Source organism: Azospirillum brasilense, from assembly GCF_022023855.1.
GTDB lineage: Bacteria > Pseudomonadota > Alphaproteobacteria > Azospirillales > Azospirillaceae > Azospirillum > Azospirillum brasilense_F.
Map to the genome: position 1 here is coordinate 880,001 of NZ_CP059450.1, position 57,671 is coordinate 937,671.

Below are 57,671 nucleotides of genomic sequence, written 5' to 3' on the forward strand. Positions count from 1 at the left end.
GCGGGAAGAGCGTTCAGGATGGTGCTGCCCTCCGGCGGGTTGCGGGCGAGGCTGACGTCGGACGCGGCGATGCGGGCGCGCCGTGCCGTTCCCTGCGGTCCGAGGTCGCCCGGAACGAGCAGGTGGCCGCCGTCCAGCCGCAGCAGGGTCAAGCCGTAGGCGTCCTCTCGTCCCGCCACCACCGCGGGCAGGGTCACCCCGGCTTCGGGCATGCGGGCGATGGGCAGGGTGGGATCGGCCTGAAGTTCCTGCATCGGGCCGGCGGCAACGACGCGCCCCTGGCGCAGCAACACCAGATGGTCGGCCAGCCGCTCGACCTCCGCGATGTCGTGGCTGACATAGAGGACGGGGACGGACAGGACGCCGTGCAGCCGTTCCAGATAGGGGAGGATTTCCTCCTTGCTGAAGCGGTCGAGCGCCGCCAGCGGCTCGTCCATCAGCAGCAGGCGCGGCTGCGAGAGCAGCGCGCGGCCGACGCCGACCCGCTGGCGCTCGCCGCCGGACAGATGCTCCGGCGAGCGGTCGAGCAGATGCCCCAGCCCCAGCAGGTCCACCACGTCGTCCAGGCGAATGTTCTCCGGCACGCCGCGCCCCACCGTCCGGCGATGACCGAACAGCAGGTTGGTGCGCACCGACAGATGGGGGAACAGGCTGGCTTCCTGGAAGACGTAGCCGATGGGCCGCTTGTGCGTCGGCCGGAAGGTCCACCCCTCCTGCCAGACATCGCCGTCCAGGGCGAAGCGCCCGTTCAGCCGCTGCAATCCGGCCGCGCAACGCAGCACCGAGGTCTTGCCGCAACCGGACGGGCCGAACAGCGCGGTGATGCCGCGGCCCGGCGCCTCGAACGCCACGTCCAGAGCGAACTGGCCGAGCGTCCCGTGGAAATGCACCGATAGGCTCATTGCCCGCCCCGCCCGATGCGCTTCTCCAGCATCATCATCGTCAGGATCACCGTGAAGGAGAAGACCAGCATGCCACCGGCCAGCAGATGAGCCTCGTCCCATTGCAGCGTCTCGACATAGTCGTAGATGGCCACCGAGAGGACCTTGGTCTGGCCGGGGATGTTGCCGCCGATCATCAGAACGACGCCGAACTCGCCCATGGTGTGGGCGAAGCCCAGCACGGCGCCGGTCAGGAAGCCACGGCGGGCCAGCGGCACCGCCACGGTGAAGAAGGTGTCGAGCGGCGAGGCGCGCAGCGTCGCCGCCGCCTCCAGCGGGCGGTCGCCGAACGCCTCGAATGCGTTGCGGATCGGCTGCACCACGAAAGGCATGGAGTACAGCACCGACCCGATGACCAGCCCTTCAAAGGTGAAGGCCATGGAGCGGGCGCCCCACAGGGAGGCCAGCCACCCGCCGGGGCCGTTCGGTCCCAGCAACATCAGCAGGTAGAAGCCCAGAACCGTCGGCGGCAGGACCAGAGGCAGCGCCACCACCGTGGCCACCGCCTCCTTCCACCAGGCTCCGGACCGCGCCAGCCACCAAGCCAGGGGAGTGCCGACGATCAGCAGGATGACCGTCGTCAGCGCCGCCAGCTCCAGCGTCAGGATGATCGGTTGCCAGCTCATCGGCGGGCTGTCCTTACCAGGGAGGCCGGCATGGTCAGTTCGGCGCCCTCGTGCCGTAGCCGTACTTGGAGATCACCGCGGCGGCCTCCGGCCCCTTCAGGAAGGCGAGGAAGGCCGTGGCGGCCTCGTTGCCGGCGCCCTTCTTCAGCAAGACGGCGTCCTGGAAGATCGGGTCGTGCAGCGCTTCCGGAACCGGCCAGCGGGTGCCGTCCGGCTTGGCGATCACCTGGGACAGGGCCACGAAGGCCAGCTCGGCGGCGCCGGTCTCGGCGAACTGGAAGGCCTGGGCGATGCTGTTGCCCTGGACGATCTTCGGCTGGATCGCCTCGTAGACGCCCATCTTCTTCAGCGTCTGCACGGCGGCGAGGCCGTAGGGCGCGGTCGCCGGGTTGGCGATGGACAGCTTCTCGAAGGCGCCCTTGCGCAGCGTGTCCTCGCCCAGCGGCGCGTCGCCGGCCTTGGTCCACAGCACCAGACGGCCGACAGCGTAGGTGAAGCGGGACTCCGGAACGGCCAAGCCCTCCTCCACCGCCTTCTTCGGGGTCTCGTCGTCGGCGGCGAGGAAGACGACGAAGGGCGCGTCCTGCTTGATCTGGGCGTAGAACTGGCCGGTCGCGCCGAAGCTCAGGACGGCCTTGTGGCCGGTCTTCTGCTCGAAGGCGGTGGCGATCTCCTTCGCCGGGGCGGTGAAGTTCGCGGCGACCGCGATGTTGAATTCGTCGGCCCGGGTCGTCGCCGAAACGGACAGCAGCGCGACGGCGGCAAGCAGGAAACGCGTCATTCGAAAACTCCTTCCGATCTATCGTCAATCCACCGCAAGAATGATGTGCGATGCGTCGATCAGCGCGCAGGCCGGGTCGCCGGGCTTCAGGCCGATGTCATCGGCGCTGCGCAGCGTGATGATGGCGGTCAGCGTCTTGCCGCCGCCGATGTCCAGGGTGATCTCGCTGTTGACCGCGCCGTCCTCGCGGCGGGACACCACGCCTTCCACGCGGTTGCGCATCGAGGTGCGCTTCGCCTCGTCCGCCGGGGCGAGGATCACGAAGGGCGCCTTGATCAGCGCCGTCGCCGCGCGCCCCGGGAACAGGCCCAGGTCGCGCACGCTGTCGCGGGTGATGATCGCGACGATCGAGGTCTGGTCCGAGACGGCCAGGGTGACTTCGGCGTTCACCGCCCCATCGGTGATGGCGGTGATGGTTCCGCGAAGGGCGTTGCGGGCACTGGTGCGCATGAGGAATCCCCACATCAGGCTGGCCGCCGACAGGCCGGTGCCGTTCAGTTCCGGTTCCAGCACCTGGAAGGCGCGGACCATCTCGCTTTGCAGACGGTGGAAGGTGGCGACCAGCCGCACGCCGTCCGGCGTCAAGGCGGTTCCGCCGCCGCGCTTTCCGCCGGCCTGCGCCTCGACCAGCGGGCGGCCGAACAGGTTGTTCATGGCGTCGATGGCGTCCCAGGCCGCCTTGTAGGTGACGCCGACCGACCGCGCCGCGCCGGAAATGCTGCCCTCGCGCCCCACCGCTTCCAGCAGCCGGATGCGCTCCGCGCCGATCGGCGACGCGTGCGGCCCGGCGAACGACACCTGCGGTTGGACGGACATGAACGGGCACTCCGAATTCGCTATATATATTGGCTATATAACCATGCTCTAAGCAGGTGAACTAGCGCTTTCTGCCAGAATCGTCATTTTTCGAGGAATTTCGGCGAGAGGGTGCAGGATGCCGATCTGAACAACCGATCAGCCCACGAAATGCATCGTACAAACGATGCATGACATCCGCCCATTTTGCCGATTTTCTAAGCGAATTTTGGTGCCGGACGAGAGTTTGTTGTTCGCTTGGCGGCGCAATCGACGGATTACAGAAACAGGATTTTCAGCTTCCGGGTCATCACGACCCATGCGCTACCCGCAGGCCGTGCCGCCCGCCGCCTTGTGGGCAGGGGACGGCCGAATGCAGCGAATCCAATATGTAGATGACCTATACAGCGAGAGGGTGGAGGGAGCGCTGACGCTCCGTCAATCCACCAGTTCCCAGTCGAGCGTGGACACGACGCGGACGATCTTGTCGATCTGCCGGCTTTCCATGATGCCGGGCGCCTCGTCGCGGGCAAGGATCTGGAACAGGCCTTGGTTGGCGCGGCGGATACCGCCCAGAGTGGCGCCGCTGTCGGTCGCGAACTGGGTGGCCGCCTCGCGCGCCTTGGCCGTCGCCTCGGCGATCATCTCGGTCTTTACGTCGTTCAGCCGCGTGAACAGGTAGTTGGGGCCGGAGCCCATGCCCGGCTCCCCGCCCAGGGTAACGCCCTGGTCGAGCAACTCCGCCAGATTCTGGCTGGCGCGGTCGACCCGCTCCACGTCCGGACTGCGGATCATCAGGGTGCGGGTGAGGATGTAGCGCTGATCCGCCGGCCCCTGCCGGTAAGCCTGGGCGAGCAGGTCCACGAGATCGAGCGAGCGCGAGACGACGGCGTCGGCGCCCAGCCCGTAGCGTTCCAGAAAGGCCAGCACGGCCTTTTCATCGGCCGCCGTCTTCGCCTGGACGGCGGACAGGTCGTCGCCGGTGGCGACGAAGCGCACCGGCCAGAGCGCAAGGTTCGCCTTGACCTCGCGCTCGGCGGAGCCCTTCACGGTGACGAAACGGTCGGCCAGCCGGACCTGGGCGACCTCCCACCCCGCCGACCAGCCCGCCACCGCGATCCCGATGGCGAGAAACGCCGCCGCAGCCAGCGCCGTCCGGTTTCCGATCATCCCACTCTCCCTCGTCGCTCTCTGCGGAGCATGGCGGAGGATTGTGGCGAAGCTCAGGCCGGAGCGGTGCCCCGCGGCGGTATCAGATCACCAGTGTCACACCGTCGTCAGCCAGACGCACAGCAGCGCGTAGGTGACGGGAAAGACCACCAGACACCAGCGGTCCAGAAGCAGGGACTTCGCCGCGTTCCGCTCGTAGATCATCAGCGACACCGCGCTCTGCATCAGGCTGAGAAAGATCATGCCCATGGAGGCGAGGTTGACCCGGTCCGACAGGGTGAAGCCGCTGCTGCGCGGCAGGTCGCTGGCGATGACGAAGTAGCAGGCGACCACGGCGAACAGCGCGCCGATGCCCAGGCCGAAGCGGGGGTCGAGGTCCACCGGCTTCACCAGGAAGGCCAGGAAGGCCACCACCGAGGAGATGAAGATGGTCGAGAAGGTCTTGATGTAATAGACCGAATCCGGCCGCTCCAGGGTGATCGCGTGGGTGTAGCGGGAATAGACCGACTCGTGGTTCTTCGGCAGGGTGATGTCGCCGTAGTTGGTGCGGTAGCGGTGCGCCGAGATGGTTGCGCCGTTGCTGGTCAGCGTGTAGCCCGAGACGTCGACATCGGGATCGAGCGTGCTGTTGTCGGTGTCCGGCACATAGACGAAGTGCTCGGCCGTCAGGTCGCTGTCCTCGATCACCAGACGGATGGTCTGGGTGTCCAGGGGGAAGCGGCTCACGTCCCAGGGCTGGTTCAGAACGGCCTGGACGCGCGCCTGCCCGTAGTTGGTGTCCTTCAGCTTGCGGACCGGGGTGGGCGTGCGGGACTCGATCCGCCCGTTCATCAGCTCGAACGTCTCCAGCGGGTTCAGTGAGTCGTCGTCCCAGCGGAACCAGACGTAGAAGTCCACATTGACCTGATTGTCGCGGAGGTTCACCCCGGTGATCTGGTTGACGTAGGTGCCGACCACCACCTTCGCCGGCTCCGCCCATGACGCTCCGGGCAGGCCCGTCATAAGGATGGCGAGGAACGCCAGCGCGTACCGAATCATGATGTCCTCTCCTTTCCTGCCGGATGTCAGTGCGCGTGGCTCTTCTTGACCAGCACGTCCATGGTCGCCAGCAGCACGCCGGAGACGATGAAGGTGACGTGGATGGCGACCAGCCACATCAGGTCGCGGTCGGACACCTCCGACACGTTCATGAAGGTCTTCAGGATCTGAATGGAGGAGATCGCCACGATGCTGGCGATCAGCTTCACCTTCAGCGCGCTGAAGTCCAGCTTGCCCATCCATTCCGGACGGTCGGCGTGGCCGGCGACGTCGATCTTCGAGACGAAGTTCTCGTAGCCGCTGAAGATCACCATCAACACGAGGTTGCCGACCATCGTCAGGTCGACCAGCCCGAGCACGATCAGGATGATGTCGTTCTCCGTGCCATGCATGAGAAGCGGCAGCGCGTGCACCAACTCCAGCGCGAAGCGCCAGCCGATCATCAGCAGCGCGCCCACCAGGCCGACATAGAGCGGCGCCAGGAGCCAGCGGCTCTGGAACATTACCTGCTCCAGGAAATGTTCGGCCCGGCGCCCTGGGCCGCGGCGCTCCGCGCCGTTGCGGGACAGGACGGTGGGGTCGCCGGCCAGGGCCGACGGGTTCGACTGGGTCATGACTTGCTCGCCAATGTGATGTCGCCACGGATTTGGCCGATTTTCCGGCCGTCGATCTGGTGCTGGTAGGTCATCTGCAGCTGGTCGAAGGCCAGCGAGATGGTCTCGGTGCCGTTGCTGCTGTCGTCGTCGTCGACCGACAGCACGTACTCCGTGATCTGCGTGTTCTTCAGGATGATGGTCAGGTACGGCTCGGCGAAGATGTCGCTTTCGCCGAAATGCTCGCCGCCCTGCAACTGCGCGAAGGTGCGGAAGAAGTGGATCGTCGCGGTGACGTCCTTCTTCTGCGGATCGAAGGCCGCCTGCATCAGCTTGGGCGAGGCGAGGTCGAAGTGGCGCTCCAGCTTCAGGCTGTCGACGCCGAGCTTGTCCTGCTTCTGAGCCTTGCGGCTGCCGAAGTAAGAGTTGCCCTCGATCGGGTCGTCGTAATTGAAGCCGCCGACCTCGCGCTTGCCCGAGGACAGGTCGAAGCTGACGCAGTCGGCCAGATTCTTGTAGTTGCGGATCAGCGACTCGCCCTTGATGCCGGGGTAGTCGAGCAGGATGCGGGGCATGGCTCAGCGCTCCTCAAGCCGCAGAAGACCGAAGATCCGTCCGACCTCGCCGCGGTCGCCCAGCAGTTCGGCGTAAAGCTCCGGCAGGGACAGGTTCCCCCAGGTCGCGGCGCGGCGGACGAGGTAGGAGGTCGGGCTGTGCGGCTCCTCCCGCGCCAGGAAATCGGCGATCTGGTGGAGCATCGCGTAGGCCTCCTGCCGGGTCCGCGGCCCGCCGGGGCGGGTGAAGGCGGCGGCGGGGATGATCTCGGCGGACGCGTCGATGGTGGCCCCCTCCCCGCCCTCGGCCTCCTCCGGCGCGGCGGGGGCGCCGTCCGGATCGATGCCGCGCTTGGCGAGCGCTTCGCGGTGGAACTGGATCAGGCTTTCCAGGGTCTTCAGAAGCTGGCTGAAGCCGGGAGCGGCGCGCCCGGCCACGGCGTCCAGTTCCGCCGCCAGGGTGCGCACCGCCGTCACCGTGTCGCGCAGATGACCGTGCTGGGTCTGGTAGAAGCCGGGCGGCGTGCGGTCCTGCGCGGCGAGAATCTGCTCGACCGTCACCTCGCCGTCGTCGACCGCCGCGTGGAAGGCGCGCGGATCGCGGGTGGCGAGCTTGCGCAGGCGCTGGGCGTTCTGCCAGTCCTGGAAACGGTGCGTCTCGTCGGTGTGCGGCCCCGGCTGGGTGATCGCAGTTGCCATCAGGTCACGCGACAACTGGCTGTCCAGCCAGACCAGCGGCGCCAGCCGCGGCTCCGGATCACCGTCGTCCAGGCGCGGGTAGAGGCCCTCCCAGAAATCTTCGACCAGTCCATGGACCAGCAGGAGCCCCGGTGCCAGCCCCGCCGGACCGTGCAGGTGGCCCAGCGCCTGGACTAGCCACGCCGCGACTTGAAGATCCTTGGTGCGGGTCGTCAGCAGGTCCGACGCCTGCTGGACGACGCCCTTCCAGTCGGCCTTCTTGATGGTGGTCTGCCAGATGCCCTGGTCCAGATCGTCGTCCATCCGGCGCGCCTCGGTCAGCGCGTCGAACTCCGGGCCATGGCGTAGGTCGTCGCCCGCCGGATCGTCGCCCGGGATGGGCTGGAGCAGGGCGCCGATGTCGATCAGCGGGTGGGATGCGGTCATTGGCAACTCATGGAGTGCTGCTCACGGGAAGCGTTGGGCCGCGGGACGGAGCATCGGGGAGTGGGACGGCGGGGTGCCCAGATCAAAGAAGGCGCGGTCCGCCGGAGCCACCGCGCCCGATGGCGCCGGCCAACCGGCCAGACCCGGCATCCGCCGCATGGTGCCGACCGGGGCGAGCGGCGGCGCCTGCGCGGGCAGCGCCGGCACAGCCACCTTCTCCTCGCGCGGCGGCTTGCCGTCGGCCAGGACGGTGCGCTTGACCGCCAGCGTCATGAACACCCGCACGTTGGGCTTCACCGCGGGTTGCGGCGTCGCCTGCGCCGCCGGAGCGATCGGCATCGGGGCCGGATTGGCGCTTTCCTTGACCGGGCCGCTGGCCGTGGCCTCGAACAGCAGAAGCGGTTCGGTGTCCGGACCGGGGCGGCGGTCGCGCTGCGGCGCGGTCTGCCGGGCGGCCAGGGCGAACAGCGCCCAGGGACCATCGTAGTCGAAGCGCAGCGAGGGTCCGTCCACCGTCACCCCCACACCGACGCCGGACACCGGCAGCACCGTGCCGTCCTTGGCCCAGCGCAGCGTCACGCTCAACCGATCGCCGGGGTACCAGCGCAGCGGCGTCCGCGGCAGCACGCTGGAGAGCGCGCCGTTCGGCGTGGCGAGCTTCCATTCGATGATGTCGCTGCCCCCGGCTTCACGGCCGCGATTGACTCGGAAGGCGGGGTCGAGCGCCAAGCCGCCGCTCTGATCCGGGGTCACCGCGGCGATCAGCAGCGGGCGCGCCCGTTCCATCGTCTCCACGAAGCGAAGCGCCTCACGCCCGGCGGTGCCGAAGCGTTCGCCGCGGCGCAGCCCCTCGAGCACGAAGGCCGACCGCGCGTCGAACCGCTCGTAGAAGGCGCGCACCGCCGCCGGGTCGGCGTCCTCGCCCGGCACTGCGGCGGCGGCGAAGGGGAACCGGCCGGCCAGCATCTCGTTGAACGAGGCGGCCATATCGACATAGGCGTCATAGACGCGAGCGTCGGCGGCCAGCACGCAGCGCGTGGCGATCCACTGCTTCAGCTCGGCCAGACGGCTGCGGAAGAAGTCGTCCGGCACCCCGTCGATGGCGCCCAGATTCTGGCAACCGGCGGCGTCCACCGCGGCGCTTTCCACCGTCACGAACTTCTCCAGCTGCGCCAGGGAGCTGTTCGGGCGCCCGCCGTCGTACTTGTCCAGTTCGGCGATGATGCGCGCCCATTTGGAGGCGGCGCCCGAACCGGTCCCGGCGCCCATCACCGGGCGCTCCAGGATCTCCACCACCGGGGCGGCGATGTCGCGGGCGAGCACCGTCACCTCCTGCCGGGCGTTGCCGAGATAAAGCGCCAGCCCGGCCGGCGTGGTCTGCCCGAACAGCAGGTGCGGCACCAGCGGCCCGTCCACCCAGACGTCCAGCGCGTGGGCGTCGGGCCGGTAGAGCTGGTCGCCTTCCAGCAACCGGTCGGCCTGGGCCAGCACGGCGTTGGCCTGCCGGGCCACCGTGTCGCGGATGGTGTCGGCGGAGGTGGTCAGCCCGATCTGGCGGAAGGACTGCATGGTCTCGGCCAGCACCGGGAAGGCGGTGCGCAGCGCGTGGGCCGAGGCGCGGAGCTGCGCCAGCCCGCCCGCCCGGTCCACCCCACCGCCCGCCGGGCTACCGGCCAAAGCGCGGGCGAGGATGCGCTCCACCCCCTGGCGGAGCTGGTGCTGCGCCGCCACCCGCATGGAGGTGCGGAGCATGGCCGGCGCCTGGAGCAGGTCCTTGGCGTCGAACAGCAGATAGTCCTCGACCAGCGGCGGGATGCTGTCCAGAGCAGCGCGGTCCCAGCCGGCGCCCACGGCGGGCATCGCCAGCGCGCCGGTGTCGTCCGTCTTCATGAAGCGGCGGGCCATCCACACCGACAGGGTGCGGCGAAGCTGCTCCGCCGCCGGGGCCAAGCGGGCGCCGCCGTTCGGCGCCTGCTCCAGCAGACGGCCGATCACGGAGTCCAGGCTGCGGGCGCCCACCCCCGCCTCGTCGTAGCGGCGCTGCGCCAGATCCAGGATGTCGGCGCGCAGGTTGGGGCCGAGCAGGTCGGACTTCTCCAGCCGGCCGAGCAGCGCCTCGAACTCCGGCGGCAGGGCGGGACCGTTGGCGCCGATCCAGGCGCCGCGCTCCGCCCCCAGGCCGCGGGCGGCGTCCTCCAGGCTCGACAGCACCTCGGCGTAGGCCGCCGCCGCGTCGGCGCCGGAGCGCGCCCCGCCGGCCAGCAGCTCCAGCTCGTTGGCGGCGACCGACAGCCGCGCAGCGGCGAGGCCGCCCATGGCGAGGTCGCGCAGGTAGGCGTCGGCGTACTGCCGGAAGCGGCGGCTGACCTCCGCCCGGTGGGCGGTCAGGTCGATAGGGCGCTGCGCCCCCGGTCCCGGCGCCGGGATGGCTGTGCCGCCCGGCGGCTGGTCGATCTCCCAGCCGTGCAGCCGAGCCGAGAAGCCGCGCGCCACGCCGGAGCCCAGCGCGAAATCCAGCACCTCGTCCAGCGGCAGGGTCGGGTCGCGGGCGTCCACGTTGTTGTAGGCGCGGGCCAGCCCCTCGGCGATGCCGACCTCGCCCGCGAATGCGCGCAGCCGTTCGAAGGCACCAGCCCCCACCGGACCCACCCCGCCGTCGCGGGTCAAGCGGCGCAAGCGGTCCTCGGCCACGTCGCGCACGGTGGACAGGGCCAGCCGGCGGTAACCGACAGCCAAGGCCCCCGACACCGAGTCCGGAACGCCGCTGATCCAGGAGGCCGGCAGCGGGTTGAAGGTCCAGTCGGTGGGCAGCATCGTCACGCCCTGCACGAAGCGGGCGGCTGGATCGCCGTAGGCGGCGGTCATCGGCGCCCCGGCCTCGACCGCCGGGCGCTGGTCGGCGAGCTGCTGGAGCCCGCCCGGAATGTCGGCCAGGACCGGAACCAGCCGGTCCGACAGGGTGGAGGCGCGCTGCACCCCCATCCACAGCAGCAGGATCGCGGCCAGCGCGGCGGCCCCCGTCCCCACCGGCCAGGAATAGCGGCGCCACGCGCGGGACGCGGCCAGCGCGCGGGTCGGCTTGGGCAGACCGGCCTCGGGGAAGATCTTGCGGTTCAGCAGGTCGCGCCCGAACAGCGCCGCCGCGTCCGGATCGGGACGGCCCGTGAAGTAGATGCCGCGGACGTAGAGCGTTTCCTGATAGGCGGTGCGCTTGAAGGCGGTGCCGAGCAGGGCGCGCAAGGCCGCCTCCGTCCCGGTCAGCCGCTCCGTCAGGGCGAACAGCGGGGCGCCGTCCGGCGTGGCCGTCGCGCCGAACACCTCCAGCTCCACCGCCAGCAGGCCGTCCGCCAGCGACTGCAGCGCCTCGCCGACGAAGTCGGGGGAGAACGCGGTCTCCAGCGCGTAGGGGCTCGACCAGCCGAGCATCCCGCCGGTCAGGGACGGGGGCAGAGCCTCGGCCAGCGCCGCGAAGCCGGGGGCCTCCTCGCAGCCCGTCACCACCACATAGACCGGCAGGGCGAAGCCCAGCGTGCGCTGGATCTCCCACAGCCGGGCATACAGCTCCGTCCCGCGCGCGGTGGCGCGGCGCACGTCGTCCAGCTCGGCCAGCGGAACGGTCAGGATCAGCCCGTCGGCGGGCAGCATCGGGCGGCGGCGCCCCAGCAGGTCCAGCACGCCCGCCCAGGCGGCACGCGGATCGTCCACATCGATGACCACCGCCCGGTCGTAGAAGCGCCAGGAGAAGCCGGCGTGCCGCTCGGCGGTCACCGGGGGGCGCACGTCCTCCGCGCAGGACAGCAGGCCGGCGTCGTCCGACGCGGCCAAGCCGGTGCGCAGGTACCAGGGCACCAGATAGACGTTGCGCGACAGCGTCTCGCGATAGGCGGCCAGACCGTCGCGGAACAGGCGGCGGATGTCGCGGATGGTGACGTCCGGCGCGGTGGCGACCAGCGCCGGGACAGCCCCGCCCTCCTCCACCGTCGCGTCGGGCGGCGGCAGGGCCGCCGGCTCCGCCGGGGCGGGCGGCGCCGCGCTGCGGGCGCGCAGCAGGATCGCCGCCATCACAGCGATGATCAGCAGCACGAGGACGAGAAGCCCCGCGAAGACCCAGATCTGGTTGCCGGCGATGCCGGACAGGACCGCTGCCAGGAGTTCCATGACCGTCCTCTCCCGTCAGCGGGTCACGCGGACGGATGCCTGAAGCACCGCGTCCGCCGCGTTGGAAAGCTGCGCGGTGGACATCCACCAGAGCGCCTGCCCCAGCACCAGCCACAGCCCGGCGATGGCCCCCAGCACCAGCGGCCAGCGCGGCCCGCGCGCCAGCGTGCGCGCCTTGCCGTCGGTCAGCGTGTAGGCGTAGGCGGCGGGGATCAGCGTCCGCCCGCCGGGCAGCACCCCGGCGCCCAGCTCGGACTCGCGGCCGGCGATGAACTCGAACAGGCGGGCGCTGTAGTCGCGCAGGGTGGACTCGCCGCCCGGCACCCGGCAGCGCCCCTTGAAGCCCATGCCGAGCACGCAGAGATAGACCGCCGCGAGCTGGACCAGCCGCCGGTCGTTGCTGGCGAGCAGCGCCTCCATCCGGTCGAACACCCGCTCGCCGGCCAGCCGGGTGCGGAACACCGCCTGCTCCAGCAGCACGCTGCGCCACAGCTCACGCCCGTTCCATTCCACGTCGTGGATGAACAGATCGTCGGCCAGCGCCGCCATGGCGTATTGCGCCTCGCGGTGCTGGCTGATCATCAGGTCGGTGCCGGTGCGCCCGACCTGGACCGCCTGCGCCTCCAGGAAGTCCTGAAGGCGGCGGATGATGATCTCGGCATCGGGCTCCAGCGCCAGGGCCGGCACCGCCGCAGCACCGCGCGGCGCCGGGATCGCCAGGGCGTCCTCGGTCAGGAAGGCCGGCAGGCTGTCCGCCGTCTCCCCCGCGGCGCCCTCGGGCTTCGCCGCGGCGGCGGCCGGACGGCCCGCCCCGATCGAAGCGCGATGCTTCTGGAGTTCCCGCGCGAAGGCGAGGAAGTGATCGACCAGATCCCGGCGGTGCAGCATGGCGGTCATTCCCAGCCTCAGGCGCTGACGAAGAGGGTGATCTCGACGGGGCGGAAGCGGCTGCCCAGCGAGTCCGGATTCCAGATCTCCAGCCGTTCGCCGGGGACGATGTAGCGGGGATCGACCTTGATCTCGAACGGCACCACGCCGCGCGGGGCGGCCACACCGCCCTCGCCGCTGTCGTCCAGCGCGACGCGCTCAGCCCCCTTGACGCGCAGGCCGGACAGCGTCTCCAGCCGCGAGCGCGAGGCGACGATGCAGTTCTCCATCCAGGCGGCGACCTCGCTGACCGGGGCGGAGGCCGGGCCGCGCACCCCGACGACCAGCCGGCCCTTCAGCCAGGCCTCGTCCATCGGCAGCCCGAACATGCCGTCCTCGAAGGTGAAGGGGATGCGGGCGACGCCCTCCTTCACGCGGTCGATCATGCGCAGGATGAAGTCGCGCACCTCGCCGAAGCTCGCCATCGGGTCGTCGTGGTCGTAGCGCGACAGCTTGGCCGGCACGGCGCCGCTGGCGAAGGCCGACAGGTGCCCGGCCAGCGTGCACAGCGACATGTAGACGTCGAACGGGTGGCAGACGCCGACGCCGAGCTGCGCCTCCAGCGGCGGCAGGCCGGTGACGAGGCTGCGGATCTCCGCCCGCGCCGCCTCGGCCAGCTCGGTCGCCGGGTTGCCGTTGCCGACGCCGGAGCGCTCGGCCAGGAACAGCGCCTTCTCGCGCACGCGTCGCACCACCTCCGCCCCCAGCCGGCCGAGCGGCGCGTTCGCGGCGACGGTGAGCGCCGGCGGCACGAAGTCGGTCAGCACGAAGGCGTCGTTGCGGAAGGTTGCCTGCGCGACCGGCATCGAGACGAACTTCTGCGGCGGCTTCTGGGTCGGGCCGGTGGTGGCGAACAGGGCCAGCCGCGGGCGCAGCCGGGCGATGGACAGCTCCTCCCCGCCATGCTGGTCGGCGACGGGCGCGCCCTCGACCGAGACGTAGCGCGGCGTCTCGCCCGGCCCCGGCGCGCGGTCGCCGCGGGCGGCGGGAACGATCAGGTGGATGGTGATCTGCGTCTGCCCCACCGGGTCGGCGTAGGCGGAGATGTCCACCTCCAGCGGCTCGTCGACCCCGGCGCGGTAGTCCACGACGAGGCCGTCGGGCAGGATCGCCTCCAGCTCCCGCACCTGGACCAGCCCGGAGACGAGCTGCACGCGGTCGACCTGGAGATGGACGACGCCCCAATGGAAGGGCCGCGCCTGCCGGACATGGTAGGTCAGCTGCCGCTCGTGCCGCAGCGCCTGCTGCTGGAAATGCTGCGGGGCCAGCAGCATCCCGTCGTGCCAATCGATGGCGTCGGGAATGTCGCGCGCCTCGGTCATGCGGTCCTCACGGAATGGGAAAGAACATCACGGAACCAGTTCGACATCCTTGTCCCCGGCGGTGAGGGTCAGCGTTCGTGTGTCCGGCACGCGCAAGCGGTGCGGTCCCGGCGTGGAATAGTTGGCGAAGACCAGCAAGGCCCAGGCCGGTTCGCCCGGCGGCAGGTCCGTCTTCAGCGTCTGGCCGGGGACCAGTTCCCAGCTCGTCACGCCGAGCGTGGCCGGGTGGTCGCGCATGGACTGCTCGCGCTGGCCGAACCACTCCGCGGCGGTCAGCGCCCCCAGCTTGTCCACCAGCGCCTTGTCGCGGACGGCGACGAGGTCGATGGCGACCGGCGTGGTGTCGTTGGCGGCCGGGGCGACCGTGAAGGACACGCTGTCCAGCGCGGCGCGCGGCTTGTCCGCGCATCCGGCGACCAACAACGCCAGCGCCAGCGCGCCGGCCAAACCAAATCCTTTTCCGTTCACCGGAGTCATGGCGTTCAGCGCTCTCCCGCTTCGGCAAGGGTCACGACGGTTCCAGACACCCCGTTCGCCCGCGTCAGCGCGTCCAGCGCGCGGGCGGCCTCGTCGGCGGCGGCGTAGCGTCCGGTGCGCACGGCGTAGGGGGCGTTGCCGCCCGGCAGCGGCGCGAAATCGACCGTGCCGCGCACGCCGCGCTGGGCGGCGGCGGCGGCGAAGGACTCCGCGTTGGCCGGGGTGGCGAAACGCCCGAGTTCGATGGCGTAGTGGCGGACCGGCGACGCCCCGTCCTCCTTCATCGCGTCCAGCCGGTCGTTGAGCGTGTCCTCGACGATGCCTTCCACGCTGTTCCCGGCGAATTCGGTGACGCGGTAGCCGGTCTTCTCGATGACGTGGGCGGCGGTGCCGGCCATCCAGCCGGGCAGGAAGCGGCGGGCCGCGTCCGCGGCGCCGCGGGTCATAGGCTCGGTCGCCGAAATTGCCCGTCCGCGCGCCTCGTCGCTGAAGATGTCCGCCGTCTCGATCACGCCCTGGCGGGCCTCGAAACTGTCGGCGACGCTGCTGCGTGCCATCGCACCCAGTCCGCCCCCGGCCGCGTCACCGGCCGCAGGTGCGCCGGCGGATGCCACGGAGGAAGCGGCGGCAGAGGCGGGTGCGGACGCCACCAGCGCGCCACCGCCATTGCCGCCGCCCGTCAGGATCAGCGCCGCCATCACCGCGCCGAGCAGCAGGGCCACGACGGTCAGCACGGCGACGCCGGCGGCCAGAGCCGCCACCTGCCATCGTCCGAGCGTGATCGTGGTCATCGCGGGAATTCCTGGGGAAGAAACCGTCGGATGGACCGCCTGCCCCACAGGACGGCGGCCCAGCCTGATAGAAGCATCCCGGCGGCCCAAATCCGCGAGCTGTCTGGTTCGTTCTGGCGTAGTCCGGCGAGGGTTTCCCGGCGATGGCCCGGAGGCCCGCCCCGTCCTGCGGAGAAGCCCGCAAATCCGGCGGGTTACCCCGTTGGTCCGAACTGGATCATTCGCCGCCGCCGGCCTTCGCGGGATGGGCGGCGGCAAGCGGTTCCTCGACCACCACGCCGCCGATCCCAGCGGTCCGCTCGAAGGACGGGCGACGTGCCTCGGCCTGCCAGCGATCGGCGAAGGCGCCGGCGCGCACCCGATGCCATTGCCCGCCGGCGGCGTCCATGGTCTCGACGATTTCCACCGGAAGGCCCCGCCCGGCCAGCGCCGCCGCGAAGTCCTGGGCGTTCCCGGCGGAGCGGAAGACGCCGAGTTCAATGGAGAAGCGCGCCGTCGCCGCCTTCACTGACGCGACCGGACGGACCGGGACGGCGGCCGGCGCGGCCTTCTCCGGCTCTGCCTTTGCCGTCTCCTGCGGCACAGCGGCGGGCGCTGTCTTCGCTTCGGCGGGCGCGGGGTCGTCCGTGGCACCCGGCACGCTGCCCCCGGCCAGGAAATAGCCGCCGGCGAAGGCCACCAGGAGCAGGAGCAGCGCCAGCACGCCGACCAGGAGTTTCTTCATGGCACCGCGCTCACGACTCCGGGCCGCCGCACAGCCGGCGCATCTCCGCCGTTTCGCGCTGGTAGCCGAGCCGCACCCGCCGGTCGAGCACGAGGCAGAGGTAGGTGTCCTGCGCCGTCGGGTTGCTGGCGTGGTAGCGGCGCACCGCCTCCGTCCAGGAGCCATGGCGGTCGTACAGCTCCCGCAGGAAGCGGGCGGCGTAGGCGACGTTGACCGCGGGGTCCAACATGTCCTCGCCCCCCGCGAAGGACCCGGCGTGCCAGCGCGTGTGGATCTGCATGCAGCCGACCGCCACGTCGCCGCGCAGGCCGCCCTCGCCGTCCTGCATCAGCCGCAGCGCCTCGCGCCGCGTCGCCGGATAGTGCGGACGGCCGGAGACGTTCAGCGCCCAGGGCCAGGGCATCCCAGCCCGCCCGGACTCCACGACGCTCATGGCGTGCAGGATGCCCGGCGGAATGCCGTAGAGCGCCTCCCCGTTGCGGAGGTAGCGGCTGCATTGGAACAGCGCCGGTCCGCCTTCGGACGCCGGGGCCAGCTCCGCCGCCGCCGGCCCGGCGAGCAAGGCGCCCATCAGGGCGAGCGCGCCGGCCAGGACGTTGCGCGTCCTCATGCCCGCACCCGCAGGGCGACGCACAGCCGGTCCACCGCCATCGCGGCGGCGCCGCCATGCTCTGCCAGTCCGGCGGACACCGCCGCGGTGACGCTGGCGGCGGACAGGTCGTCGAGGTTGCCGAGGATGCCGGTCAACCGCGCCCGCCCGAAGGCGACGCCGAAGCGGTTCTCGCCGTCCAGCAGCCCGCCGTTGCACAGCACCAGCGTCGACGGCACCGGCAGGTCGAGCGCCGTCTCCACCGCCGTCATCGCCGGATCGAGGCCGAGCGGCGGGTTAGCCGCCACCGGCAGGTCCACCACGTCGCCGAAGCGCCGCAGCAGGAAGGGTTCCGGCACGCCGGCGGCGGCGAAGACCAGCCGGCGCGAGCGCGGCGACACGATGCCCATGGCGAGCCCGATCGACAGGCCCGCGGCGTTGTCCGCCGCCAGCAGCCGGTTGGCGCCGGTCAGGCAGGCTGCCGGCCCAAGCCCGGCCGCCGCCAGCGTCCGCAGCGCGGCGCGCGCCGTCACCGTCATGAAGCCCGCCGCCAGACCGCCACCCGACACCTGCCCGATCAGGACCGCCAGCGACCCGTCCGCCGTCAGGAAGAAATCGTAGAAGCTGCCGTCGAATTCCGCCGCCGGACGCATCAGGCCCGACGCTTCCAGGTCGGGCGCCGTGGTCAGGTCGCTCGGCAGGATCGCCGCCTGCATGCGCCGGGCGATCTCGAACTGCTTCTGCAGTTCCACAAGCTCGGTGCGGGTGTCCAGCGCGGACTGAAGCTGGCGGACCATGCCGTCGAGCGCCGTGTGCTGGTCGCGCACGCGCTCCGCCATCACCTCGAAGGCGACGGCGAGCGCGCCGGGATCGTCGGTGCGCGCGCAGGGTGTCCTCCCCTCCGACGCCGCCTCGATGCGGGCGAGGTCGGCGAGGAGTTCACGCCGCCCCTGCTCAGGCAGGGTTTCCGACAGGCGGAGCATCTGGCGGCGGATGAAGGACTGCTGGCGCAGCCAGTGACGGGCGCGCCGCTCCTCGGCGTCACGCAGCGCGCGGCTGCGGCTGCGGAAGACCTCGACGGTGCGGGCGAGCTGCCCGGCCTCGTCGGCGCGCTCCGCCCCCAGCACGGCAACGCCGGTGTCCCCCGCCGCCAGGGCCGACAAGGCGGACATGGAGGCGTAGACCGGCGTGAAGACGCGCCGGAAATACCAGTCCAGCCCCAGCGTCCCGGCCACCAGCACCATCAGCACCACCAGGATGGCGGAGCTGTCGAGCAGGCTGTCGGCCATGGCGGCCAGCGTGGTCTCGCGTACGGTGACGAGGTACAGCGCGCCGTCCCCCTCCGTCCCGGCCGCCTTGGGCAGGCGCAGCTTGCGCACGCCGTAGCCGCGGGCGCCGATGGTCGCCTGCACCTCCTCGCCGCGCTCCGCGGCGGGACGCACGTCAGCCCAGGCCAGCGGCCCCGCATGGCCGTACAACGTGCCGTCGCTGCCGACCAGGAAGGCGGAGCCGCCGAGGACGCCGGCCAGTGCCTCCAGGCCGCCGGTCAGCGGACGGATGGCGATCAGAGCCCGGTCGGCCGGCCGCTGCGCGCCGAGGGGGCGGGCGAGCAGAAGCTGCGCGGCGCCGCCGGTCAGCACCAAGCCGTCCTGCGTGTCGTTGCGGGCCAGCACCTGCCCGATGCGCCTCTCGTCGAGAAGGCGGATCGGCTGGTCGGCCGGGACGGAGAGCAGGGTCTGCCCCGCGCCGTTGACCACCGTCGCCGCGGTGAAGCCCAGCGCGCCGAGCCGCTCCGCCGCCGCCGCGGCGTTGCCGCGCTCCAGAGCGTCGGTGAGGCGGGGATCGCCCACCGCCACCCGAGCGGCGGCGGCGGACTGGTCGAGCAGCCCTTCCCACAGCCGCAGGGTCATCCGCCCCTCGTCCTCAGCGTGGCGGGTGGCCCCGCTCTCGATGCGCAGCAGCGCGAAGACCGCGGCGGTGACGAGCACGGCGAGGACCACCGCGGCGGCGGCCACCGTCATGCGCTGGCGAAGACCGGTCATCGCGCGGCCTCCCCTTCGACCGGAACGCGCCGGCGCGGCGTGGCGTAGCGCCACAGGGCCAGGGCCAGCGGCGGCAGCGCGGCGATCCCGGCGAGCAGGGCGAGGGAGGGCAGCGTTCCGGCGGCCACTACCGTGTTGCTTCCGCCGGACAGCCACAGCACGCCGAGCGTTCCGGCCAGGGTCAGCGCGGCGCGGACCGCGGTCAGCCCCCCCCAATTTCCGGACGCCGCAAAGCCCGCATGGCCGGCGCCGAGCGCCGCGGCGGCGCCCAACGCGACGGCCGTTCCTGGCTCCACAGGGCCGAGCGCCAGGAGAAGCCCGACCGCCGCCGTCGCGCCCAAACTCAGCAGCGCCGCAGCCCCCCGCGGCACCAGCACCGCGACCAGTGCGGCGGCCAGCCAAGCCGGGGTGGCGTGCAGCCAGAAGAGTTCCGCGACCCGGCGGGCGTCCATCGCTCCGCCGCCGTCGGCCCGGCTCAACACCGCCAAGGCCAGCGCTGTGACCAGCCACAGCCCCCAACCCTTGGGACGCAATGCCCCGTCCACCCACCAATGGTCCGCCGCCAGCAGAGCGCGGAGGGTTACGCGCGGCAGCGTCAGACCGCTCCGCCGCTCCAGCCGGACGGCGGCCAGCAGACCGGCCAATCCGGACAGCACCGCGCCGGCCATCAGAACATTTGGCACGCCACCGCCGATGCACAGGACCGACAGCCCCGTCCCAGCGACCAGACCGCCCGCGGCGGACACCGCCGGTCCGGCGCGCAGACTTTCCGCGGCGGGACGCGCCGCCTGGAAGGGAAGCGCCGCGGAAAGCCCGCCCAGCACCGCACCGCCCAACCACAGCGCCGCCCCGTCGCCGAGCCCGTTCAGCAGCGCCCAGCCGCCCAGCGCCAGCACCCCTGCAATAGGTGCCCGGCGGCCGATCGCGAAGGCGAGCGGCACCGCCGCGGCCATGCCCAGAACCACCCCGCCGAGCGCCACGCCCGGCGGCAGGTGCCGCGCCGCCATGGCCGCGGCCACGGCCGCCCCCACACCGGCGCAGAAGGCGGTGGCGTAGGGCAACGACCCGGCGTCCGGCGGCGCCAGCGCGGTCAGCCGGTCGGGCGAGAAGCGGCCCAGCCGCTCGATCCGCTCGATCAGCGGCGCCACCTCCGCCGCGGCATCCTTGTTGAAGCTGAGATCGCGCACCTCGGCCAGATAGCTGCGCAGACGGGCGAAGCGGTCGTTCACTCCGGTCACCACCCGGTTCATCTCGGCCAGCAGAGTGCCGATCAGGCTCTGTTCCACCGGCGGGGCGATGCGGTCGTAGGCGGAGCGCGCGAGGCAGGATTCCAGCGACGCTGCCAGCCGGAGCGGCGTCGTCACCTGAGCGTTCAGCATGGTGCGCAGCGCCAGCCCGCCGAGCGCCAGCGCGATGCTCAGCGCCACCGCGAAGTCGATCAGGATGCGCGGCGCGTTGGCCGGCTGCGCCACGGCGCTGCGACCCAGCAGAACCTCCCCCGCTGTGGCGGCGCCCTGGCGGATGGGAAAGCGTTGCAGGACCAGACCCAGCGCGGACCAATCGGTTTCCGCTGGCACCAGCCGGACCGACAGGTCGGGGCGCGCGGCGTCGGACTTCTGGAACAGCGGGCGTCCGGCGCCGTCCACCACCAAGATCAGCTTGATCTCCGGGAAGACCCCACCGGCCTCGCCCAGATAATCCTCCATCCCGGCCATGCGGTCGAGCGGCAGGCCGAGGGCCAGCGCCTTCTCCAGATCATGGGCGATGCCCGTCCCGACGATCTCGGCGCGGGAGGCGGTTCCCCGGTCGGCCAGCCCCGCCGCGGCGATCAGCGCCGCTGCCAGCGTGGCGAGCCAGGGCACGACGACCACCACCGCCATCAGCGAGATGAACCGCCGCAACATCCCTCGATTGAGGAACGGAGTCGCCGGGCGGGTCATCGCAGCACCTCCCCGTCGATGCGGGCGGCCTCGGTCTCCGCCGCGCGCAGCCCGGCCAGGACGGCGGACAGCGCCGGATCGCCAACCGCCACGGCGGCAGACGCATCGGCCTGAAGCTGCCGCGCCTCGGCAGCATAAAAGGCCGTCCGCGCCAGAACGGACCGGCAGACGCCGGACAGCAGCAGCCGCGTGCCCAGAACAGCGAGAAGCCCGATGGCCGCCAGGAAGACGGCGGTGACCGTCGCCGTCTCGCGTAGCGCGGCCAGAACCTCCACCCGCGCGTCCTGCTGCGGGGCGAGGCCCAGCACGGCGCCGGCGGGCTTGCCCAGGGCATCAGCCACCGGCACGCCGACCAGCACGCCATCGCGATCCGCGAGGTCCCACGGCTCCGCCGGCAGCCCAGCCGCGCCCCCCATCCAGGAGGCCGGCACCGGCGTCCCCGCCGCCTGGGCGGTGGCGAACAGCACGGTCCCGCGCGGGTCCACCACATAGAGCCGCAAGCCCCCGCCGCCGGTGGAGGCCACCTCGATCAGCCTTTGCAGGTCGTTCTGGTCGGCGAGCGGAAAGCCGATGGCGGCGCGCTCCGCCGCGCTGGCGGCCACGCGGCTGGCCAGCGCCGACGCGCGCGCAGCGATTTCCGCCGTGTGCGCCTCCGCCACCGCGTTGTGAAAGGCGAACAGGGTGAACGCCTGCCCGCCCACGGCGCACAGCCACAACACAAGCGCCAGACGCCCGAAACCGTAGAGCATGGCCAGCCTCCCAAGGGTCCGGCTATAGCGGCTTTCCGCGGGGGCATCCCGTTCAGATTGGCCCAACTTGGTCTGATCTGCTTTTGCCGCTCCCCGGCCCCTGCGATACTCCCCCGGCCAACTAGAAAGGACGCGCTCCATCATGAACCGGCCATCATGAACCGGGATGCCCGCCTGCACGCCATCCTCGCCCGGCTGCGCAGCGACTCCTCCGGCGAGCGGCTGGCCGCCCTCTCCGCGCTGGAGCGGCTGATGCCCGCTGGGACCTCCCTCTACGAGGTCATCCAGGTCGGGCTGTTCTACACCGACCGCGGCACCGTCGCCCCCTCGCTGGTCGAGGAGGTGGACCGCCTGCGCGGCGAGGCGCAGGAGGCCACGCGGCGGGAGGAGCGGCAGCGCCGCCGCGTCCGGGCGCTGGAAACCGGTATCCGCGCCGTGATGGAGGAATTCCGTGGCGGCAAGGACGCCTGACTGCCTTCGCTCCGCAACGGACGCAGTTCCGGCGGCGTGACTCCGGGAGTGGACCAACAAGGCGTTCCGCGGCGGCCCGCCATCGCACACCTTGCGGGGCATTACCGCCGTGCGTACCCGGAGGCCCTTTGCCCACCATCACAGCACCCTGTCAGCATGCCCTTTACGCCGCCGTGGACTCCGCGGCGGCGGCGCGCGGCATGACGGTGCCCGCCCTGATCCGCTCCTGCCTGACGCTGGTCGGGCCGGAGGCGCTGACCCATCTGCCCGATCCCGGCAGCCCCGAGCCGGTGGACGTCTCCCACCGCACCGTGACGCTGAAGAGCGGCGGCACCCGCCGCGTGCGGGTGGTGCCGAAGCTGCGGGTGCGCCACGCCACCCCACTGGACGCGGCGACCGTGCGCAAAGCCGCCTGGGTCGCCGCCACCATCGGCAATGACGACGGCGCGCACCTCATCACCGCGGGCGAGCTGAACGCCGTGGAAAGCGAGATGAGCCGCTGCCGCCTGCGGCTGGAGCAGTTGACCGCGGCGCTGGAGACGTTGGCCTTCCGCCCACTGCGCCAGCCGATCCGCAAGCCCTGGCAGGCCACCTACGTGCTGGGCTTCACCCACGAATGGGGGCTGGACACGCAGACGGTCAACAGCCGCTTCCGCACGCTGGCTCCGATCTTCCATCCCGACACCGGCCTGCTCTCCAGCGCCGAGCGGATGAGTCAACTATTGGAGGCCCGCAACTTCCTCTTGCAGCACCTTCGAAGCTGAGCGGGCGATGCTTCGTACGCCGGACATTCCCTCCGAAACGGAGGTGTTCCGGGGCGATGTCGTCCAATTGGGGTCCATCTCGGCTGGCCTCCGCGGGGGTGCCTTTCGAATGATGGCGAAGCTCGACAGCCGGCGCGCGACGCGCACAACCCTATGAGGTCGTCAGATATGAGCGAGAGCAGTCAGAAGAAGTTGGAGCGCGTCCGCCCGCCGCGGGTGAAGCTCACCTACGAGGTCCACACCGGTGGCGCCCAGGAGATGAAGGAGCTGCCCTTCCTGGTCGGCATCCTGGCCGATCTCAGCGGCAAGCCGGAGAAGCCCCTTCCCAAGCTGAAGGAGCGCAAGTTCGTCGAGATCGACCGCGACAACTTCAACGACGTGATGGCCTCCGTCGGACCGCGCCTCGCCTTCCAAGTGGACAACAAACTGCAGGAGGACGGCGGCAAGCTGAACATCCTGCTGAACATGCGCCACATGGACGATTTCCAGCCGGTCGAGGTGCTGAAGCAGGTGCCGACGCTGAGCCGCCTGTTCGAAGCCCGGCAGAAGCTGTCGGACCTGCTGGCCAAGCTGGACGGCAACGACGAATTGAACGGCCTGCTGAACGACGTCATCACCAGCACCGAGCAGCAGGACGAGCTGAAGAAGCTCCTCGGCCCGGTGGCCGGTGCCCCGGCCGGCGAGCCCGCGGGCGAGCCCGCCTGATTCCCCGTCCCGTCAAGCCCAATCAGAACCCCCTTCACGGAGCGAACAGGTGAGCACGGAAACGTCCGTTGAGAGCGCCGCCAATCTGTCCCTGCTCGACCGCATGATGGTCGAAGGCAAGATGGCGCGCGAGGAGGGCCAGCGGCCCTACGCCCGCGACCTTCTGACCGAATTCGTCGACCAAGTCCTCGCCGAGACCGGCGACGCCTCCGCCATCGACGTGGTCGAGGCGATCAACCAGCGCATCGCGCAGATCGACGAGCTGATCAGCGACCAGCTGAACGAGGTCATGCACCACCCCGACTTCCAGAAGCTGGAAGGCACGTGGCGCGGCCTCAACTACCTCGTCATGAACACCGAGACCTCGACGACGCTGAAGCTGCGCGTCCTCAACGTCTCGCGCAAGGACCTCCAGAAGGACCTGGACAGCGCGGTCGAGTTCGACCAGAGCGCCATGTTCAAGATGGTCTACGAGGCCGAGTACGGCACGCTGGGCGGCACGCCCTACAGCATGCTGGTCGGTGACTACGAGTTCGGCCGCCATCCGCAGGACATCTCCCTGCTGGAGAAGATGTCGAACCTCGCCGCCGCCGCCCACGCGCCGTTCATCAGCGCCGTGTCGCCGGCGATGTTCGACATGGAGAACTTCGGCGAGCTGGGCGCCCCGCGCGACCTGTCGAAGATCTTCGAGACGGCCGAGATGGTGAAGTGGCGCTCCTTCCGCGCGTCGGAGGACTCCCGCTACGTCTCGCTGACCATGCCGCACGTCCTGATGCGCCTGCCCTACGGCCCGAACACCGTTCCGGTCGAAGGCATGAACTTCGTCGAGGACACCGACGGCCGCGATCATTCCAAGTACCTGTGGGGCAATGCCTCCTGGGCGCTGGCCGCGCGCATCACCGACAGCTTCGCCAAGCACGGCTGGACCGCGGCCATCCGCGGCGTGGAAGGCGGCGGCAAGGTCGAGGGTCTGCCCAGCCACACCTTCAAGACCGACGAGGGCGACGTCGCCCTGAAGTGCCCGACGGAGATCGCCATCACCGATCGCCGCGAGAAGGAGCTGAACGACCTCGGCTTCATCTCGCTGGTCCACTGCAAGAACACGGATTACGCGGCGTTCTTCAGCGGCCAGACCACCAACAAGCCGAAGGTCTACAACACTGACGAGGCCAACGCGAACGCCCGCATCTCCGCGATGCTGCCGTACATGCTGGTGTCGTCGCGCTTCGCCCATTACCTGAAGGTGATGCTGCGCGACAAGATCGGCGCCTTCCTGACGCGCAACAACATCACGGACCACCTGAACACCTGGATCGCCAACTACGTCCTGCTGGACGACGAGGCGTCGCAGGGCACGAAGGCCCGTTTCCCGCTGCGCGAGGCCCGCATCGACGTCTACGACGTGCCGGGCCGTCCGGGCGTCTACCGCGCCAACATCTTCCTGCGTCCGCATTTCCAGCTCGAAGAGCTGTCGGCCTCCATCCGCATGGTCGCCGAACTGCCGGCGCCGGAAGCCTGATCCCCTCCCCCCGAACGCATCGTCCGGAGTAAATCCGCATGTCTATGATCATTCTCGATATCCCCAACGTCCAGGGGGAGTCCGCGGTGGAGATCGCCGGGGGCGTGGTGTTCAAGGACATGATCCTGTGCGAATCCCTGTCGCAGGACATGACCGTCGAAATGGAAGTGTCGACCAACGCCCGCCGCACGGTCCACACCCCGAAGGTCGAGAACATCACGCTTGAGCGCAAGTGGGACCGGGCCTCGCCCAAGCTGATCTCGCTGCTGCTGCGCTCGGCCAACTCCGACACGGCGAAGAAGCAGTGGACCATCCACTGCCTGAAGCCGATCGGCGACAGCCACCAGTGGGGCGAGTTCCTGACGATCGAGCTGACCAACCCGCTGATCGCCAAGCACAGCCTGAGCGTCAACGAGGGCGACACGACCGAGACCATCGAGATCAACGCCACCGAGATCTACTGGACCTACAAGCGCTACACCGAGGAGCAGAAGCACGAAGGCGGTGGCGGCGTGAAGTTCAACCTGCTGAAGGGCACCGTCTCCGACAGCTGAGGTGGTAAATAACCCTCTCCCCGCTGGGGAGAGGGAAGGGTGAGGGGGTTGTGCATGTCGGCACGTCCGGCACACGCGCACCCCCTCATCCTAACCTTCTCCCCGGAGGGGAGAAGGAATTGAAGCTCCAACGGACACGGCGATGACCCAGCCCAAGACGATGACCGGCGGACGGTCGCTGCTGTTCGAACGGCTGATCGACTTCGAACCGGACCACCCGACGGGCGACGAGCCGTCCGCCACGGTGCTGTCCATGCCCGACCTCAAGGCGTCGATCCGGCGCGAGGTCGCGCGCATCCTCGACAGCCGCAGCACCGGCACCCGCCGCTCCGACCTCGGCGGAACGGCACTGGACTATGGGATTTCCGACATCACGCATCTGGACGCCGCCTCCGACGCCGACCGCCGTCAGGTGGAACGGATGGTGCGACAGGCGATCATCGATTTCGAGCCGCGGCTGAAGCGCCCGCGGGTGACCGTCAGCGCCGGAACCGGGCGCGGCACCATGGTCACCAGCATCTCCGGCGAGGTCGTGGCGGGCACCGTCACCGAACGGCTGGAGTTCGACGTGGGTCTGCGCGGCCCGGCCCCCACCGAGCCAAGCCAGTCCGGCTGAAAGGACGCACCAGGATGCGGCGCGAGGATCTCCTCGACCATTACGAACGCGAGCTTCTCTACGTCCGCCGGGCGGGCGAAGCCTTCGCGCGCAGCTATCCCAAGATCGCGCGCCGGCTGGCGCTGGGACCGGATCAGGCCGCCGACCCGAACGTCGAACGGCTGATCGAATCCTTCGCCTTCCTGTCCGGGCGCCTGCAACTGAATCTGGAGCGCGAGTTCCCGCGCTTCTCCGAGGCGCTGCTCGGCATCCTGCACCCGCAGATGATCGCGCCGATCCCCGCCATGGGCATCGCCCGGATGGAGCCGGTGCCCGGCGAGGGGCGGCTGACCGGCGGATTCCGCGTGCCGCGCGGCACCCCGCTGCACGCCGTGGCCGAGGACAACATCCGCTGCCGCTTCCGCACCGCCTACGACGTGACGCTGTGGCCGGTCGCCGTGACCGACGCCGCGGTGGAGCCGGCCGACCGCTACGACTTCCTCGACGGCGCCGCCACCGCGTCGGTGCTGCGGCTGCGGCTGGAGACACGCAACCAGTCCTTCGAGAATTTGCCGATCGACAAGCTGCGCCTGTTCATCGACGGCGAGACGATCCTCACCTCCGCCCTGCACGAGCTGTTCCTGTGCGGCGTGGTCGAAATCGCCTACGTCCAACCCGGCAAGCCGCCGGTGCGGCTGCGCGGCGAGAACCTGATCGCCCCCGTGGGCTTCGGACCGGACGAGACGGTGCTGCCGCACCCCAAGCACGCCCAGCCCGCCTACGGTCTGCTGCAGGAATACTTCGAGTTTCCGCAGAAGTTCGACTTCTACGACCTGCCGCTTCCGCAAGGGCGGCTGTCGGGGGAGGTCGTGGACATCCTGATCGCGGTGTCGCGCCCGCTGCCAAACCGGCTGACCCTGCGCAAGGACAGCTTCGTTCTCGGCTGCACGCCCATCGTCAACCTGTTCAACCGCACGGCGGAGCCGATCCGGCTGAACCACCGGCGCACCGCCTACCGCGTCGTTCCCGACGCCCTGCGCGAGCGGACGACCGAGGTCCATTCGATTCTGGAGGTCAGCGGCCTACGCGACGGCGACGGCATGCACCACCGCTACGTCCCCCTGTTCTCGCACCAGCACGCGGAGGCCGAAACGGAACCGCGCGGGTTCTGGCTGGCCGCGCGCGAGCCGACCCAGCGCGACGACGTGCCGGGCACCGACCTGCATCTCAGCCTGCACCACCTCGACCTGACGCCCACCGACCCGGCCGACGAGACGCTCCTCGTCCGCACGTTGTGCACCAACCGGGCGCTGGCGGAGCAGGTGCCGGCGGGGGCCGCGCTGATGATCGAGGAAGCCGCCCCCATCGCCACCATCCGCTGCCTGCACAAGCCGACGCCCGGCCGCCCCGCCCCGGCGGGCGGTTCTTCGGCCTGGAAGCTGATCTCGCACCTGTCGGTCAATCATCTCAGCCTGACCGGCGACGCCGAGGGTCTGCGCGCCCTGCAGTCCATCCTGCTGCTGCACGCGCCCGATGATCCGTCCGCCCAGCACCAGATCCGCGGCGTGCAGGGCCTGTCCTCCCGCCCGGTGCTGCACCGCATGGGGCAGGACGCTTGGCGCGGCTTCGTGCGGGGGCTGGAGGTGACGGTGGCCCTGGACGAGCGGAACTTCGTCGGCGCCAGCCCGCTGGTTTTCGGCGGAGTGCTCAGCCGCTTCCTCGGGCTCTACATCAACGTCAACGCCTTCGCCCAGCTTCGGCTGCGCTCGGTGCAACGGGAAGGGGTGTGGAAGGCATGGGCGCGCCTTGCCGGCAGCCAGCCGGTCCTGTGACGGACCGTCCTTTCCCAACCTCCGGCAGCGCCCCTGCCCTGATCGATCGGCTGGAGGCCGAGCCCTGGGGCTTCGACCTGTTGCAGGCCATCGCCCTGCTGGAGCGCGCCGCCCCCGGCCTGGCCCCGCTCGGCACCGGCATCGACCCGGAGCAGGAGGCCGTCCGCATTGAACACGACCCGAGCTTCGTTTTCCCCGCCAGCGACGTGGTCGAGGCGCGGCGGACGGAGGACGGGCGCGGCGTGGTGCGTTCCCCCGTTCTCGGCGTGGCCGGCATCAACGGCCCCCTACCCTACGTCGCCACGGAGCTGCTGGTCGAGCGGGCGGCGCGGCGCGACACGGCGGGCTCGGCCTTCTACGACATCTTCAACCACCGCCTGATGTCGATCTTCTACCGCACCCGCCAGGGCAGCCTGCCCTTGCTGGAGCGCGACCCGGAACGCACCCTGTTGGCCCGCGTGCTGCGCGCTCTGGCCGGCATCGGCACGCCCGGCCTGGAGCAGCGCCTGCCCGGCACGCCCGACCGGATGCTGCTGGCCTTCTCCGGCATCCTCGCCAACCGCCGGCGCTCGTCGGCTGGATTGGAGGCGATCCTCGGCGCCGTCTTCCGGGTCAAGGTGCGGGTGGAGAGCTTCGTCGGGCGCTGGCTGCCGCTGGACGACGAGAGCCGGACCCGCATCGGGGGCGGCTTCGGCGCGCGCAACAACAGCCTCGGCCGCACGGTCGTGCTTGGCCGCCGCGTCTGGGACCAGCAGAGCTGCTACGCCATCGAACTGACGCTCGACAGCCTGGAGCGCTTCCGCGAGTTCCTGCCCGACGGGCGGCACCACCAGACGCTCTGCGCGCTCGCCCGCTTCCACACCGGGGACGGCATGGACTTCCGCATCGTGCTGGTGCTGGAGGCCACCAAGGTGCCGCCGACGCGCCTGTCCACCAAGCCGCCGGAGGGCAGCCGCCTCGGCTGGACCTCCTGGCTGCGGGCGCCGGATCGCCCCAACCTGAAGGACGGGCGCCTCACGCTCGACCCCGCCCCGCCCGCAACGTCATCCCAGGGAGCCGTCCCGTGACCGCCGACATCAAGTCCCTCATCGGAAAGCTCGACCGCGACGGGCGCAAGGTTCTCGAACGCTCCGCCGCGCTGTGCGTCTCGCAGACCCATTACGACGTCGAGGCGGAGCATGTGCTGCTGGCGTTGCTGCGGCTGAAGGACGCCACCGTCGCCGGCATCCTGCGCCATTACGGCGTCGAGGCGGGCCGGCTGGAGACGGAACTCGAAGCGGCTCTGGACCGCATCCGCCGCGGCAACAGCCGCACCCCGGCCTTCTCCCCCCGCGTGCCGGAGATGCTGGAGACGGCGCTGCTGATCTCCGTCACCCATCTCGACAGCCCGCAGATCGTTCTTCCGGCGATCCTCTGGGCCGCGGTCGCCTGCGATTCCGTGCGGGCGGTGGTGACGGAGTCCGCTCCCTCCCTGCTCGCCCTGCCGCGCGAGCGCACCGCGTCCGACCTGCCGGAGCTGGTCCGCGTCCTAAAGGAGGGCGGACCGTCCGCCGCCGCATCCGATTCCTCTCCCACGGCCCTTCCGGTCTCCGCCGCGTCGGACGGGCGGGCCATGCTGGACCAGTACAGCCAAGACCTGACCGCCCAGGCCAAGGCCGGGAAGATCGACCCGGTGATCGGGCGCGACCGCGAGATCCGGCAGGTCATTGATGTGATGATGCGCCGTCGCCAGAACAACCCGATCCTGGTCGGCGACCCCGGCGTCGGCAAGACCGCCATTGTGGAAGGTCTGGCCCTGCGCATCGCCGAGGGCGACGTGCCGCCGCCGCTGCGCGGCATGGTCATCCGCACACTCGACCTCGGGCTGCTCCAGGCCGGGGCCGGGGTGAAGGGCGAGTTCGAGAACCGGTTGAAGTCGATCATCAAGGAGGTCTCGGCCTCCCCCGTGCCGATGGTCGTCTTCATCGACGAGGCGCACGCTTTGATCGGCGCCGGCGGGGCCGCCGGCCAGGGTGACGCCGCCAACCTGCTGAAGCCCGCCCTGGCGCGCGGCGAATTCCGCACCATCGCCGCCACCACCTGGGCCGAGTACAAGAAGTATTTCGAGAAGGACCCGGCGCTGGTCCGCCGCTTCCAGCCCGTCTCGGTGCCGGAGCCGGACGAGACGGCGGCGGCGGCCATGCTGCGCGGCCTCGTCCGCCGCTTCGAGGAGCATCATGGGGTCAGCGTGCTCGACGACGGCATCGCCGCCGCGGTCGCCCTGTCCGCCCGCTACATTCCAGCCCGCCAGTTGCCCGACAAGGCGATCAGCGTGCTCGACACCGCCTGCGCCCGCGTCGCCATCGCCCGCAGTTCCAAGCCCGAAGCCATCGAGGCGATGGAGCGCGAGGACGCCATCCTGGCCCGCGAGGCGGAGCGGCTGGAGGCCGAACCCGGCACCGCCCACCACGCCCGCCTGTCGCAGATTTCGCAACGCCGCGGCGCGTTGGCCCTGGAGAAGGCCGCTCTGGACGAGCGCTGGACGCGCGAGCGCGATCTGGTCGATGCGGTGGAGGCCGCGCTGAAGGCCGGCCACGCCGTGGAGGCCGCTGCGGCTATGGAAAAGCTGAAAGCGATCCAGGGCGACAGCCCGCTGGTCCCGCACCGGGTGGACGGCGCGGTGGTCGCCGCGGTGGTGTCGAACTGGACCGGCATCCCGGTCGGCTCGATGTCCAAGGACGATCTGGAGGTGGTCGCCACACTGGAGGACCGCATGGCCGCCCGCGTCGTCGGCCAGCCGCAGGCGCTCCAGGCCATCGCGCGGGCCGTGCGCGGCTACCGCGCCGGGCTGGGCGAGCCGCACCGCCCCATCGGCGTCTTCCTGCTGAGCGGCCCGAGCGGCGTCGGCAAGACCGAAACCGCCCTGGCGCTCGCCGAGCTGCTGAACGGCGGCGAAGACAGCCTCATCACCATCAACATGTCGGAGTATCAGGAGGCCCACGCGGTGGCCACCCTGCGCGGCGCCCCTCCGGGCTATGTCGGCTACGGCAGCGGCGGCGTGCTGACCGAGGCGGTGCGCCGCCGTCCCCACGCCGTGGTGCTGATGGACGAGGTCGAGAAGGCCCACCCCGACGTGCTGGACATGTTCTATCAGGTCTTCGACAAGGGCGTGCTGGAGGACGGCGAGGGGGTGGAGGTGGACTTCCGCAACACGCTGATTCTGCTGACCAGCAACCTCGGCGACACCGAGCTGTTCGCTCTGGGCCGCGAGGCGCTCGACGCCGGGCGGATCGGCGAGGCGCGCGAGGAGGGGCTGGCGGCCATTTCCGACGTGCTGCGCCGCCGCTTCCGCCCGGCCTTCCTCGGCCGCCTGTCCGTCGTGCCCTACTACCCGCTGAGCGAGGCGCAGATCCGCCGCATCGTGACGATGAAGCTGGACAAGCTGCAACGCCGCACCGCCGGCAACCGCGGCGCCGAGCTGGCCGTCACCGACGCGGCGGTGGAGGCGCTGGTGCTGCGGGCGCTGAACTCCGATGCCGGGGCGCGCATGATCGACACGCTGCTGTCGGAATTCGTGGTGCCGGAGGTGGCGATCCGCATCCTCGACCGCGTCGCCGCCGGCCAGCCGGTGGGCCGCATCACCGTGGACCACGGCGCAGACGGGCGCTTCACCGTCGGCGTGGACGGCACGGCGGCCTGACCGGGGAGCGGCGAGGATGGCGAAGCGCTTTTCCCAGGACGGCCAGTATCTGTCCATCACCACCCCGCTGGGGGCGGACGCGCTGGCGCTGCGCACCATCGTGGGGGAGGAGCGGCTGTCGTCGCTGTTCACCTACCGCATCACCATGATCTCGTCGGACGAGGACATCGCCTTCGACCGCGTCGTCGGCAAGGCGGTGACCGTCGCCATCACGCTCGGCGACCAGGAGACGGTGCGCCACATCAACGCCATCGTCGGCCGGATCGAGCTGACCCACGTCGACGACCGCGGCCAGGTCGCCCATTACGAGGCGGAGCTTCACCCCTGGCTGTGGATGCTGACCCATTCCGGCGACTGCCGCATCTTCCAGGAGAAGACGGTCCCGGAGATCGTCGAGGAGGTCTGCAAGGGCGCCGGCTACACCGATCTCAAGAAGTCGCTGACCGGCACCTACGCCAAGCGCGAATATTGCGTGCAGTACCGCGAGACCGACTACAACTTCGTCGCCCGGCTGCTCGAAGAGGAAGGCATCTTCTACTACTTCACGCATGAGGACGGGAAGCACACGCTGGTGCTGGGCGACGGGGCCAACGCCTTCGCCAAGAGCCCGCTGCTCGACGCCTTCGAATACCGCACCACCGAAGGGCACGACGACGAGGACCATGTGCTGAACGGGCTCAGCGTCGAGCGGCGGGTGACGACCAAGAGCTACGGGATCGACGGCTACCATTTCGAGACGCCCTCGACCGACCTCTACGCCACGGCGGAAGGCGCCTCAGGCTTCGGCACGGTCAGCGACTACATGGGCCGCCACACCACCTCGTCGGATGGCGAGGCGATGGCCAAGCTTCGCCAGCAGGCACTGGCCTTTCCCGGTCGCCGGGTGCGCGGCAGCGGCGAATGTCGCTCGCTGGAGGCCGGCACGCGCATCACCGTGTCCGGCCACAGCAAGAGCGACCTGAACGCCGAGTATGTCCTGCATTCGGTGCGCATCGACGGGGCGAGCGGCCATTTCAACGCTCATTTCACCGCCTTCCCGCCCGACCTGCCCTTCCGCCCGCTCGACACGGCGGTGAAGCCGCGCATCCACTCCACCCAGACCGCCATCGTCGTCGGCAAGAGCGGGGAGGAGATCTGGCTCGACAAGTACGGGCGGATCAAGGTGCAATTCCACTGGGACCGGCTGGGCAAGAAGGACGAGAAAAGCTCCTGCTGGGTCCGCGTCGCGCAGAACTGGGCGGGCAAGAACTACGGCATCATGTTTTTCCCCCGCGTCGGGCAGGAGGTGGTGGTCACCTTCCTCGACGGCGACCCCGACCGCCCGCTGGTCACCGGCTCGGTCTACAACGCCGAACAGACCGTGCCCTACACGCTGCCCGACGATTCGACCAAGAGCACCATCAAGACCCAGACCTCGAAGAACGGCACCGGCAAGTTCAACGAGATCCGCTTCGAGGACAAGGCCGACGCCGAGGAGATTTTCGTTCACGCCCAGAAGGACATGAACGTCGAGGTGTTGAACGACGTGACCCGCCTCATCAAGCACGACGAGGTGGAGACGGTCGAGAACGACAGCACCATCGACATCCAGCACGACCGCAAGCTGACCGTGAAGAACGATCGCAGCATCACCGTGTCGGAGGGCAACGAGACGCACGAGGTCGCGAAGGGCACGCGCGCCGTGACGGTGAAGGGGAACGAGACCCACACCAACAAGGCGGACTTCATCCACAAGGCCGACGGCGACTACACCCTGACCGTGAAGGGCAATCTGACCATCGACGTGACCGGCGACGTGGTCATCAAGGGCAAGTCGGTGAAGGTGACCGCCACGTCGGGCGAGGTCGGCGTCAAGTCCGGAACGGACATGAAACTCGACGCCGGCGGCGCCTTCAACGCGAAATCCGGCATGGCCATGGAGATCAAGTCGGGCATGGGCATGGACGTGAAGGCGAGCATGGGCATGAACCTGAAAGCCGGCATGGCCCTGACCGCGGAGGGGCTGTCCGCGACGCTGAAGGCCCAGACCATGGGCGAGGTCAGCGCCGGCGCCATCATGACCGTCAAAGGCACCCTGGTGAAGGTGAATTGAGATGGCCGGTGAGACAGCCGACGAAGCCGTATCCGATCCCCAACCCGTGGAGGAGCGCGACGAGCAGGGCCGCATCGTGCGCAGCGGCGAGATGCGCGATGAGGAGTTTCATGGCCTTTACACCGCTTACGGCGAGGACGGTCACCCGATCCTGCGCGCCCGGCTGCGCGCCGGCAGGCTGCATGGGGAGGTGCGCAACTACGCCCCCGGCGGCGCCCTGGTCCAGGTGGCCGAGTATGCCGACGGCGTGCAGCACGGCCAGACCACCTTCTACGCCAACGCCCGCCCGACCTGCCGCATGACCTACCGCAGCGGGCTCCTCAACGGCCCGTCCGTCTTCTTCCATGAAAGCGGCACGGTGGCCGCCGTCTTCCAGTATTGCGACGGCAAGCGCGAGGGCGAGGCGCTGTTCCACAGCCCGCAGGGCCGCCCAATGCGCCGGGAGAGCTACGCCAACGACCGCCTGCACGGCCCGGTGCTGGGCTATTACGACGACGGCACGGTGAGCGAGCGTGCGGCCTTTCTGGACGGGCTTCAGGACGGGGTGCTGCGCCGCTACTTCCCCTCCGGCACGCTGATGCAGCACGGCGTCTACCGCCGCGGCCTGCTGATCGAACCGCTGCGGACCTATTCGGAGGACGGCAAGGAGATTGCCGTGCTTCAGCCTCCGGCGGGGTGAAAGCCTGAGCCGGCGTCAAGCATCCCCCTCCCCCCTCGGGGTGAGAGTGGAGCCCCCGTGGCTTGGGTAATGCCGGGAGCGTTCCGACAAGCCGTCCGGACTTCCGGGCCAGCGGACCGCACCGTCGTCGATATCCGCGTGTTTGCGAGCCAGGATGTAGGCCGTACCGAAGCCCGATGAAAAGGGCATTTCCAGGAACGGGCCCAACCGCAGCCCCGGTTCGGGCAATATCGCCATGGGGTTGCACATGCCCCTTTCCAGGACCTCGAACCCCAGGGCCGGGCCGAAAAGGACCCGCAGCCCTTCATCCGACATTCGCCAGAAGTCGTTCGGCAGCTCATGAATCGGCCAGCACTGCGGAACGGCGTGGTACACCAGCCCCCCGACCTTCAGGGCTCGGTTCATCTCCGCCGCGGCCAACCACGGCGCCTCCAAATGCTCCAGCACCGCCAGTGAGCACACCCCGTCGAGGCTGCCCGGCGCGACGTACCGGCTCAACGCGTGGGCGTCGCCGACGATGTCCACCCCCGGCGCCGGGTGGATATCGAACCCGATGTAGCGGCAACCGCTTCCCTCCAGCGCTTGCCGGAACACGCTGGGCTGCGTGATGGTGCGGCCGCCGATCTCCAGCACTTGGCCGTGAGACGCCCGCATGGCCTCGATGAAGCGCTGGGTCACCGCGGCCTGGTCACCGGACGGGACGGCGTAGGGGTCGGCGTGCGTCGGACCGGACACCTCGATCATCGCCTCCCCGTCCGCCGTCACGAGGCGAAGTCTCACCGGCTGAAAAGGTGGGCAGGCAAGATGAACGGCAAAGCCGCTGTCGACGACGTGCGGCCAGTCCGGCCAGAAGGCCAGCAGGTCGGGCCGGGGACAGCGAGGGATCCGGACCCTGGCCTCGCCGGATTCCAGAAACATGTCAAGAATGGGGAGATGGTAGGCGTGGGCCCACCCCCGGACGTAGACTCCCCGGGCATCGCACCACAGCGCGTCAAACAAATGAGTGGTCCGCGGCGTCGGCGCACCGAGCCGGGCCGGAGATGAGGATGGGTCGGCCTGGAGTGTCTCCAGCCGTTCCAATCTTTGCCCGATGTCATTCAATTTGGCGAGAATTGACGCGAAAATGCTGCTGTCGTGCGAAGCCAAGACCAGGATTCCTTAAAACGCGTCCCACACCGGTGTCAGCCCGACGGCATGTTCCACGAAGCGGATGATGGATTGCTTCGTTTGCCGGCACCTGGAGTGCGGCCGAGACTGTGGCGCTCCAGCCGCACTCCCACTGAAAGCGGTCTGATCATACATCAAACACTCATCCGATTGGATAGAAACGCGAAGGGAATTTCAACCTTCACCGCTCATGCCGAAAAGCAAATCGGTCGGGCAAACAGCGTCGGAAGCGACCGCGTGATGGTGCACAAGGCGGCTCGCGGTTCCACGCTCCGCGACAAACGCCAGAAGCCTCAGCCCCTTTCGGCGTCGCGACCATGGCGCTCGACCGCACCCTTGTCGACATCGCTGACAGGCCAAACTTCTGGATCCACGCCTGTTCCTCCGGACTGGAAGTGGCCGAAGTTCGAATAGGAATCCATCACGGCGTCTGAACCGTGAACTGCCCCGGCACCACGATCTGGATCACCCCTCCCCAATTGCACATCAGCTTGCTGGTGGAGGTCAGGGCCGGCATGTTGCCGACCATCACCGTGGGCGCGCCGGGCACCCAGGGAGCGACGGTGCAGGGAACGCAAGGCTGTGGCTTGATCACACCCGGCGGCGGCACCGGAATCATCGAGGCGACCACCGGGTTGGCCGGGCTGGTGCACACGCCGAAGGGCGGGATGTTCATGATGGGCTTGTTGTCCATGATGTTCGCCATCGGCGGCCCGCCGGCCATCGTCCGGTTCAATGGCAGCACCACCAGGGCGGACGGCGCCGCCCCGAAGCTGCAGGTCATCATGGCTCCCGCGCACACCGCCTGACTCATCCCGTCTCTCCATACCGAAACGTCCAGGCGAAGAGTGGGCGCCTCTGCCGTCCCGCGGCAAGCGGTCCCTGGACCGGATTGGTCCGAATTCGCTTCAACCCGGCGGAGACGGGCCGAAGCCGTCGAACAGGCCCGGCTCCGCCTCGGTCTCCGGGTCGAGCAGGTCGGTGCAGCCGACGCCGATCAGGCGGATCGACCGACCGTCCGGCTCGGCGTCCAGCATCTCGCAGCCGGTCTGCCAGATCAGCCCCGCCGACCGCGCGGGCGGATCGACGCGGCGGGAGCGGGTGATGGTCTGGAAATCGGCGGTCTTCATCTTCAGCACCACGCTGCGCCCCCGCAGGCCTGCGGCCGACAGGCGGCGCGCCACCGTCTCGGCCAGCGGGAGCAGCGCGTCCTTCAGCGCGGCCTTGTCGGCCGTTTCCCAATCAAAGGTCGTCTCGGCGGAGATGCTCTTGCTCGGCGATTCCGGTTCCACCCTCCGGTCGTCCTGGCCGCGGGCGAAGCGGTGCAGCAGGCGGCCCATCTTGCCGTGGCGGCGCACCAGATCGATCTCCGACCAGCCGCGCAGGTCGCCGACCGTGCGGATGCCGTCCGACTGCAGCTTGCGCTGGAGCACCGGCCCGACGCCCCACAGGATCGACACCGGCTTCGGCGCCAGGAAGTCCAGCGCCTGCCCCCGCCCGATCACCGAGAAGCCACGCGGCTTTTCAAGGTCGGAGGCGATTTTGGCGAACAGCTTGTTGTAGCTGAGCCCGACCGAGGCGGTGATGCCCAGTTGGTTCTCGAAGCGGCGGACCAGCTCGGCCAGCGCCTGGGCCGGGCTGATGCTCAGCCGTTCCGCCACGCCCGACAGGTCGAGGAAGGCCTCGTCGATGGACAGCGGCTCGACCAGCGGGGTGAAGGCATGCATCAGCTCCCGAGCCTGCCGGCCCACCGCCTTGTACTTCGCCATGTCGGGCCGCAGCACCACGGCGTCCGGGCAGGCCTCCAGCGCCTGCCACATCGGCATGGCCGAGCGCACCCCCGCCATCCGCGCGATGTAGCAGCAGGCGGCCACCACCCCGCGCCGGTCGCCGCCGATGATCAGCGGGCGGCTGACCAGCTCGGGCCGGTCGCGCTTCTCCACCGTGGCGTAGAAGGCGTCGCAGTCGATGTGGCCGATGGCGAGGCCGTGCAGTTCCTGATGCCGGACCAGCCGCCGGCCGCCGCATTTCGGGCAGCGCGGCTCGCTCCCGCGGAGGGCCGCCGCGCAGTCACGGCACAGGACCTTGCAATCGTCGAACACAGACATGGCCGCAGTCTAGCAGCAGCGCGCCCGCGGCGGGGAAGGAATGTTCCTGTCCCGTTCCAGTTTTCCGCTCAGAAGCGGAAACCCCGGTTGAGCAGCCAGCCGAGCGGACCGGTAAAGACCAGGGGCTGGTCCTGCACCAGCAGGCACAGGCATTCCCCGTCCGCGTCGGCCACGGCGTGATGCGGCGTGCCGGTGTCGTAGGACGCCACGTCGCCGACCCGGTAGGCCCCGAACTCGTCGGAGAAGCCGCCCTTCATCACCAGCAGCATCTCGCTGTCGGTGTGGCGGTGGGCCGGCACCCGCGACCCCGGCGCCATGCGCAGCAGGCAGGCCGAGGCCGTTCCGGCGCTGACGCCCCAGGCCGACAGGTGGACGCCCGGAACGACGCGCACCCATTCCAGCGCCTCCGGCTCCGCCCCGATGGCGCGGCGCAGCGGGCCGGGAAACAGGCTCTTTCCGGCCGGTGGGGGTACAGGCGGCGGCGCGGCAACCGTCGCGTCGAGCCGGGTCATCAGGGCGCCGAACAGCGAATCAGACACCGGCTCCGGCGGCAGATCCGCCAGTAGGACGCCGCCGCAGGCTTCCAGCTCAGCGACCTGCGCGCGGCAGGCCGGGCAATAGGCGAGATGCGCGGCGACCAGCAGCGACTGCACCTCGCGCAGGCTGCCGGCGGCGTAGTCGAGAAGCAGTTCGGGGGCGGGATGATGGGCCGGCACGGTCACGCCCCCTCCCCGAAAGCCCGGCGCAGGCGAACGAGGGCCAGCCGCAAGCGGGTCTTCACGGTTCCCAGCGGGATGCCGCGTTCGGCGGAGATTTCCGCATGAACCTTGTCCTCGTAGTAGGCGAGCCGCAGCACGTCGGCCTGCTCCGGCGGCAGGTTGCCGATCACCGCGCGCAGGCGGAAGGCCGTCTCGGCCGCTTCGAACTGGTGGTCGGGCGTGGGCTCCTCCCCACCGTCCGACATCAGGTCGTCGGGCTGAAGCTCGGGCCGCCGCTCCTGCCGGACGCGGTCGATCCGGCGGTTGCGGGCGATGGTGTAGATCCAGGTGGAGGCGCTGGCCAGCGCCGGGTCGAAGCGGTCCGCCCGCAGCCACACCGCCATCATGACGTCTTGGACCAGCTCCTCAGCAGCACTGCTGTCGGCGCCCAGCCGGCGCATGTAGGCTTTGATGCGCGGCGCGAAATGGTCGAACAGCGCGCGGAAGGCGGTGGAATCGCGGTTGCGCGCGACGGCAAGCAGCAATTGCTCGTGGTCCGGCATGGTCGGGTCGTTCGAATCGGCCTTCGGCAGCATGCCAGGGACAAGTCTTCGGTCGGTCTCGGTCTTGCCGCACCATACAACAGCGTGTGCCGCGGCACACGGCGTAATTCGGCATAGGTTCAGCGTCGTGCGTAAGGGCGGGGCATCCCCCAACTGGATTCCCTGGTATGGTGCCCCCACTTGATGCTAGGTCCGCGACGCCCTCCACCAAGCCCCTCATCAAGAAGGAAGAAGGCATGAGCCTCGAACCGAACTTCGAACATCTGCGGGCCAGGGCCGTGGAGTCGCTGTTCCAGCATCTGGCGGACGCCTGCGTCGGGCTGATCGTCGTCGACCGGGACGCGCGGATCGCCTGGATCGGCGACCGTTATCTGGAGTTGTTGGGCTATTCCGGCAACCCCGAGGACGCGCTGGGCCGCCCGGTGGAGGATGTCATCCCCAACAGCCAGATGCGCCATGTGGTGGAGAGCGGTCAGACCATGCTGCTCGACCTGATGGACATCAAGGAGCGGACCATCGTGGTCACCCGCCTGCCGCTGCGCGACGAGGACGGGACGCTGATCGGGGCCATCGGCTTCGCGCTGTTCGACCGGGCCGACCGGCTGCGCCCGCTGATGTCGAAGTACCAGAAGCTCCAGGAGGAGCTGACCCGCGCCCGGCAGGAACTGGCGCAGGAGCGGCGCGCGAAATATTCCCTGTCGCAGATGATCGGCAACAGCGATTCCATGCGCGAGGTGAAGCGCTTGGCCCGCCGCGCCGCACAGCTCGACAGCACCGTCCTGCTGCTGGGCGAGACCGGCACCGGCAAGGAGCTGCTGGCCCACGGCATCCACGCCGCCAGCCCGCGCGCCAACGCACCTTTCGTCGGGGTGAACGTCGCGGCGATCCCGGAGAACCTCCTGGAATCGGAGCTGTTCGGCGTCGCCCCCGGCGCCTACACCGGCGCCGACCGCAAGATGCGCGAGGGCAAGTTCCAGTTGGCCGACGGCGGCACCCTGTTCCTGGACGAGATCGGCGACATGCCGCTGCCGCTCCAGGCCAAGCTGCTGCGCGTGCTCCAGGAGCGGGAGTTCGAGGCGGTCGGTTCGAACAAGGTGGTGCGCGTCGATCTGCGCGTCATCGCGGCGACCAGCCGCGACCTCGACGCCCTGGTCCGCGAGCGGCAGTTCCGCGCCGACCTCTATTACCGTTTGAACGTGGTTCCGATCACCCTGCCGCCGTTGCGCGACCGGACGGAGGACATCGGCAGCATCGCCGACCGCATCCTCGACGAGCTGGCCTTCACCACCGCCGCCCCGTCGCGGGAGCTGACCGCCGGGGCGATCGCCGTGCTGGAGGATTACGACTGGCCGGGCAATGTGCGGGAGTTGCGCAACGTGCTGGAACGGGTGTCGGCGATGACCGACGACGCGGTCCTGACCGCCGATCACATCCGCGGCGCCCTGCCGCGCGCGGCGGGTCCCGCCGGTTCGGGCGAGCGGCTGGCGGAGGGCGGCGACCGTCCCTTGAGCGACGTGCTGAAGGACACGGAGCGCGCGGCCATCGTCGGCGCCCTGTCGCGCACCGGCGGGGTGAAGGCGAAGGCCGCCAAGCTGCTGGGGATTTCGCGCGCCTCGCTCTACGAGCGGATGCAGGCGCTGGGAATCAAGGAGGACACGCAGGGGGCGGTGTGAGGAGGCGGCGTGTTGCCCCCACCCTTCCCACGGCTTCGCCGCGGGCCCCTTCCCTCCCCCGCTGGGCGGGAGAGGGAGATTTTGTTCCCTCCCCCGCCCAGCGGGGGAGGGTTAGGGTGGGGGCAGAACCTTGCGCCTCAATGCGCCCCATGGAAGGTGCGGCTGATGACGTCCATCTGCTGCTCGCGGGTCAGCTTGATGAAGTTCACCGCGTAGCCGGACACCCGGATGGTCAGCTGCGGGTACAGCTCCGGATGGTCCATGGCGTGCAGCAGCGTCTCGCGGTCGAAGACGTTCACGTTGATGTGGTGGCCGCCCTGGCCGAAATAGCCGTCGAGCATGCCCACCAGATTGTCCACCCGCTCACCCTCGGTCGGGCCCAGCGCGCCGGGCACGATGGTGAAGGTGTAGCTGATGCCGTCCTGGGCGTGCGCGTAGGGCAGCTTGGCCACCGACGCCATCGAGGCGATGGCCCCCTTGCGGTCGCGCCCGTGCATCGGGTTGGCCCCCGGCGCGAAGGGCTGGCCGGCCTTGCGCCCGTCCGGCGTGTTGCCCGTCTTCTTGCCGTAGACCACGTTCGAGGTGATCGTCAGCACCGACTGCGTCGGCACCGCGTCGCGGTAGGCCTTCTGCTTGCGCAGCAGGCCCATGAAGGTCTCGACCAGCCACACCGCGATCCCGTCGACCCGATCGTCGTTGTTGCCGAAGGCCGGATAGTCGCCCTCGATCACGAAATCGGTGGCAAGGCCACGCTCGTCGCGCACCACCTTCACCGTGGCGTGCTTGATCGCCGACAGGCTGTCCGCGACCACGCTCAGGCCGGCGATGCCGCAGGCCATGGTGCGCAGCACGTCGCGGTCGTGCAGCGCCATCTCCAGCCGCTCGTACATGTACTTGTCGTGCATGAAGTGGATGGCGTTGAGCGTGTTCATGTAGGCGCGCGCCAGCCATTCCATCATCGGCAGCAGGCGGGCGACCACCGTGTCGTGGTCGAGCACGTCGCCGGTGATCGGCGCGAAGGCCGGGCCGACCTGCTCGCCCGACACCTCGTCGCGGCCGCCGTTGATGGCGTAGAGCAGCGTCTTGGCGAGGTTGGCGCGGGCGCCGAAGAACTGCATCTGCTTGCCGATGCGCATGGCCGAGACGCAGCAGGCGATGCCGTAGTCGTCGCCCCAGAAGGGCCGCATCAGATCGTCGTTCTCGTACTGCACCGAGCAGGTCTTGATCGACGTCTCCGCGCAGAACTTCTTGAAGCCCTCCGGCAGGCTTTCCGACCACAGAACGGTCAGGTTCGGTTCCGGCGCCGGACCCAAATTCTGGAGCGTATGGAGCATGCGGAAGCTGCCCTTGGTCACCAGCGTGCGCCCGTCGAGCGCCATGCCGCCGATGCACTCCGTCACCCAGGTCGGATCACCGGAGAAGAGCTGGTCATATTCCGGCGTCCGCAGGAAACGCACCATGCGCAGCTTGATGACGAACTGGTCGATCAGTTCCTGAGCGCCCGCCTCGTCCAGGCGGCCTTCGCGCAGGTCGCGCTCGATGTAGACGTCGAGGAAGCTCGACACGCGGCCGAGCGACATGGCCGCTCCGTTGGCCTCCTTCACCGCTGCCAGATAGGCGAGGTAAGTCCACTGCACCGCCTCGAAGGCGTTGGTCGCCGGACGGGTCACGTCGAAGCCGTAGGATGCCGCCATCGTCACGAGGTCGCGGAGCGCGCGGATCTGCTCGGTGATCTCCTCGCGCAGGCGCAGCGTGTGTTCGTCGATGCGGTCGACTTCCAGGCTCTTGTACTGGGCCTTCTTGTCGGCGATCAGGAAATCGGCGCCGTAGAGCGCCAGCCTGCGGTAGTCGCCGATGATGCGCCCGCGGCCGTAGGCGTCCGGCAGGCCAGTGATGACGCCCGACTTGCGGCAGCGCAGCATCTCGTCGGTGTAGACATCGAAGACGCCGTCGTTGTGCGTCTTGCGCAGCGCCGGGAACACGTCGTCCAGCTTGGGCGAGGGCTTGAAACCGTAAGCCTCCAGGCCCGTCTTGACCATCCGCCAGCCGCCGAAGGGCATGATCGACCGCTTCAGCGGCTTGTCCGTCTGAAGCCCGACGATGACCTCAAGCTCCCGGTCGATGAAGCCGGGGGCGTGGCTGACGATGGAGGACACCAGTTCCGTGTCGGCGTCGAGAACGCCGCCCTTGGCCGCGCGCTCCTCCTTCAGGAGATCGCGCACCTTGTTCCACAGCGACAGGGTGCGGTCGCTGGCCGGGGAGAGGAAACTGCCGTCGCCGCCGTAGGGGCGGACGTTCTTCACGATGAAATCGCGCAGATCGACCGTGGTCCGCCAGGAACCGGGCGCAAAACCGCGCCAGGGGTTCGGCGTCTCGGCTTCGGCAACGGGGATTTTCGGTTCGAACATCAGGGAATCCATGACGCGCCTCTATTGGTCTGCGGCGGTCCCTGCCCTCCCCGGCGGGGGCCGCGCCACGTTGCGCGGCGCCGGACCGGACGGACCCGCCCGGCCAAGCATCGCGCTTGCCCAATCAGTAGGCGCCCGAAGCTCCCAGCCCACATTGATCCCAATCAATCAATCTCTGCGAAATACGCAGGGCACCATCCAAGTCACGTCCTGTCACAAAAACTGATAGAATGCGCCGTTTTTGCGGCGCAGCATTTGAGACAATCCATCAAAAAGCGAATATTTTCATTTGGATCGCCCGTTTTAAAACAGATGGCCGGGATCAGCGCAGCGCGCTTGCGATATCTTGCGCCAAGCGGGCCAGGGTGCGGCTGAGGGCGTCGGCGACGGCACCGGGATCGCCGGCCGCGCTCACCGGTTCCTGCGCCGCGGTGTGGCCCAGACGGCGCAGCCGGTCGCCGCCCTGGTCGAAGACACGCCAGCGCGCCTCCAGAACCGCCGGCCCGTCCTCCGCCGCGTCGAAGCGGTCCAGCGTTACCTCCACCACCTGGGACAGCGGGAAGTCGCGCTGAAGCGGCAGGCCGACGACCTCCGCACCCGGTAGATCCGTCTCCAGATTCCTCAGCAGCTTGCGGGTCACCATCTCGTCGAGAGGGCCGCCCCAGCGGTCGAACTCCATGACGACCAGCCGGTTGCCGGGCGCCCGCATCACCAGCTCGGAGCGGTCGAGATAGCCGGGGACCTTCACGTCCTCCAGCCCGATCACGCGCCGTTGCGTCTCGCTTCCCCGCAATGGGGCGGCGCTCGGCGGGGCGGCGTCCGGCGCGACGGCGTCCAAATGGTAGAAGCGGCTGGGCTGCGTGCTACAGGCGGCCAGCAGGGCCACAGCGAAGGCGCACAGCAGCAGGCGACGGGCGTGAAGAGCGAGAGCCATGGGAATCCTCAACCGCGTTTGCCCCGGATCAGGGCTTCGGGATGGCGTTCGAGATAATCGGTCAGGCCGCGGATGGAGCGGGCCGCGGCGGTCAGTTCGCGCACCAGCCCCTGCAGGTCGCTAACCGCGGGGCGGGACGAGTTGACCAGCCCGTCCGCGCTGCTGAGCGTTTTCTCGGCCTGCCGGACCAGCTTGGAGGTGTTTTCCGCCACGTCGCGCAGGGCGCGGATGGTCGGCTCGCCCTCGCTGCCCAGCGCCTGCGTCGTCTTTTCCAGTTCGGCGAGCGACCGGCTGAGCGAGCCGATGGCCTGCGCGATCTCCGGCGAACCGATCAGGGCGCCGGCCTTCTGGATGGTCGAGCGCAGTTCCACCACCGTTTCGGCGATGGGCGCGCGGGCCAGCTCGTTCATCAGGTCGGTGGCGGTCTTGGTCGCCGTATCGAGCACGTTCGGCTGGGAGGGCAGTTCCGGGTAGGGACCGCCGCGGACCAGTGTTTCCTTCGGCGCGTCCGGGAACAGGTCGAGCGTCACGATCAACTCACCGGTCAACAGGTTGCCGGTGCGCAACTGCGCCCGCAGCCCCTGCTCCACCAGCGCTTTCATGCGGGCATAGGCGGTCTCGGTGTCGTGCGCCGCCGGCAGGTCGCTGCCCAGCCGCTCCGGCTCGATGTTCAGGGTCACTGGAATGCGGGCCTCGCCGGTCACCGGGTCCACGTCGAGGCGGATGTCGGTCACCTCGCCCACCCGGATGCCGCGGAATTCCACCGCGGACCCCGGATGCAGCCCGCGCACCGACCCGTCGAAATGCACCAGGAAGGGCACCCGCCGGGTGAAGCGGGCGTCGCTGGCGGCGTTTCGGCTCTCATAGAGGGGGAAGTCCGTGCCCTCCGCCGCGATCTCGCCACTGTCGCCGGGACCGCCGAGGCCGGGAGTCTCGAAGGACACGCCGCCGGTCGCCAGTGATTGCAGCGATTCCAACGCCACCGTCGGCCCTTCCGGCCCGATGGACACCGACAGGCCGCTGGCGTTCCAGAAGCGGGTGTTGGGCCGGACGATTCGGTCATAGGGGGCATGGATGAAGACCGGGATGGTCAGCGACTGCCAGTCCTGGGAAAACTCGTAGCCGACCACCTCGCCGACCTGGATGCCGCGGTAATAGATCGGTGCCCCCGGCCCGAGCCCGCCCAGCCGGTCGGCGCGCAGCGCGAAGCGCCGCCCCGGCGAGCTGGACCGGATCAGCGGCGGCTCCTCCAGGCCCCGGAAGGCGGTCAGCGCCTCGCCGTTGCCGGTCCCCGGGTCCATGCCGATGTAGGCGCCCGAGATCAGCGTGCCGAGGCCTGACACACCACCGAAGCCCAGCCGCGGCTTGACCACCCAGAAGCTTGTCCGGTCGTTGAGATAGGAGGCGGCGCCCTTTACCATGCGCACGGAGACGATGACGTTCGCCAGGTCGGGCGAGACCGCCACCCCCTGCACTGTCCCAACATCGACGTCGCGGTAGCGCACGCGGGTCTTGCCGGGCTCCAGCCCCTCCGCCGTGTCGAAGGTGATGGTGATGGTCGGGCCGCGCTCGTTCAGCGTCCTCCAGGCCAGCCAGCCGCCGACCAGCGCGGCGACCAGCGGCACCAGCCAGATCAGCGGCAGGCCGCGGCGGCGGCGGATCACCGGGCTGGCCGGCTCTACCGTGGGCTTCGGATCAGTCATGGGCATCAATCATAGAGGAATCCTGCCGCTCCGCCCGCCGGGGCGGCGCATCCCAGATCAGCCGGGGGTCGAAGGAGTCCGACGCCAGCATGGTGATGATGACGACCGCGGCGAAGGCGACGGCACCCAGCTCCGCGTGGATGGTGGCTATGGCGCCCAATTGGACCAGGGCCGCCAGAAGCGAGATCATGAAGATGTCCACCATGGACCAGCGCCCGACCCCTTCGATCAACCGGTAGAGCCGCGTGCGGTCGCGTTGCCGCTTCGGCGACCCCCGCTGCACCGTCCACAGCAGATAGGCCAGCCCGATCAGCTTCAGCACCGGCACGGTGATGCTGGCGAAGAAGACCAGCAGGGCCACCGGCCACATCTCCGCGGCGATCAGCGCCTCCACACCGGACAGGATGGTGTCGGGCTGGCCGGCGCCGAAATAGACCACCGTCATGATCGGCAGCAGATTCGCCGGAATGTAGAGGATCGTCGCCGCGGAGATCAGCGCCCAGCCGCGCGGCAGGCTGTTCGGCTTGCGGTGGTGCAACCGGGCGCCGCAGCGCGGGCAGGCGCCCTCCGACCCGCCGCCCTCCGGGCCGGCGACCACCTGATGGCAGTCGTGGCAGGCGGTCAGCCGCTCCGGATCGGCGTTGGCGGCTTGTGCGACACGGGTCTGCGGGGCGATCCGCTCCCACACCTCGAAGGGGCTGAGCGACGCCTCCCCCCACACCTGCACCAGGATGAAGGCGACCAAGGCGGCCAGCGACGCCCCCGGCTCCAACTCCGCCAGATCGGACAGCTTCACATAGGCGACGATCAGGCCGAGCAGGAAGACCTCCGCCATCGCCCAGCGGCGCAGCCGCGCCACCGTCCGGAAGGTCCAGGCCGCGCCCGGCGCCGCCGTCCGCCCGGCGGCGAGCGGCATCACGACGTAGAGCGTGCCGAGCACCTGCGCCAGCGGCGCCAGGAACAGCACGAAGAAGACCAGGACGCCCAGCACCTCGTAGCCGCCGTCCCACAGCGCCACCGAGCCGCTGAGCAGGGTCGCCGTCTGCGCCCGCCCCTCCAGCTCGAAGGTCAGAATGGGGAACAGATTGGCGGTGACGAACAGGATCGTCGAGGCGATGGCGAGGGCCACCGCGTGCCCCAGCCCGCCGGTCCGGAAATGGCGCAGCACCGCCCCGCAGCGGTGGCATTCCGCACGATGGCCGGGCAAGGCCGGCGGCAGGGCGTGCGGCGCGCCGCAGTCGTGACAGAGCAGGATCGGTTGGTCCGGTGAGGTCATAGCGTTGGCTTAACATTTCCCACGGGCGAAAGGTCCGCCGATTGCGGGGTGCGCCGGTGGAGGAGCGCTGAGCGGGGCAGACCGCAAGCCCCGGATGAAAAAAGCCCTTCCCCCATGGATGGGGAAAGGGCTTCAGCCTTGCGGAAGATAGATTTCGGTCAGACGAAAAGATTGAAGCTGCCCATCAGCTTCTGCGTGCCGGTCTGGCCGGTAGGGATGGAATTCAGGCTCGACGCCGCCTGGCTCAGTCCATCCAGCATGGCCTGCTGGCCGGTGGACAGGTTGAACGGGCTCTCACCCTTCTTCGGCGCCTTGGCGACCGTGTCGTAATCCTGGGTGTATTTGCCCATGCTGAGCTGGATGGCGTAATTCTTGGCGTCCTTGGGCGACTGGCCCTTCTCGCGCGTCAGGCGCAGGGTGTAGTCGCCGCGGTCGAGTTCGTACTCGCCCTGCATCATGCTCTTGAAAGCGTCGTAGTTCTTTCCGGCGCTCTTGTCGCTGTCGGCCAGAACCGTGCCGAATTTGGACATCACCTGGACGCGCAGCCCCTCGTCGCCGACCTGCCCCAGCGTCATTTCGCCTTTGGTCGTCACGCGGAACTTGTAGAAGTCGACCGGATCGTCGGCGCCCAGCGCACCGACCACGTTCAGGCGGGTCACGTTCTTGGCGAGAACACCCATGTCCGTGGCGAAGCCGGGGGTGTTGACGGAGGACTTGCGGACGTCCTTGCGGAATTCCTGCACGTTCGCGGCGGCGGCTGCTTCGGCCTCCCGCTGCGCGTTCATGCGCTCCACAGCAGCGGACACGGACTTGTTGAGGTCCGAGACCATCTGGTTGACGCCGGCCATTCCGTCAGACATGGCACCTTCTCCCATCAGGCGCGCTCCCCAAACGGAGAAGCGCGAATGGATCGCTGGATCCTTACTTTACTGCAAAGCACGTAAAGTTGCGAATTGTTTTTCGCCGAAATTTCAGATAGGGCGTCGGGCGAGTTGTGCGGCCATCCGGTTCAGCACGCCAGGGAGGCCCTCCCCAGCCCGTGGCTGGAACAGGCGCTGCGCCGGAAACCAGGGGCGCACCGCAGTGCCGAGCTGGGTCCAGTCCCGCCCACCGAAGCGCCAGACCGGCACACCGAGCGCCGCCGCCAGTTCCCCCACCGCCGTGGCGGGCGCGATCACCAGATCCAGGTTCGCCATCAGCGCCGCCGTCCCATCGAAGTCATCGGTCAGGTCGAGATCGTCCCAACGATGGATGGCGACGCCGAACCGGTCCTCCGCCGCAATCCGCTCGGCCTCGCACACGCCATACTGGAGGTTGACGAAGACCAGACCCGGCACGGCAAACAGCGCCCCCCACTGGTCGAGCCGGCTGTAGGCGGCACGGCGCGATTCAGTCATCAGCGCGCTGCGCCAGCCGATCCCCACGCGAAGGCCGGGGCCGAGCGCAGCGACACGGTCACCCCAGAACGCCACCCGAACCGGGTCGGGGACCAGCCAGCCGCCAGCAGCACTGGCGAAGGCGGACAGGTCGCGGCGAAAGACCCGCGCCAGGGAACCGATGGGCGTGTGCAGGTCGCAATCGGGCACGGTGCCCGCGTCGCTCCGTTGGGGACGGACCAGCGCGGCGGGGAAGGAGCGGGCGAACAGGGGCACCAGCCGCCGGTCGGTTTCGATCACCACGGAACGGGCACGGGCGATGGCCTCCGCGCAGAGGGAGGAGAACAGGATGGTGTCGCCCACCCCTTGCTCGCCCCAGATCAGCAGGCGCTTGCCCGCCAGATCCTCGCCACGCCACGCCAGCATCCGCAGCTGACGCGCCCCACCCGCCTGACCGGACGCGAAGCGCCAGCCATAGCCGGCCCAACCCTCCTCCAGCGCGCCGCGCTCCAGCCGCAGCAGGCCGCGGTTGAACTGGGCCAGCGGCAAGTCGGGACTTACGCGGAGCGCCCGCCCATACAGACGGTCCGCCAGCCCCCCGTCGCCCAGACGCTGCACCGCCAGACCGAGATTGCACAAGGTCGCCGCATAGCCGGGGTCGAGCGCCAGGGCGCGGCGGAACCAGCGGGCCGCCTCCGCGTGGCGGAGCCGCGCCTGCAGCGCGTGGCCGAAATTGTTGTTGGCCTGCGGTTCTTCCGGCATCAGCCGCAGGGCGCGGCGGTGCGCCCGTTCGGCCTCGTCCAACCGCTCCGCCTCGCGCAGCCCGCCGCCGAGGTTGGACAGCCCTTCTGGCAAAGCCGGGTCGAGCAGGACGGCGCGCCGCCACGCCGCCAGGGCCGCCACCGCTCGGCCTTGCCGGCTCAGCGCGTTGGCCAGATTGTTCCAGAACGTCGCCCGGTCGGCGCTGTGGGCCAGAGCGGCGCGGTGGCAGGCTTCGGCCTCCGCGAAGCGGCCCTGCCCGGCGCGCAGCGTGCCCAGGCTGTCGGCCGCGTCCACGCATGCGGGATCAAGTGCGAAGGCCGCCTCGAAGCATGTGGCGGCCCCGTCAGTCTGTCCGAGATCGCGCAGCACCAGCCCGAAGCCGTAGAGAAGCGCCGGGTTGCGGCGGTCCAGCCGCAAGGCGTCGGTGTAAGCAGTCACCGCCTCGGCCAGCCGTCCCTGCGCGTGATTGCGGGCGGCCAACGCCGTCAGGGTGGACAGGTCATTGCGGGAAGCATCGTCGGGACTCATCCCGGCACAGTGGCCCGCGGGACCGGAGCAGCGCAAGCACCGTCCGGCCCCGCGGTCGCGGTTGCTCAGTCCTCGCCGTCCTGCAGCGCCGGGGGACGCGGGGCGGCGTTGACCGGGGCGGCGAGTTGGGCGTCGACCACCGCCACCGCCGTCATGTTGACCAGACCGCGCGTGGTCACCGACGGGGTCACGATGTGCACGGGACGCGCGGCGCCCAGCAGCATCGGCCCGACATTCTGCGCGTCGGCCATGATCTTCAGCATGTTGAAGGCGATGTTGGCGGCGTCCAGGGTCGGCATGACCAGCAGGTTCGCCTCGCCCTTCAGGCGGCTGTCGGGCAGAACGCCCTTGCGCAGCACCTCCGACAGGGCGGCGTCGGCATGCATCTCGCCGTCCACCTCGAGGTCGGGATTCTCCTCGGCGATGAGCTGGTAGGCCAGCCGCATCTTGCGGGCGGACGGGGTATCCGCGCTCCCGAAGTTGGAGTGGGAGAGCAGCGCCACCTTCGGCTCGATGCCGAAGCGCTTCACCTCCTCCGCCGCCAGCCGGGCGATCTCGGCCACCTGCTCGGCGGTCGGGTCGGGGTTGACGTAGGTGTCGCAGATGAAGTGCGTGCCCTTCTGCGAGATCAGCCCGTTCATGGCACCGGCGACCTTCACGCCCTTGCGCAGGCCGATCACGTCCATGACGTGGTTGAAATGGTCGCCGTAGCGGCCCGAGGTGCCGCAGACCATGCCGTCGGCCTCGCCCCGGCGGACCATCAGCGCTCCGAAGACGCTCGGCTGGGTGCGCACGACGTTCAGCGCGTTGGCCGGCGACACGCCGCGGCGGCCCATGAGCTGGCGGTAGACCTCGGCGTAGTTGTGGCAGCGCAGGTCACGGGCGGCCTCGATCACCTCCACGTCCTTGCCGATGCGGATGCGCAGGCCCATGTCGGCGATCGTTCGCTCGATCACGTCGGCGCGGCCGAGCAGGACCGGATGGGCGATGCCGTCATCCACCACCACCTGGGCGCAGCGCAGGACGCGCGGCTCCTCGCCCTCGGCGTAGACGATGCGCTTGGGCGCCGCCTTCGCCTTGGTGATGACCGGCTTCATGACGAGGCCGGAGCGGAAGACATACTGGCCGAGGCTGTCGCGGTAGGCGCGGAAATCGACGATCGGCCGCGTCGCCACGCCCGACTCCATGGCGGCCTTGGCGACCGCCGAGGACACCTCGATCACCAGACGCGGGTCGAAGGGCTTGGGCAGGATGTAGTCCGGCCCGAAGCGCAGATTCTCGCCGACATAGGCGGCGGCCACCACGTCCGACGGCTCGGCCTGGGCGAGGCTGGCCATGGCGTGGGTGGCGGCGATCTTCATCTCCTCGTTCACCGTCGTGGCGCCGACGTCGAGCGCGCCGCGGAAGATGAAGGGGAAGCAGAGGACGTTGTTGACTTGGTTGGGGAAGTCCGAGCGGCCGGTGGCGATGATGGCGTCGGGGCGGGCCTGCCGGGCGAGGTCCGGCATGATTTCCGGTTCCGGGTTGGCCAGCGCCAGCACCAGCGGCTTGTCGGCCATGCGGGTCAGCATCTCCGGCTTCAGCACCTTGGCGCCCGACAGGCCGAGGAAGATGTCCGCCCCGTCGATGACGTCGTTCAGCACGCGGGCGTCGGTGTCCTGCGCGTAGGCGTCCTTGTAGGGGTTCATCTCCTCGTTGCGGCCCTTGTGGACCACACCGATGCGGTCGACCAGCCAGACATTCTCGCGCTTGACGCCCAGGCTGAGCATCAGGTCCAGGCAGGCGATGCCCGCCGCCCCGCCGCCGGTGGAGACGACCTTGACCGTGGAGATGTCCTTGCCGACCAGCTTCAGCCCGTTCAGGACGGCCGCACCGACCACGATGGCGGTGCCGTGCTGGTCGTCGTGGAAGACCGGGATCTTCATCCGCTCGCGGCAGCGGCGCTCCACCTCGAAGCAGGCGGGGGCGGCGATGTCTTCGAGGTTGATGGCGCCGAAGGTCGGCTCCAGTCGGACAATGGTGTCGACCAGACCGTCGACGTCCTTCTCGTTCAACTCCAGGTCGAAGCAGTCGATGCCGGCGAACTTCTTGAAGAGGACGGCCTTGCCCTCCATGACCGGCTTGGCTGCCATCGGACCGATGTCGCCCAGGCCCAGCACCGCCGTGCCGTTGGTGATGACCGCCACGAGATTGGCGCGGGCCGTCAGCTCCGCGGCCTGGGCCGGGTCGGCGGCGATGGCGCTGGACGCCGCGGCCACGCCCGGCGAATAGGCCAGCGCGAGGTCGCGCTGGTTCGCCATGGGCTTGGTGGCGACGATCGCCAGCTTACCGGGCTTCGGATTCCGGTGGTACTCAAGCGCCATAGCGTCGAAGTCGCCGGACATACGTCCACTCCCCTTTTAACTTGATTTCAGTTAACTTGCCGAACGACGAACTGTTTCCACCCCGGCTTATACCTGAATTGCCCAAGCACCGGAATGGGGAAAGGGGCAGTCCGCGGCAGACCGCCCCCTCCTTTTCACCTCTTGGGACCGGAAGCCGGACCCGCGTCAGATGCGGGCGAGCGCCGGTTCCTTGAAGTGCTCCTGATATTCGGCGACCGCCTTGGTCTCGTCGAACTCGCCTTCCATCTTGGCGACCACGATGGTGGCGACGCCGTTGCCGATCAGGTTGGTGATGGCGCGGGCTTCGGACATGAAGCGGTCGACGCCCAGCAGCAGCGCCAGACCTTCGATCGGCAGGTGGCCGGTGGCCGACAGGGTGGCCGCCAGCGTCACGAAGCCGCCGCCGGTGACCGCCGCCGCACCCTTGGACGTCAGCATCAGCAGGCCGAGGATGGTCAGCTGCTGCCAGATCGTCAGGTCGATGTTGAAGGCCTGGGCGATGAAGATCGCGGCCATCGACAGGTAGATCGAGGTGCCGTCCAGGTTGAAGGAGTAGCCGGTCGGGATGACGAGGCCGACGACGTGCTTGGAGCAGCCGAACTTCTGCATCTTCTCCATCATGCGCGGCAGCACGGACTCCGACGAGGAGGTGCCGAGCACGATCAGCAGCTCGTCCTTGATGTAGCGCAGGAAGGTCAGGAGGCTGAAGTTGTACAGGCGGGCGATGCTGCCCAGCACGACGAAGACGAACAGCGCCATCGTGATGTAGACCGCCGCCATCAGCTGGCCGAGCGAGGTCAGCGACGACACGCCGTACTTGCCGATGGTGAAGGACATCGCGCCGAACGCACCCAGCGGGGCGACGCGCATCAGGATGCCGATCACGCCGAACATGGCGTGCGACACCTTCTCGAACATGTCCTCGACCACCTTGCCCTTCTGGCCCATGGCGGACAGCGCGACGCCGAAGATCACCGCGAAGAACAGGATCTGCAGCATATCGCCCTTGACGAAGGCGCCGACGACGTTGTCCGGGACGATGTTGACCAGGAAGTCGATGGTCGTGTGGTTCTGCGCCTCGGTCGCGTATTTGGCGACGGCGTCGGCCTTCAGCGAGCCGGCCTGGATGTTCATGCCGGCACCCGGCTTCACCAGATTGACGACCAGCAGGCCGAGACCCAGGGCAAAGGTGGTGACGATCTCGAAATACAGGATCGCCTTGCCGCCGACCTTGCCGACCTTCTTCATGTCGCCGATCGAGGAGATTCCGGTGACCACGGTCAGGAAGACGATCGGGCCGATGACCATCTTGATCATCTTGATGAAGACGTCGCCCAGGGGCTTCATCTGCACCGCAAGAGCCGGATAGAAATGGCCGAGCAGAATGCCGATGGTGATCGCGGTCAGAACCTGAACCGTCAGGTTCGTGTAGAATGGCTTTTTCTGGGGCTGCCCTTGGGCGTGCATGTTCGTCTCCTCGTGGCGTTCCTGAAATGGGCTGCCGCTCTTGTCTCGCGGTCGGCGGCCTGCCCGTCATGCCCCTCTCAAAGCAAGCGGTGTGCCAAAGACAAAAGTGAGGAATCGCAGCGCTCTGACGGAGCGCGTGGGTCAGAATCCGCACGACAGGGGCGGAATCCATGTGCGAAAATCCGCACATCGAGACCTCTTGTTGCGGCGCAACATGAATTGAGGACCGTTGGTTAGGATCGCCCCCACCCGCTGGACATTTTCGCAAAGCCGCGACTGGGTCGCCCGGCGGGCGTCCGGCCTGTTCGCCCGTCCGCGGCGGGTGATGCTGGCCGTGCTGGTCGTCGGCATGCCGCTGGCCGCGGCGGTGGCGGCGGGTCTGGCGGCGGACAACGCCGGTGAATCCCTGCGCGAACAGGGATCGGCGCAGCTGTCGCTGTACGAATCCAACCTACGCACGGAGCTGGAGCGCCACGCCGCCGTACCGATGGTGCTCGCTCGCGACCAAGAGGTCGCCGACCTGCTGCGCGACCCCAGCCCGGAGCGGGTGGACCGCATGAACCGCAAGCTGGAGGCCATCGCGGCGACGCTGAAGGCGTCGGCCCTCTATGTGATGAACGGGGCGGGCACCACCGTCGCGGCCAGCAACTGGAACGCCTCGCCCAGCTTCGTCGGGCAGAATTTCAGCTACCGTCCCTATTTCCAGTCGGCCATGGAGCAGGGGGAGGGGCATCACTTCGCGCTCGGCACCACCTCGCTCGTCCCCGGCTACTACACGGCCCAGCGGGTGGTGGCGGAAAACCGCACAGGCGGGCGGGCGGCCGGCGTCGTGGTCCTGAAGGTCGGCTTCCAGGAGCTGGAACGCGCTTGGTCGCACGGCCAGGAGAAGGTACTGGTCTCCGACCGCGACGGAGTCGTCTTCATCACCAACGTCGAGGGCTGGCGCTACAACGCCCTGCCCCGCCGCCTGCCGGTCACGCTGCCCGCGGCGGCGGCCCCCGCGACCGAGGAGATCCCCACCCTGCCCTGGGCCTTCGGCGGGGCATCCGACCGCATCACGCTGAGGGAAGGCAACGCGGAACGGCGCTACCTCCTGCAGTCCGCCGCGGTGCCCGGCGGCGATTGGACCATCCACGCCCTGACCAGCCTCGCCCCGGTCGCCACCCGCGCCCAGCAGGCCGGGCTGCTCGCCGCCGCGGTGGTGGCGCTGGCCGCCCTTACCGGCCACGCGCTGGCCCAACGCCGCCTGAACCTCGTGGAGCGGCTGGCCCTCCAGGAGGAGGCGCGGGCCGAGTTGGAGCGCCGCGTGGCCGCCGCCACGGCGGAGCTGCGCGCCACCGAGAACGAGCTGACCCAGGCGGCCAAGCTGGCGGCGCTGGGGCAGATGTCGGCGGCCATGGCGCATGAGATCAACCAGCCGCTGGCCGCCATCCGCAGCTTCGCCGACAACGCGGTGGTGCTCTTGGAACGCGGACGGCCGGACTCGGTGCGCGACAATCTTGCGGAGATCGCCGACCTGACCGACCGCATGGCCGCCATCACCCGCAGCCTGAAGGGCTTCGCTCGGCGCGCCTCGGGCACGCTAGGCGCGGTGTCCGCCGCCGCCGCCGTCGGGCAGGCGCTGGCCCTTCTTGAGGCCCGGCTGCGCCGCGACTCCGTGACGGTGGACACCGATCTGCCTCCCGGCTCCCTGCTGGTCACCGGCGAGGACGTGCGGTTGCAGCAGGTGCTGGTCAACCTGATCGGCAACGCCGCCGACGCCGTGCGCGCCTCCCCCCGCCGCCATGTCCGCATCACCCTGGCCGCGGAGGGGGAGGAGGCGGTGCTGAGCGTCCGCGACAGCGGCCCCGGCATCGCCGAGGCTGACCTGCCACGCATCTTCGTGCCCTTCTTCACGACCAAGGAGGCGGGCGACGGGCTCGGGCTCGGCCTGTCGATCAGCCACGGCATCGTCGAGGATTTCGGCGGCAGCCTGACCGCCGCCAACCATCCGGAGGGCGGCGCCCTCTTCACCATCCGCCTCAAGCGCAGGGATATCCAGACATGACGACCGGCAGCATCGCCCCGGGTGGCCCCGTCCTCTTCGTGGACGACGAGCGGTCCGTCCGTCTCGCCGGGCAGCAGGCGCTGGAACTGGCGGGCTTCGACGTCACCGCCTGCGACGGGGCGGAGCGCGCTCTGCGCCATCTCGGCCGCGACTGGCCGGGCGCCCTGGTCACCGACGTACGCATGCCGCAGATCGACGGGCTGGAGCTGATGGAGCGCGCACTGGCGCTGGACCCCGAGCTGCCGGTCATCCTGATCACCGGCCACGGCGACGTGCCGATGGCGGTGGAGGCAATGCGGCGCGGCGCCTACGACTTCCTGGAAAAGCCCTTTCCCTCCGACCGGCTGGTCGAGGTGACGCGGCGCGCGGTGGAGAAGCGCCGGCTCGTGCTGGAGAACCGGCGTCTGCGCCACCAATTGGCCGGGCTGCCCGCCGGGGAGGCCTCGCCCATCGTCGGGCGGACGCCGGGGATTGAGCGGCTGCGCAGCGCCATCGCCGCGGTGGCCGACACCGACGCCGACGTGCTGGTGCTGGGCGAGACCGGCACCGGCAAGGAGATGGTCGCCCGCGCGCTCCACGCCGGCAGCGGTCGGCGCAAGCACCCCTTCGTCGCCCTGAACTGCGGCGCGATGCCCGAAGCGATCTTCGAGAGCGAGCTGTTCGGGCACGAGGCCGGGGCCTTCACCGGGGCCGGCAAGCGCCGCGTCGGGCGCATCGAGCACGCCAGCGGCGGCACCCTCTTCCTCGACGAGATCGAGAGCATGCCGCTGTCGCTCCAGGTCAAGCTGCTGCGCGTGATCCAGGAGCGGGTGGTGGAGCCGCTCGGCTCGAACGAGCTGATCCCCGTGGACCTGCGCGTCGTCGCCGCGACCAAGGTGGACCTGCGCAAGGCGGCCAGCGAGGGCAAGTTCCGCGAGGACCTCTATTACCGGCTCAACGTCGTCGTGGTGACCATTCCGCCGCTGCGTGACCGCCGCGACGACATCCCCCTGCTGTTCCAGCATTTCGTCCTCCAGGCCGCCGCGCGCTACAACCGCGAGCCCCGCGCGCCGAGCCCGGCGCAGGTGCAGCGGCTGGCGGCCCACGACTGGCCGGGCAACGTCCGCGAGCTGCGCAACGCCGCCGACCGCTTTGTCCTCGGGCTGGACGACGCGCTGTCGGCGGTGGGCGGCACCGCTCCAGCGATGGCGGCGGGCCGTGCCGGCCTGTCGCTGGCCGAGCAGGTGGACCTGTTCGAGAAGAGCCTGATCGAAAGTGAGCTGGCCCGTTGCAAAGGCAGCGTGAAGGCCGCCATCGAGGCGCTGAACATTCCGCGCAAGACCTTCTACGATAAGCTGAAGCGCTACGGCCTCAGCCGCGAGGATTTCGTGGAGTGACCTTTCTTCGGACGGTGGACGACGGGACCGCGATGGGCGAAAAAGCCATCTGACCCGCCCGCCCCATGGACACCGGAGGCCCGCCCTGGCGACCATAACCGAAGCCCTCGCCGCCGCGCTCGACCACCACATGAACGGGCGGTTGGCGGAGGCAGAGATCCTGTACGGGCGCATCCTGGAGGCCGCCCCCGAGCAGGCCGACGCCCGCCATCTGCTGGGCGTGCTGTGCGGGCAGACCGGGCGCGTGGAACAGGCCGCAACGCTGATCGGCGCGGCCATGACGCTGCGCCCCGACGCGGCGGACTATCCCGCCAACCTCGCCAACATTTTCGACGCCGCGGGGCAGCCGGAACGGGCCGCCGCCGCCCATCGCCGCGCCCTGTCGCTGGCCCCCGACGCGGCGGAGGGCTGGTACCGCTTCGGCAACGCCCTGCCCCACGGCGGCATTCATCTGCGCGAAGCGGCGGTCGCGGCGCTGGAGCGCGCGGTGCGGCTGGTGCCCGGAGACCACCGCGCCGCTGGACGCGCCGCCCTGCTGCTGCAGATCATGGCGCGCCCCCACCGCGACGCCGGGCGGCGTGCGGAGGCCGCGGCGCTTCTGGAGCGATCGGTGGTGCTGCTGCCGGAGGATGCGGGTATCCGCTTCGACCGCGCGGCGGCGCTGTATGCGCTGGGTGAGCGGAGCGGAGCGATGCGGGAATTCCGCCACACGCTGGCGCTCGCCCCCGGCCACGCCGAAGCCTTGAGCAACCTCGGCCTGCTGCTCGACGAGAGCGGTCGCACCGCGGACGGCGCCACAGCCTGCCGGCGGGCGCTGGCCGTTCAGCCCGGCCATGTCGAGGGCTGGGTCAACCTGTCCGCCGCCTGCGAGACCTTGGGACGCTACGGCGCGGCGGCCGAGGCAGCGCGGCGGGCACTCGCGCTGCATCCTGGCCACGCCGGAGCGTTCAGCAACCTCGCCGGGGCGCT

Annotated in this window: 47 protein-coding genes (2 of these 47 running past the window's edge); 15 read left to right on the top strand and 32 right to left on the bottom strand. The window is 69.7% G+C overall.

Annotation, left to right across the window (positions count from 1 at the left end):
• The 19 genes from modC to H1Q64_RS17505 all read right to left on the bottom strand — a co-directional run.
• On the bottom strand, positions 1-902 hold the 5' portion of the coding sequence (gene modC, locus H1Q64_RS17415) for a molybdenum ABC transporter ATP-binding protein (protein ID WP_237906374.1). Its footprint begins 190 nt before the window's first position; the window shows 902 of its 1,092 coding nt (coding positions 1-902); the start codon lies at positions 900-902; its stop codon lies beyond the left edge, outside the window.
• Positions 899-1,567 (bottom strand): molybdate ABC transporter permease subunit, encoded by a 669-nt coding sequence (modB, locus tag H1Q64_RS17420; RefSeq protein ID WP_145629436.1) that lies wholly within the window; start codon positions 1,565-1,567, stop codon positions 899-901. The genes modC and modB overlap by 4 nt, the downstream gene beginning before the upstream one ends.
• Positions 1,568-1,601: 34 nt before the next feature.
• A complete protein-coding gene (gene modA, locus H1Q64_RS17425) occupies positions 1,602-2,348 on the bottom strand; it encodes a molybdate ABC transporter substrate-binding protein (RefSeq protein WP_237906375.1) in 747 nt (248 codons plus the stop codon).
• 24 nt (positions 2,349-2,372) lie between these two features.
• Positions 2,373-3,164, bottom strand: a complete 792-nt coding sequence (locus H1Q64_RS17430; RefSeq protein WP_237906376.1) for a TOBE domain-containing protein — start codon at positions 3,162-3,164, stop codon at positions 2,373-2,375.
• A 417-nt stretch (positions 3,165-3,581) separates the two neighbouring features.
• Positions 3,582-4,313, bottom strand: coding sequence for an SIMPL domain-containing protein (locus tag H1Q64_RS17435; protein ID WP_237906377.1), 732 nt, complete (start codon positions 4,311-4,313; stop codon positions 3,582-3,584).
• 96 nt (positions 4,314-4,409) lie between these two features.
• On the bottom strand, positions 4,410-5,351 hold the full coding sequence (locus H1Q64_RS17440; RefSeq protein WP_237906378.1) for a hypothetical protein: 942 nt from the start codon (positions 5,349-5,351) through the stop codon (positions 4,410-4,412).
• Positions 5,352-5,377: 26 nt separating this feature from the next.
• On the bottom strand, positions 5,378-5,965 hold the full coding sequence (locus tag H1Q64_RS17445) for a TIGR00645 family protein (RefSeq protein WP_237906379.1): 588 nt from the start codon (positions 5,963-5,965) through the stop codon (positions 5,378-5,380).
• Entirely contained in the window at positions 5,962-6,519 is a 558-nt protein-coding gene (locus tag H1Q64_RS17450; RefSeq protein ID WP_237906380.1) for an Hcp family type VI secretion system effector, read from the bottom strand. Before H1Q64_RS17450 ends, H1Q64_RS17445 begins: the two co-directional genes overlap by 4 nt.
• A gap of 3 nt (positions 6,520-6,522) precedes the next feature.
• Complete coding sequence (gene tssA, locus H1Q64_RS17455) at positions 6,523-7,623, bottom strand: type VI secretion system protein TssA (RefSeq protein WP_237906381.1); 1,101 nt, start codon at positions 7,621-7,623, stop codon at positions 6,523-6,525.
• 21 nt (positions 7,624-7,644) lie between these two features.
• Positions 7,645-11,781 carry a type VI secretion system protein gene (locus H1Q64_RS17460; RefSeq protein WP_237906382.1) on the bottom strand — a complete coding sequence of 1,379 codons (4,137 nt, stop codon included), beginning with the start codon at positions 11,779-11,781 and terminating at the stop codon, positions 7,645-7,647.
• Between the two features lie 15 nt (positions 11,782-11,796).
• Positions 11,797-12,669, bottom strand: a complete 873-nt coding sequence (locus tag H1Q64_RS17465) for a DotU family type IV/VI secretion system protein (protein WP_237906383.1) — start codon at positions 12,667-12,669, stop codon at positions 11,797-11,799.
• Between the two features lie 17 nt (positions 12,670-12,686).
• On the bottom strand, positions 12,687-14,030 hold the full coding sequence (gene tssK, locus H1Q64_RS17470; protein WP_137141200.1) for a type VI secretion system baseplate subunit TssK: 1,344 nt from the start codon (positions 14,028-14,030) through the stop codon (positions 12,687-12,689).
• Positions 14,031-14,057: 27 nt separating this feature from the next.
• Positions 14,058-14,477, bottom strand: coding sequence for a hypothetical protein (locus H1Q64_RS17475; RefSeq protein ID WP_237906384.1), 420 nt, complete (start codon positions 14,475-14,477; stop codon positions 14,058-14,060).
• 35 nt (positions 14,478-14,512) lie between these two features.
• Positions 14,513-15,298, bottom strand: a complete 786-nt coding sequence (locus H1Q64_RS17480) for an SPOR domain-containing protein (protein WP_237906385.1) — start codon at positions 15,296-15,298, stop codon at positions 14,513-14,515.
• Between the two features lie 217 nt (positions 15,299-15,515).
• Positions 15,516-16,022, bottom strand: coding sequence for an SPOR domain-containing protein (locus H1Q64_RS17485; protein WP_237906386.1), 507 nt, complete (start codon positions 16,020-16,022; stop codon positions 15,516-15,518).
• A gap of 10 nt (positions 16,023-16,032) precedes the next feature.
• Entirely contained in the window at positions 16,033-16,632 is a 600-nt protein-coding gene (locus H1Q64_RS17490) for a lytic transglycosylase domain-containing protein (protein ID WP_237906387.1), read from the bottom strand.
• Positions 16,629-18,653 (bottom strand): PP2C family protein-serine/threonine phosphatase, encoded by a 2,025-nt coding sequence (locus H1Q64_RS17495; RefSeq protein WP_237906388.1) that lies wholly within the window; start codon positions 18,651-18,653, stop codon positions 16,629-16,631. Before H1Q64_RS17495 ends, H1Q64_RS17490 begins: the two co-directional genes overlap by 4 nt.
• Positions 18,650-20,593 carry a hypothetical protein gene (locus tag H1Q64_RS17500; protein ID WP_237906389.1) on the bottom strand — a complete coding sequence of 648 codons (1,944 nt, stop codon included), beginning with the start codon at positions 20,591-20,593 and terminating at the stop codon, positions 18,650-18,652. The genes H1Q64_RS17495 and H1Q64_RS17500 overlap by 4 nt, the downstream gene beginning before the upstream one ends.
• Positions 20,590-21,342 carry a hypothetical protein gene (locus tag H1Q64_RS17505; RefSeq protein ID WP_237906390.1) on the bottom strand — a complete coding sequence of 251 codons (753 nt, stop codon included), beginning with the start codon at positions 21,340-21,342 and terminating at the stop codon, positions 20,590-20,592. The genes H1Q64_RS17500 and H1Q64_RS17505 overlap by 4 nt, the downstream gene beginning before the upstream one ends.
• A gap of 156 nt (positions 21,343-21,498) precedes the next feature.
• Here H1Q64_RS17505 and H1Q64_RS17510 point away from each other — a divergent pair, with 156 nt between their 5' ends.
• The 11 genes from H1Q64_RS17510 (at position 21,499) to H1Q64_RS17560 (ending at position 34,232) form a co-directional block, all read left to right on the top strand.
• Positions 21,499-21,813 carry a hypothetical protein gene (locus H1Q64_RS17510; RefSeq protein WP_237906391.1) on the top strand — a complete coding sequence of 105 codons (315 nt, stop codon included), beginning with the start codon at positions 21,499-21,501 and terminating at the stop codon, positions 21,811-21,813.
• A gap of 128 nt (positions 21,814-21,941) precedes the next feature.
• Positions 21,942-22,577, top strand: a complete 636-nt coding sequence (locus H1Q64_RS17515) for a hypothetical protein (protein ID WP_237906392.1) — start codon at positions 21,942-21,944, stop codon at positions 22,575-22,577.
• A gap of 168 nt (positions 22,578-22,745) precedes the next feature.
• Positions 22,746-23,282, top strand: coding sequence for a type VI secretion system contractile sheath small subunit (tssB, locus tag H1Q64_RS17520; protein ID WP_014198564.1), 537 nt, complete (start codon positions 22,746-22,748; stop codon positions 23,280-23,282).
• A gap of 49 nt (positions 23,283-23,331) precedes the next feature.
• Positions 23,332-24,801 (top strand): type VI secretion system contractile sheath large subunit, encoded by a 1,470-nt coding sequence (tssC, locus tag H1Q64_RS17525; protein ID WP_269145399.1) that lies wholly within the window; start codon positions 23,332-23,334, stop codon positions 24,799-24,801.
• A 38-nt stretch (positions 24,802-24,839) separates the two neighbouring features.
• Complete coding sequence (locus tag H1Q64_RS17530; RefSeq protein WP_052584407.1) at positions 24,840-25,355, top strand: Hcp family type VI secretion system effector; 516 nt, start codon at positions 24,840-24,842, stop codon at positions 25,353-25,355.
• A gap of 142 nt (positions 25,356-25,497) precedes the next feature.
• A complete protein-coding gene (gene tssE / locus H1Q64_RS17535) occupies positions 25,498-25,971 on the top strand; it encodes a type VI secretion system baseplate subunit TssE (protein WP_237906393.1) in 474 nt (157 codons plus the stop codon).
• A 14-nt stretch (positions 25,972-25,985) separates the two neighbouring features.
• Positions 25,986-27,782, top strand: coding sequence for a type VI secretion system baseplate subunit TssF (gene tssF / locus H1Q64_RS17540; RefSeq protein ID WP_237906394.1), 1,797 nt, complete (start codon positions 25,986-25,988; stop codon positions 27,780-27,782).
• Positions 27,779-28,849 carry a type VI secretion system baseplate subunit TssG gene (gene tssG, locus H1Q64_RS17545; RefSeq protein ID WP_237906395.1) on the top strand — a complete coding sequence of 357 codons (1,071 nt, stop codon included), beginning with the start codon at positions 27,779-27,781 and terminating at the stop codon, positions 28,847-28,849. Before tssF ends, tssG begins: the two co-directional genes overlap by 4 nt.
• The gene (gene tssH, locus H1Q64_RS17550; RefSeq protein WP_237906396.1) at positions 28,846-31,461 is read left to right on the top strand and encodes a type VI secretion system ATPase TssH; all 2,616 of its coding nucleotides are present in this window, start codon (positions 28,846-28,848) and stop codon (positions 31,459-31,461) included. Before tssG ends, tssH begins: the two co-directional genes overlap by 4 nt.
• A 16-nt stretch (positions 31,462-31,477) precedes the next feature.
• Positions 31,478-33,553 carry a type VI secretion system Vgr family protein gene (locus H1Q64_RS17555; RefSeq protein WP_237906397.1) on the top strand — a complete coding sequence of 692 codons (2,076 nt, stop codon included), beginning with the start codon at positions 31,478-31,480 and terminating at the stop codon, positions 33,551-33,553.
• A gap of 1 nt (position 33,554) precedes the next feature.
• Positions 33,555-34,232 (top strand): toxin-antitoxin system YwqK family antitoxin, encoded by a 678-nt coding sequence (locus H1Q64_RS17560; RefSeq protein ID WP_237906398.1) that lies wholly within the window; start codon positions 33,555-33,557, stop codon positions 34,230-34,232.
• Positions 34,233-34,247: 15 nt separating this feature from the next.
• Here H1Q64_RS17560 and H1Q64_RS17565 read toward each other — a convergent pair whose 3' ends face one another.
• From H1Q64_RS17565 to H1Q64_RS17585, 5 genes are all read right to left on the bottom strand, one after another.
• Entirely contained in the window at positions 34,248-35,378 is a 1,131-nt protein-coding gene (locus tag H1Q64_RS17565) for a class I SAM-dependent methyltransferase (protein WP_237906399.1), read from the bottom strand.
• 442 nt (positions 35,379-35,820) lie between these two features.
• Positions 35,821-36,213: a DUF4280 domain-containing protein gene (locus H1Q64_RS17570; protein ID WP_014198555.1), complete on the bottom strand. Its 393-nt coding sequence runs from the start codon at positions 36,211-36,213 to the stop codon at positions 35,821-35,823.
• A 94-nt stretch (positions 36,214-36,307) separates the two neighbouring features.
• A complete protein-coding gene (locus H1Q64_RS17575) occupies positions 36,308-37,507 on the bottom strand; it encodes a DNA polymerase IV (RefSeq protein ID WP_237906400.1) in 1,200 nt (399 codons plus the stop codon).
• A gap of 68 nt (positions 37,508-37,575) precedes the next feature.
• Complete coding sequence (locus H1Q64_RS17580) at positions 37,576-38,229, bottom strand: ChrR family anti-sigma-E factor (protein WP_237906401.1); 654 nt, start codon at positions 38,227-38,229, stop codon at positions 37,576-37,578.
• The gene (locus H1Q64_RS17585; RefSeq protein WP_237906402.1) at positions 38,226-38,801 is read right to left on the bottom strand and encodes a sigma-70 family RNA polymerase sigma factor; all 576 of its coding nucleotides are present in this window, start codon (positions 38,799-38,801) and stop codon (positions 38,226-38,228) included. Before H1Q64_RS17585 ends, H1Q64_RS17580 begins: the two co-directional genes overlap by 4 nt.
• Before the next feature lie 203 nt (positions 38,802-39,004).
• Between H1Q64_RS17585 and H1Q64_RS17590 the strand changes: the two genes are divergently transcribed.
• Entirely contained in the window at positions 39,005-40,441 is a 1,437-nt protein-coding gene (locus H1Q64_RS17590; protein WP_237906403.1) for a sigma-54 interaction domain-containing protein, read from the top strand.
• Positions 40,442-40,578: 137 nt separating this feature from the next.
• Here H1Q64_RS17590 and pflB read toward each other — a convergent pair whose 3' ends face one another.
• The 8 genes from pflB to H1Q64_RS17630 form a co-directional block, all read right to left on the bottom strand.
• Positions 40,579-42,849, bottom strand: coding sequence for a formate C-acetyltransferase (pflB, locus tag H1Q64_RS17595; RefSeq protein WP_419468847.1), 2,271 nt, complete (start codon positions 42,847-42,849; stop codon positions 40,579-40,581).
• 322 nt (positions 42,850-43,171) lie between these two features.
• The gene (locus H1Q64_RS17600) at positions 43,172-43,783 is read right to left on the bottom strand and encodes a PqiC family protein (RefSeq protein WP_237906405.1); all 612 of its coding nucleotides are present in this window, start codon (positions 43,781-43,783) and stop codon (positions 43,172-43,174) included.
• Positions 43,784-43,791: 8 nt separating this feature from the next.
• Positions 43,792-45,486 carry an intermembrane transport protein PqiB gene (locus tag H1Q64_RS17605; protein WP_237906406.1) on the bottom strand — a complete coding sequence of 565 codons (1,695 nt, stop codon included), beginning with the start codon at positions 45,484-45,486 and terminating at the stop codon, positions 43,792-43,794.
• Positions 45,479-46,762: a paraquat-inducible protein A gene (locus tag H1Q64_RS17610; protein ID WP_237906407.1), complete on the bottom strand. Its 1,284-nt coding sequence runs from the start codon at positions 46,760-46,762 to the stop codon at positions 45,479-45,481. The genes H1Q64_RS17605 and H1Q64_RS17610 overlap by 8 nt, the downstream gene beginning before the upstream one ends.
• Before the next feature lie 158 nt (positions 46,763-46,920).
• Positions 46,921-47,622, bottom strand: coding sequence for a hypothetical protein (locus H1Q64_RS17615; RefSeq protein WP_237906408.1), 702 nt, complete (start codon positions 47,620-47,622; stop codon positions 46,921-46,923).
• A gap of 111 nt (positions 47,623-47,733) precedes the next feature.
• Positions 47,734-49,428: a tetratricopeptide repeat protein gene (locus tag H1Q64_RS17620; protein WP_237906409.1), complete on the bottom strand. Its 1,695-nt coding sequence runs from the start codon at positions 49,426-49,428 to the stop codon at positions 47,734-47,736.
• A 65-nt stretch (positions 49,429-49,493) separates the two neighbouring features.
• On the bottom strand, positions 49,494-51,812 hold the full coding sequence (locus H1Q64_RS17625) for an NADP-dependent malic enzyme (protein ID WP_237906410.1): 2,319 nt from the start codon (positions 51,810-51,812) through the stop codon (positions 49,494-49,496).
• A 165-nt stretch (positions 51,813-51,977) separates the two neighbouring features.
• Entirely contained in the window at positions 51,978-53,279 is a 1,302-nt protein-coding gene (locus tag H1Q64_RS17630; RefSeq protein WP_237906411.1) for a dicarboxylate/amino acid:cation symporter, read from the bottom strand.
• Between the two features lie 229 nt (positions 53,280-53,508).
• On the opposite strand from H1Q64_RS17630, the gene H1Q64_RS17635 reads away from it, so the two are divergent.
• The 3 genes from H1Q64_RS17635 to H1Q64_RS17645 all read left to right on the top strand — a co-directional run.
• Positions 53,509-55,326, top strand: coding sequence for a sensor histidine kinase (locus tag H1Q64_RS17635; RefSeq protein WP_237906412.1), 1,818 nt, complete (start codon positions 53,509-53,511; stop codon positions 55,324-55,326).
• Complete coding sequence (locus H1Q64_RS17640) at positions 55,323-56,702, top strand: sigma-54-dependent transcriptional regulator (RefSeq protein ID WP_237906413.1); 1,380 nt, start codon at positions 55,323-55,325, stop codon at positions 56,700-56,702. The genes H1Q64_RS17635 and H1Q64_RS17640 overlap by 4 nt, the downstream gene beginning before the upstream one ends.
• 130 nt (positions 56,703-56,832) lie before the next feature.
• A protein-coding gene (locus tag H1Q64_RS17645) for a tetratricopeptide repeat protein (protein WP_237906414.1) crosses the window boundary here: on the top strand, positions 56,833-57,671 show its start. Its footprint extends 1,324 nt past the window's final position; the window shows 839 of its 2,163 coding nt (coding positions 1-839); it begins with the start codon at positions 56,833-56,835; its stop codon lies beyond the right edge, outside the window.

Excerpts from the sequence above, each read along its gene's own strand:
- modB (WP_145629436.1), bottom strand. The coding sequence starts at position 1,567 with ATGAGCTGGCAACCGATCATCCTGACGCTGGAGCTGGCGGCGCTGACG.
- modA (WP_237906375.1), bottom strand. The coding sequence starts at position 2,348 with ATGACGCGTTTCCTGCTTGCCGCCGTCGCGCTGCTGTCCGTTTCGGCG.
- H1Q64_RS17430 (WP_237906376.1), bottom strand. The coding sequence starts at position 3,164 with ATGTCCGTCCAACCGCAGGTGTCGTTCGCCGGGCCGCACGCGTCGCCG.
- H1Q64_RS17435 (WP_237906377.1), bottom strand. The coding sequence starts at position 4,313 with ATGATCGGAAACCGGACGGCGCTGGCTGCGGCGGCGTTTCTCGCCATC.
- H1Q64_RS17440 (WP_237906378.1), bottom strand. The coding sequence starts at position 5,351 with ATGATTCGGTACGCGCTGGCGTTCCTCGCCATCCTTATGACGGGCCTG.
- H1Q64_RS17445 (WP_237906379.1), bottom strand. The coding sequence starts at position 5,965 with ATGACCCAGTCGAACCCGTCGGCCCTGGCCGGCGACCCCACCGTCCTG.
- H1Q64_RS17450 (WP_237906380.1), bottom strand. The coding sequence starts at position 6,519 with ATGCCCCGCATCCTGCTCGACTACCCCGGCATCAAGGGCGAGTCGCTG.
- tssA (WP_237906381.1), bottom strand. The coding sequence starts at position 7,623 with ATGACCGCATCCCACCCGCTGATCGACATCGGCGCCCTGCTCCAGCCC.
- H1Q64_RS17460 (WP_237906382.1), bottom strand. The coding sequence starts at position 11,781 with ATGGAACTCCTGGCAGCGGTCCTGTCCGGCATCGCCGGCAACCAGATC.
- H1Q64_RS17465 (WP_237906383.1), bottom strand. The coding sequence starts at position 12,669 with ATGCTGCACCGCCGGGATCTGGTCGATCACTTCCTCGCCTTCGCGCGG.
- tssK (WP_137141200.1), bottom strand. The coding sequence starts at position 14,030 with ATGACCGAGGCGCGCGACATTCCCGACGCCATCGATTGGCACGACGGG.
- H1Q64_RS17480 (WP_237906385.1), bottom strand. The coding sequence starts at position 15,298 with ATGACCACGATCACGCTCGGACGATGGCAGGTGGCGGCTCTGGCCGCC.
- H1Q64_RS17485 (WP_237906386.1), bottom strand. The coding sequence starts at position 16,022 with ATGAAGAAACTCCTGGTCGGCGTGCTGGCGCTGCTCCTGCTCCTGGTG.
- H1Q64_RS17490 (WP_237906387.1), bottom strand. The coding sequence starts at position 16,632 with ATGAGGACGCGCAACGTCCTGGCCGGCGCGCTCGCCCTGATGGGCGCC.
- H1Q64_RS17495 (WP_237906388.1), bottom strand. The coding sequence starts at position 18,653 with ATGACCGGTCTTCGCCAGCGCATGACGGTGGCCGCCGCCGCGGTGGTC.
- H1Q64_RS17500 (WP_237906389.1), bottom strand. The coding sequence starts at position 20,593 with ATGACCCGCCCGGCGACTCCGTTCCTCAATCGAGGGATGTTGCGGCGG.
- H1Q64_RS17505 (WP_237906390.1), bottom strand. The coding sequence starts at position 21,342 with ATGCTCTACGGTTTCGGGCGTCTGGCGCTTGTGTTGTGGCTGTGCGCC.
- H1Q64_RS17510 (WP_237906391.1), top strand. The coding sequence starts at position 21,499 with ATGAACCGGGATGCCCGCCTGCACGCCATCCTCGCCCGGCTGCGCAGC.
- tssB (WP_014198564.1), top strand. The coding sequence starts at position 22,746 with ATGAGCGAGAGCAGTCAGAAGAAGTTGGAGCGCGTCCGCCCGCCGCGG.
- H1Q64_RS17530 (WP_052584407.1), top strand. The coding sequence starts at position 24,840 with ATGTCTATGATCATTCTCGATATCCCCAACGTCCAGGGGGAGTCCGCG.
- tssE (WP_237906393.1), top strand. The coding sequence starts at position 25,498 with ATGACCCAGCCCAAGACGATGACCGGCGGACGGTCGCTGCTGTTCGAA.
- tssF (WP_237906394.1), top strand. The coding sequence starts at position 25,986 with ATGCGGCGCGAGGATCTCCTCGACCATTACGAACGCGAGCTTCTCTAC.
- H1Q64_RS17555 (WP_237906397.1), top strand. The coding sequence starts at position 31,478 with ATGGCGAAGCGCTTTTCCCAGGACGGCCAGTATCTGTCCATCACCACC.
- H1Q64_RS17560 (WP_237906398.1), top strand. The coding sequence starts at position 33,555 with ATGGCCGGTGAGACAGCCGACGAAGCCGTATCCGATCCCCAACCCGTG.
- H1Q64_RS17570 (WP_014198555.1), bottom strand. The coding sequence starts at position 36,213 with ATGAGTCAGGCGGTGTGCGCGGGAGCCATGATGACCTGCAGCTTCGGG.
- H1Q64_RS17575 (WP_237906400.1), bottom strand. The coding sequence starts at position 37,507 with ATGTCTGTGTTCGACGATTGCAAGGTCCTGTGCCGTGACTGCGCGGCG.
- H1Q64_RS17585 (WP_237906402.1), bottom strand. The coding sequence starts at position 38,801 with ATGCTGCCGAAGGCCGATTCGAACGACCCGACCATGCCGGACCACGAG.
- H1Q64_RS17590 (WP_237906403.1), top strand. The coding sequence starts at position 39,005 with ATGAGCCTCGAACCGAACTTCGAACATCTGCGGGCCAGGGCCGTGGAG.
- pflB (WP_419468847.1), bottom strand. The coding sequence starts at position 42,849 with ATGTTCGAACCGAAAATCCCCGTTGCCGAAGCCGAGACGCCGAACCCC.
- H1Q64_RS17600 (WP_237906405.1), bottom strand. The coding sequence starts at position 43,783 with ATGGCTCTCGCTCTTCACGCCCGTCGCCTGCTGCTGTGCGCCTTCGCT.
- H1Q64_RS17605 (WP_237906406.1), bottom strand. The coding sequence starts at position 45,486 with ATGACTGATCCGAAGCCCACGGTAGAGCCGGCCAGCCCGGTGATCCGC.
- H1Q64_RS17610 (WP_237906407.1), bottom strand. The coding sequence starts at position 46,762 with ATGACCTCACCGGACCAACCGATCCTGCTCTGTCACGACTGCGGCGCG.
- H1Q64_RS17615 (WP_237906408.1), bottom strand. The coding sequence starts at position 47,622 with ATGTCTGACGGAATGGCCGGCGTCAACCAGATGGTCTCGGACCTCAAC.
- H1Q64_RS17620 (WP_237906409.1), bottom strand. The coding sequence starts at position 49,428 with ATGAGTCCCGACGATGCTTCCCGCAATGACCTGTCCACCCTGACGGCG.
- H1Q64_RS17625 (WP_237906410.1), bottom strand. The coding sequence starts at position 51,812 with ATGTCCGGCGACTTCGACGCTATGGCGCTTGAGTACCACCGGAATCCG.
- H1Q64_RS17630 (WP_237906411.1), bottom strand. The coding sequence starts at position 53,279 with ATGCACGCCCAAGGGCAGCCCCAGAAAAAGCCATTCTACACGAACCTG.
- H1Q64_RS17640 (WP_237906413.1), top strand. The coding sequence starts at position 55,323 with ATGACGACCGGCAGCATCGCCCCGGGTGGCCCCGTCCTCTTCGTGGAC.